Below are 57,671 nucleotides of genomic sequence, written 5' to 3' on the forward strand. Positions count from 1 at the left end.
TCTTTGCGGCTCTTTTGTTCGCAGCTAAAAAGTGGTAAAATTAGTGCCACAGTTTGAAGACTATCTGAGGTGTCGGTGTGAAGAAATTTAATCCAAATAAAAATATAATTATTACTTTGATTTTAGTAATCATTGTGGTCACTGTAATCAGCTTGACTGCGGCGCAAAGAGCAAATAATGGAAAGGCAAATATTGTTCAATCTGCAGTAAACGATGGTGTCGGTATTGTTGACAAGATGTTTTCAGCACCTGCAAAAGCGGTAGCCAGCAGTTTGGCTTCATTAACAAATCTATTTAATACATATGATGAAAACCAGCAGTTGAAAGAAAAAATAGACAGTTATAATGAACTGGCAATTCAAAATGAGAATTATCAAAAAGAAATTGATTCGCTGAAAGAAGAAATCGGCTTAAATGAAACCTTGACGACTTATGAAAAAGTCACAGCTAATGTAATCAGCCGTTCGCCGGATACTTGGCAGGATATCATGATTGTGGATAAAGGCAGCAACGCCGGTATTGAAGTGAATATGGCTGTCCTTTCTCAAAAGGGATTGATTGGGCGGGTAATTGAGGTGAACGGTTTTTCTTCCAAAGTGGAACTGTTGACTACCAAAAATCAAAATTCCAATCATTTTCCAATACGTGTCAGTACTGACAGCGGGGATTCTTATGGGCTGCTGAAGGAATACGATGATAAAGAAAAAGCTTTGGTTGCAACACAATTGACAGGTGATTCAGAGATAAAGGTTGGCGCAGTTGTCCAGACTTCCGGGTTAGGAGGAAACTCTCCAGCTGATCTTCCGGTGGGAATTGTGGAGAAGGTAGAACCGGATAAATACGGACTTGACAGAGAAGTGTATGTTAAACCCTATGCAGATATGTATGATATTAAATTTGTGACGATCATTCAAAGAGCGGCAGGTGGAAATGAATGATTCCAAAAGATAAGGTAAAGTACTATGCGCCTTTCATTCTTTTTTTCCTGATGCTGACGGATGGTCAGTTGACAATGTGGGCAGAGAATCTGGTGGATAATGTTTATTTTCCGAGTGCTCATTTTCTGTTGTTAGCTTACGTAACGATGATTCCAAATTTAACGAAACGATATGTCATTATCAGTTCAGTCATTCTTGGTTTGATTTGTGACAGCTACTATATCGGTGTTTTGGGAATTTATACGGTAGCCTTAACGGTTACTGTTGTGCTGATGTATACTTTTCAAAAAGTTTTGGACACAAATATTCCGACTGCCTTTTTTGGAATGGTAATTTTTGTTACCTGCTATGAATTGATTTCGGTTGTACTGCAAATGATTTTCCGATTGTCAAATGTTGGACCCATCATTTTTATTACCAGAACGCTCGGACCGACTTTGTTATTTAATATGCTGTTATTTGTACTATTTTATTATCCGTTAAAGAAGCTATTCTCTACAGCATAGTTTCTTTTTTTGTTTTCGGAAGAATCTTTCGATGGGGGGGGTATGCTATTTAATGTGCCCTTGGAAACATTTTTGTAATATTCATTATATATATATGACATATATTTGTGTTACAATTGTATTGATACTGAAAAAAAAGTAAGCGAAATAATTGATTTTAATTAATAGATAGACATATTCGGAGGAGTACATTCGTGAAAAATAATCTGATATCAACTTTACTGGTCTGTTCGTTGGCTCTGACCGCAGTCTCTTTGCCTGCAGTTGCTACAGCAACGGATGTGGATGCTCAAATCACAGAACAGAATCAAAAAATTGATGCATTAAAAACAAAAGAAGCAGAAGCAGAACAGGCGTTGGCTGAGATTGAGACTGAAATGCTGGCAACAGCAGAAAAAGTGGATAAGCTCAGCGAAACTAAAGAACTGCTTACAGAAGAAATCAAAAACCTTTACAATGAAATTTCTGATTTAAATGTGCGTATTCAAAAAAGAGATGTTCAAATGCAGAAGCAAGCCAGAGATGTGCAAGTCAGCGGAAATGGTACAAGCTATCTTGAAGTTATTCTGAATTCAGAATCTCTTTCTGATGCCTTGACTCGCGTTCAAAGCCTGACTGCATTAGTTAACGCCAATAATGACTTACTGGATCAGCAAACAGAAGATAAGGCTGAAGTAGATGATAAGACAAAAACAGTTGAAAGTCAGATTTCTGTTTTGGAAACAGCTGTTAAAGAGTTGGATAAAAAGACAGCATCACTGGAAACTTTGAAAATTCAGCAGGAGATTGCCAAAAATGAGTTGGAAGCAGAACGGGCAACGGAAGAAAGTAAAAAGGCTGAATATACTGCCCAAAAAACAGCTGCCGAGCAAAAACTGGCAGAGCAGGAGGCTGAGCAGAAGCGGATAGAAGAAGAGAAGGAAAAGCTGGTCCAGGAAATTCTTGCTCAAACTGAAAGTATGAATATTATCGAAGAAGATGGTACAACTTCTGCTATACAGAAGCCTGCCCAATCAACATCAAAGTATGATGACACAGACACAGCAATGCCTGGAAGTGCCAAAAATGTTTCCGCTGCAAAACAGGCGGTAGTAAGTGCTGCACTGGCAGATTGCGGCAACAGCTATCCAACTGGCTGGGGTGCCCAGGGCGAGTGCCTTGTTTCAGTTCGACGCTGGTTATCTGCAGGGAATATTGGTTTTGCTGTCGGTGGTCCTCACAGCGGATATGTGGCTTCAGGGGCAGTTCAGATCTCGTGGGCCGATGTACAGCCCGGAGATGTTGTTCAATATGAAAATATCTATAGTCCAGAAGGCTGGATTGGCGGAGTTCATACTGTATTGATTGTAGGTGTGGAAAATGGAATCGTCCAAATTGTAGAAGCTAATAATCCTGGCGGTTCTGGCTATGTTTCGACAAATAAAAACTGGAGACCTGCGCCTCCAGCTAATTTTAGAGCAGTTGTATGGCGTTTTCCGGGATAACGGGATAAGGAATAATTAAATAGGATAAAGCAAAGGGGATTGTGATAAACACTTATGAGGGCTTTTGACCTCATGAGTGTTTATCACAACCTCTTTCTTATTTCGATATTTGAAACAATTTTGTAATGTTTCTATTATCTGTATGACATAGGAGTATGTTAAACTGATAAAGTCAATAATTGAGAAAAGAAAATTATAACTTTAGAGTTTAACTTTAAATAATTTGCCCGGAGGAATGAATAGTGAAGAAACGCGTAATCCCAATGTTAGTATTAAGTTCATTAGTACTTTCAACAGTAGGACCTTCTGCAACTGCATTCGCAGATGATGTTGATTCAAAAATTCAACAACAGGAACAAAAAATCAGTGGACTTAAAGCTCAAGAAGCATCAGTACAAACACAAATCGCTTCTTTACAAAATGAAATTGCTGAAATCGTAACACAAGCAGATCAACTGCAATTAGAACAAACTGAATTAAGAGAACAGACAGCAGCATTAGCAGCTGAAATTGCTGAATTAACTAAACGGATTGAAAAACGTGAAGTTGCTATTCAGGAACAAGCGCGTGACGTTCAAGTGAACGGAAGTGCAACTAGTTATATGGATACTGTTTTAGCAGCGGAATCATTTTCTGATGCTATTACTCGTGTTCAGGCCCTGACAACAATTGTCAGAGCAAACAATGATTTAGTACAGCAGCAAAAAGATGATCAGCAAGCAGTAGAAGCTAAAAAAGCTGAAACTCAAGAAAAAAGTGCTAAAATCGAAGAAAATCAAGTAGCATTAGAAGCTCAAAAAGGTGAAATTATTAAGTCACAGCTTGATTTGGAAGTATTACAAGCAGGTTTGTCTGCTGAGCGTGCAACTGCAGAAGATCAAAAAGCTGCGTTTGTTCAACAAAAGGCAGAAGCAGAAGCACAACGTGCACTGGTAGCCCAACAGGAGGCAGCAGCTAGAGAAGCAGCTGAAGCTGCCGCGGCGACTGCAGCAGAACAGTCAACTGTTGAAGAAAATAATAGTACAACAGTTGCAACTGAAGATGTTGGGAATACAACATCAGGTAATTCAGGAAGCAATAATAATACTAATAGCGGTGGGAACAATACGAATTCAGGTAATGGAGGTGTTACGCCGACACCAACGCCAACGCCAACACCAGATCCTGCACCGACACCAACACCAACGCCCGATCCTACACCTGCTCCTGCACCGTCAGGCGGTTCAGCAGTTTCTGTAGCGATGGCACAAGTAGGAAAATCTTACGTATGGGGTTCTAAAGGACCAAACAGCTTTGACTGTTCAGGGCTTGTCTATTACGCATTTATGACTGCTCAAGGTCGTAATGTGGGTGGCTATACAGTGGCTCAAGAGGGTGCCGGAACACGTATCGCAGTTTCAGAAGCTCAAGCAGGAGACTTGTACTTCTGGGGATCACCGGGCGCTTCTTATCACGTAGCGATTGCATTAGGCGGAGGTTCATTCGTTCATGCAGCTAATCCTTCTCAAGGGGTACGTGTAGATTCAGTAAGCGGATGGGCGCCAAGCTTTGCAGTACGTATGTAATTCAAATTAATTAGTCAAAAAGATCTGGAATTTTTCCAGATCTTTTTTTGTCCAATAATTTGTATTTTGTTGTTATTTACCTGCAAATATATAATTCAAAAAAGATGGAGAATAATTTTGGCTTCTCCATCTTAAGTTGATCCTTTGTGATTAAACATACGGTTCAGTCAATTCGAGGAATTCTTTGATGTCTGCGTTGACTAGATCGACACCTGCCTTCCAGAATTCAGGTTTTGTCAGATCAACATTTAGATGCTTTTCAGCCAAGTCTTCTGATGTCATTGAAGCAGTATCTCTAAGAAGATCAATATAGCTGTCTTCAAAGTCAGTACCGCTTTTTTGCGCAGTTGCATAAATTCCTTGACTGAACAGATACCCAAATGTATATGGGAAGTTGTAAAAAGGAATATCATCAATAAAGAAATGAAGCTTGCTTGCCCAGAAATGAGGATGGTAGTTATCCAGACAATTTTGATAACTTTCTTTTTGTGCTTCAAGCATCATTTCTGTTATCTGTTCTTCTGACAGTAAACCTGATTTTCTAGCTTCATAGAAGTTTGTTTCAAATAGAAAACGTGCATGAATGTTCATAAACATTGCATTGGTATTTTGAAGTTTTGCATCCAGCAGATTGATTCGTTCTTCATTAGTTTCAGCTGTTTTTAACGACGCATCAGCGACAATCAGCTCAGCAAATGTACTGGCAGTTTCTGCAACGTTCATCGCATAGTCCCGATTCAATGTGGGCAGCTCCCAGAGAACACTGCTGTGAAATGCATGTCCCAACTCGTGGGCTAAGGTGGCTACTTCATTGATGGAACCGCCATAGGTCATAAATATTCGTGATTCTTTTGTTTCAGGAAGCTCCGTACAATAGCCTCCCGGACGTTTGCCAGGTCGGTCCTCTGCTTCAATCCAGCTTTTTTCAAATACAGACTGAGCGAATTCAGCCATTTTGGGACTGAATTTTTTGAAGTTCGTTAAAATGAATGCAGCAGCTTCGTCAAAACTGAATACTTTTTCCTTCAGATTTCCTAAAATAACAGGAGCGTCCTGGTCCTGCCAATCCATTTTTTCTTTGCCGAACAGCTGGGCTTTTCGTGTAAGATAATCAACCATGTGTTGTTTGTTTTCACTGATTACCTGCCACATTGCGTTTAGTGTGTCTTCCTTCATACGATTATAGGTTAGCGGCTTTTCGAGAAAGTTTTTAATTCCGTGAAGCTGATAGTCGCTGAGTCTGAATCCGTCTAAATGATTCAGAGTATCGGCAAGCAGGGGTGATTTTTCTGTCCAGGCCGCTTCCCACAAATCGAATAACGTCTGTCTGATTTCGGCATCGGGATCACTCGTCATTCGGTTAAACGCCTGTCCGGCAGATAACTGACTGACTGAGCCATCTTTTTCAGTAAATGGAAGGGTTAGTGTTGAGACAATTGTATCATAATGAGCACTCCATGCAGCTAGACCATCCAATGAAAGCGTATTGATAATATTTTCTTCATTTTCTGATAGTTGAGCGCGTCCTTCTGTCCGCAGTTCCGTTAATCGGAATGCCAGCTCCTTCCAGTCATTATGCTCAATAAATTTGGACCACTGTTCATCAGATATTTTCGTCAGCTTTGTTTTCAGCAATGTATCGCCAAGCTGGGCAGCCGGCATCAGCTTGCTAAGGTTGCCTAATAATATTTTTGCTTTGCTGTCATTGGTGTTTGCTGCTAAAAGTGCATTAATAAAACTGCTGCATTGCATAAAACCATCGTTGATACTGCTTTGCAGCTTTAGGATTTCTTTGAATAGTTGATTTGTTTTTGGATTGCCGATGTCCCATTCCCGAACCAGTGTTTGGTAGGTTTTGCTGTCCGTTTTCAGCTTATTCATTCTGGTGATCAATTCCTCTGATGAACTTCCTCCTGGGAAAATACTGTCTAAATCCCAATTGAGAGAATATGTCATAACACAACCCGCTTTCTTTTATAAACTTTTCTTTATTATTATAGCTTAAAATGCATTGTTTCTTGTAGTGAAAAAAGCTAATATTAGTAAGAAGAGGTGATAAAGTGAAAAACTTTTTTAGAAACAGTAACGTATATCTGATTTGCGCATTTATCATTATGGGTATATTATTTTATAGTTCTTCTCAAACCTATGAACAGCAGTCTCAAATTGGGTTTTTGCAGAAATATTTTTCAAATGAACCATTTAAAGAACAGCTGAGCAGGATTTCTTTTGTGTATGCATCTGATGAAGTCAGTATTCAGGCAAATGGATATTTTAAATTTGTTGAATTTTTTATTCGTAAAGGGGCCCATATTCTGACTTACTTTTTGCTGGGAGGAAGCTGGTTCCTTGGCTTGCGTCCGAGAATCAATCAATCAGTACTTACAGCTGTAGTTGCCTGGCTTACGGCTACCGGTTACGCTGCATTGGATGAAATTCATCAGATGATCACCGGAGGTCGAACCCCCTTGTTTCAGGATATTGCGCTGGATTCGGCCGGAGCGCTGCTGGCTGTGCTGCTCTGCCTGTTGTTTGCAGGATTAAAAGGCAGGAAAAGCCGCGTACAGCTGTGAAATGATTGTTATTTTTATGAGGTTTGATTTGAGGAAGGGAGGACGAGCTTGAGAGAGTTTTCCTTCCTCTTTTTTTATTTTCAGTCATCACGTATATTGGGGCAGTTGCAACAGAAGAAAAGAATAGTACAATGATAGATAGGATAATACAAGTCAGGGGGAAGAAAAATGGCAGGTCACAGTAAATGGAAAAATATTCAAGGCAGAAAAAATGCACAGGACGCAAAACGAGGAAAAATCTTTCAAAAGCTTTCCCGGGAAATTTATATGGCTGCGAAATCCGGTGGAGGAGATCCGGCAATGAATCCTGCGCTGCGGCTGGTTATAGACAAAGCAAAAGCAGCCAATATGCCAAATGACAATATTGATCGGGCGATCAAAAAGGCAGATAGTTCAGGAAGTGGCGAACATTATGATGAAGTGATTTATGAAGGATATGGTCCCGGCGGTTCGGCAGTACTGGTTTATGCTTTGACTGACAACCGGAATAGAACCGGAACGAATGTCCGGACTGCTTTTAATCGTAATGGCGGTTCTTTGGGGGAAACTGGCTCAGTCAGCTACATGTTTGATCGTAAAGGGTATATAGCAATTGAACGGGCAGCTTTGTCTGTTGATGAGGATACCATGCTGGAGCAGGTTTTGGATGTTGGCGGAGAAGATTTGGAGGTATCTGAAGAAGTCTTTGAGATCTATACGGTTCCTGAAGCTTTTCCTGCTGTTCGAGAGGGTCTGCAGAAGCTGGACTATTCATTAGCTCAAGCTGAGTTGACCATGGTCCCTCAAACGCTGATAGAGCTTACTGAATCTCAAAATGAACAGCTGCAGAAGCTGATTGATAAGCTGGAAGACGATGATGATGTGTCGGAAGTATTTACTTCAGCAGATCTGTGATTATTGAAGAATATAATATGAGAACTCAAAAGAGCTTTTTGTACTGCCGCCTTTAATGGAAGCAGTACAGTTTTTTTATTTTCGTTCAGTCTGTATTTTACCGGAAAACTCCTGTATGATCGATATGACAGAAAAAAAATAAAAAAAGTTCCAACCTTTTATAATTTACAGACGTCTAATAAGAAAAGAAGGTGAAAAAATGAAGAAAGTATCGGTTGAAGAAGCTGTCAATGGCAGTCAGGAAGATTTGGAGCTGTTGTTGAAGGAGCATTATCAGCAACTATACAAAACAGCATTTCTTTATGTTAAAAATGAGCCTGATGCGTTGGATATTGTTCAGGATGCAGTGATTAAAATTATTAATAAAATCAGCTGTCTTCAGTTTCCCGAATATTTTACCACCTGGGCTGTCCGCATTGTTATCTATACTGCACTGGATCATTTGAAAAAGAATAAAGCTTATACAGATGAAGTAGACGAACAGATTGCAGACCCAGAAAAAAATTTATCGAAAGAAGAACAGCTGGATATTTATGATGGAATCAGGAGGCTGCCCCAACATCTTCAGGAAGTAACTATTCTTCATTATTTTTATGGCAGAAAGCTCAAAGAAATCAGTCTCGTATTGAATGAACCTCTTGGAACAACAAAGTACAAGCTTCATGAGGCCAGAATGCAACTAAAAAAATATCTTGAGGAGGGTGAATGATGAAACTGAATCAAGAATGGAAACAGCAGTGGGAAAATATCGAAGTCCCTCAGGAAAAAATCGATCGAATGATTGAATACAATGTTAGAGAGCAAACAAAACCTCAATCATTTTTTGTGAGTACAAAATCAGTTGGTAGAAAAATTTTCAGCAGATTCAGTCGTAAGACCTGGCTGATCACTACAATTGGTTTAGCTGTACTGTTCATTATCGTAGTTGCTGTAAATCAGGCTCAAACCAGTAAAACTAATTATATGAGCAGTGGTACAGCAAGTGATGCAGGCTATACACAGGATGCCGCCTTGGAGAAAGAGGAGGCGACGGCACAAAAATCAGAATCTCAGACAGCTGAGCCTTCTGAAAAAACTGCGCAATTTTATGTTTACTCCAAACAGTCCACAGATTTTGATAAGGATATTGAAGCACTGGAATCACTGGTGAAGGAAAGCAACAGCTATATTGAGAGCTCAAACAAAGGTCAATGGGTTGGAGGACTGCAGCAGGCCTACTACGTTATCCGCATACCAAAATCGGGAAGTCAGGATGTTCTGGATAAGCTGAGCAAGATTGGTGAAACAATAGATGAAAGTGTTCGGACAGAAAACTATGCTGCAACCTACTTAGACAATGAGAGCAGGATCGAGGCGCTGGAAGCAGAAGAAACAGCATTGCTGGAGCTGCTTAAAAAAAGTGAAAAAATGGATGATATGCTGAAAATTCAGGAACGTCTGTCCGTTGTTCGTTCAGAAAGAGAATCGCTGGTTCGTTCCAATAAAGGAATCGACAATAAGGTGGACTATTTAACGGTTGAAGTAACTATTGATGAAGTAGATAAAACAAAAAAGAAACAGGAAAGTCCTTCATTGACACAGCGAATTCAAGGAAACTTTGAGAAGCAAAAGCAGTATTGGCAGGAGCTTGGCGGGAATATTCTTGTCTTTATTGCCAGCAATATCCTCTACATTGTTCTGGTAATAGTTGTTATTCTGTTTTTGGGATATAAATATAAAAAGAGAAAACAAAAGAAAACAGCAGTTGAATAAAGTCAGCTGCTGTTTTCTTTAATCAATTATTGTTACAGCGGGGGGCGTTTAAAAGGTTATTTCCAAATGATTGGAATCACTGCCCTTATATCAGCATTAATCCATATAAATTCTAAATAGGATATTTTTTTACAAAATCTAATGAGCCAAACGGAGGATTTCTAAATTGTTTTTCTCATAGACCAAGTCAAATAATCGAGTTAAGGCTTATTGTCTGTTCAAAGGGTTTACAAAGGCTGTTTAAGCAGATCAGTGTTAATTGAAAATCAGTGATGGAAATATCAGCAAAATAATCATTTTTTCCAAGCAGATCACCCAATGCTACAATTGCATGAATCATGATTGCTCCTCTTTTTTTCTTTACTATACAAGATGAAACGAATAACAGGTCAAGAGGAAAAAGGGAAAGAGCCGTCTCTTTTGTAAATTCTGTTTGAACGACCTATACTCAAGACAGTTAAGGATCAAGCAGGTTGAAAGGAAGGAGAGAATCATGAATGTTGAAATTGAGTGAAGGGAAGAAGGAAGCGCTGGAACGACTATCTACTGAAGAAGGAATTATTGAAGCACTGGCGATTGACCAAAGAGGGTCTCTGAAAAAAATGATGGCTGCTTTTGGAGAATCAAATGTAGAAAAAGAGATTATTAATTTTAAAATAGTTGCTTCAGAAGAACTGACAAAATATGCTTCTGCTATTTTGCTGGATCCCGAATACGGACTGCCTGCAGCAAAAAGACGTTCAGCCGGCTCAGGTCTGCTTCTGGCTTATGAAAAAACTGGGTATGATGTCTCGACTCCTGGAAGAATGCCGGATATTTTGGAAGATTGGTCAGTTCGCCGTTTGAAGGAGGAGGGGGCAGATGCGATTAAGTTCCTTTTGTATTATAACCCGGATGATGATAAGCGAATCAATCATTTAAAACATGTGTTTGTTGAACGGCTGGGCAGCGAGTGTCTGGGCGAGGATATTCCGTTTTTCCTTGAGCTTGTTACGTATGATACGGAAATTGACAGTACACATCCAGCAGACTATGCCCGAATCAAACCGAGAAAAGTGATTGAATCAACGAAAGAATTTGCAAAACCCCAGTATCATGCAGATGTTCTAAAACTGGAAGTTCCGGTAGATATGAACTATGTAGAAGGATTTTCAGATGAGGAAATGGTTTATTCAAGAAAAGAAGCTCTGAGCTATTTTAAAGATCAGAGTGATGCAGCCAATCAACCGTTTATCTTCCTGAGTGCAGGAGTGACAATGCAGTTGTTCCAGGAAACGATTAAGTTTGCCAAGGAAGCCGGTTCAACCTTCAGCGGTGTTCTCTGTGGTCGTGCAACATGGCGTGACGGTGTCAAACCGTATATAACACAAGGAAAAACAGCAGGTTTGGACTGGTTTGCGACCCAAGGCAGAAACAATATAGAAACGCTGAATGAGGTAGTGGAGCAAAGTGCTGTTTCTTGGCGTGATAGAGTAGAGTAAGTAAAGAGGTGAAATTTTCGAGATCCAGATAGTAAAAGAAGAAACCTGAGAGGTAAACTGATTTTTGGTTTAACTCTCAGGTTTTTCATACTATTTTCGTTAAATATAATAAATTTTGGTTGTTTTATGCGTTAGATTGAGCCTTAAAAAACGGCTGCTTTAAAAGATAACAACTGGTATTAATAAGATAACCTGTTTTACGTATTTTTCTCAAAGTAAAACAGAAATTTCATTTTTTTCACATATTTTAGGAAATCAGTTGACTTTGTAAGCGGTTGTACTTTATACTGATATCGTGGTTACTACCAGTTGGTATTTTTTAAGTGGAAGGATGTGAGTGGATGATTGGCTGTATTTTAACGGGTCACGGCAGTTTCGCCCCTGGGATGATGGGAGCAGTGGAGATGATTGCAGGACCTCAGGAATTATTTGAAGTGGTATCTTTTCAGGAAGAGGAAGCACTGGAAATTTTTGAGGAGAAGATGGAAAAGGCAATAAAAAAATTATTGGACTCATCAGACGGGGTGGTGATTTTTTCAGATCTTTTGGGAGGAACTCCTTTTCGAACGGCTATGCTGGCGGCCTCTGAAAGAGAGAATGCAGAGGTTCTTGCAGGCACGAATCTGCCGTTATTAATTGAAGGAAGCGGATTGCGCTGTGGAGCCGATTCTGCAAAAGAATTTGTTAGCATGATTCTTGAGGTTGGGCGTTCAGGACTGGTACATGCACAGTTGGAGTTATCGGAGGAAACTGACAATGAATTTGAGGAAGAAGGGATCTGACTATGTGGCATAGTATACTGGCAGTCTCAATTATAATGATCGCCTTTTTAGTGGGAATGGCACTTGTTTGTTATGTCTTCAACTTTAAAAATGTAAAACGACAGAAGGATTATTATCGAAAACTGCACCAGGAGCTGGCAGTAGGGCAACAGGTGATTTTTTTAAACGGCGTTCACGGTACCTTAACCAGAATCGGACATGAAACAGTGGATGTAAAGACTAAGTCTGATGCAGTGATGGAAATATCAAGGTTTGCTATTACGGAGATCGTTGGCTGAGACTTGACGGACTCTATTAATAAATAAGATGAGAAAGGAGAACCGCAGTCCTTGTCGCAGAAGCGGCTTAGGAATGGGGCTATCGGATCAAAGAAGAGAGAGCAATTGATTCTTGTTAAGCACGAGGAAATCAATTGGTACCAAAGAAAGGAGAATGACAGATGCCGAATATTTTATTAACACGTATTGACAATCGACTGATTCATGGACAAGTAGCAACGCAGTGGAATGGTTCACTGGGCTCTAATTTGATTTTAGTGGCAAATGACAAAGTAGCAGGGGACAAGGTCAGACAGGGATTAATGGATATGGCAGCACCGAATGGAGTAGCAACGCGCTATTTTACTTTACAGAAAACGATTGAAATTATTCACAAGGCTTCTCCGAATCAAAAAATCTTTATTATTGCGGAAAACCCAAAAGACGTGCTGACATTAGTTGAAGGCGGTGTACCGATTAAGAAAGTAAACATCGGGAATATGCATATGGCTGAAGGAAAACGTCAGGTTGCTACAACGGTTGCTGTTGATGACCAGGATGTCGCAGCTTTCCGAAAGTTGCAGGAACTGGGTGTTGAACTGGAAATTCGCCGTGTGCCGACAACACCGATAGAAGACAGTAAGAAGCTTTTTAGCTGAAACTAGGAAGGAGATAAAAAAATGGATTACAGTATTTTACAGATAGTATTAGTGTTTTTAGTAACGTTTATTGCTGCCATTGATCAATTCAGTTTTCTGGAATCTCTTTATCAGCCTATTGTAACAGGTATGGTTATTGGCTTGATATTGGGGGATCTGCAGACCGGGCTGATTGTTGGAGGAACATACCAGCTGATGACCATTGGAAACATGCCGGTTGGCGGAGCACAGCCGCCGAATGCAGTAATTGGAGGAATTATGGCTGCCATTTTGGCGATTACACTGAAATTAGAGCCGACAGTGGCTGTTGCCACAGCAATTCCATTCTCCTTGCTGGGTCAATATGGTGTGACTTTGCTGTTCTCTTTGATGTCACCGGTAATGACTGTAGCAGATAACTATGCTCATGAAGGAAACACCAAAGGAATTGATTGGATTAATTATTTGGCAATGCTGGGGTTGGGAAGTATTTTCGGTATTATCGTTGTTTTATTCTTTATCGGCGGTCAGGCATTTGGACAAACTGTAGTGGATGCCATTCCTGGATGGCTGATGGGCGGCTTAAGTGCAGCCGGCGGAATGATGCGTTATGTCGGTTTTGCGATTTTGCTTAAGGTAATGGTCTCTCGGGATATGTGGGGCTTTTACTTCTTTGGATTTGCTTTGGCTGTTATCGTAATGGCAGCACCAAGCTTGAGCGGTCCTGCTTTAATTATTTTGGCATTTATCGGATTTGCGCTGGCATTCTGGGATTATCAGGTTCAGACAAAATTCAAACAGACTGCATCAGTGAATAACTTCGGAGGTGACGAAGATGGCATATAATATTCCAGATACGTATAAAAATACCAATCCGGCTCCTCAGCTGGATAAAAAGACATTAAATAAAATGGTATGGCGCTCTCTGTTTTTGCAGGCATCCTTTAACTATGAACGGATGCAGGCTGGCGGCTGGCTGTATTCCATTCTTCCGGGGTTGAAAAAAATTCACGGAGATGAAAAAGATGATTTATCTGCATCCATGAGTCATAATCTGGAATTTTTTAATACTCATCCGTTTTTGGTAACGTTTGTTATGGGGATTGTCCTTTCTCTTGAACAAAACAAAGCAGATATTCCAACGATTCGTGCAGTACGTGTGGCAGCTATGGGACCTTTGGGCGGAATCGGCGATGCATTGTTCTGGTTTACACTGGTTCCAATTACTGCCGGTATTACCTCCAATATGGCGATTGACGGCAATATTGCTGCTCCGTTTGTTTTTTTACTGGTATTTAACGTTGCACAGTTTGCACTGCGTTACTTCCTGATGAACTGGTCCTACAAGCTGGGGACAGATGCAATTGGGGTGCTGACAGAAAATGCAAAAGAATTCACTAGAGCAGCAAGTATCTTGGGTATATTCGTTGTTGGCGCATTGACATGTGTTTATGGAGCGACAAAGCTGGATGTTCAAATTCCTAATGGTACAACAAATGTTGTTCATTCTGTTACAACAGTTGTTTCTGCAGCTGATCAACACAAATATGATGAGTTTATTTATAAAACAGATGAAGATGGAAATCTGACAGAAGACGTTCAGGATGCAGCAGACGGAGAAAAGGCACTGGGTGTTAGAAAACTGGATTCAGGGGAATATGAAGTTACGTTTAACCAAAACGAAACACAGGATGTGACAATTGACATTCAGGGAATTCTTGATGGTATTTTACCGCAGATGATTCCGTTGGCACTAACGCTGATTCTGTACTTCTTCCTGGCAAAACGAAGCTGGACACCGCTGAAATGTATTGGTCTGGTACTGGTGATTGGTCTGGTTGGTTCAGGGTTCGGCTTATGGCCGTCTATCTGGCCATAGAAGCTTGACTGACAGCTCTCAGATACAATGAAGACCGCAGTGAATGGGAAGTGTCTGGGTTAGTAATTAGAATAAACAATTAACTGCCGGACTTTCCCATTATAAAGAGTAGTCAAAATTCAAAGATTAAAGACTGGTCTTTCAAAACGTTCTCTTTACCGGACGAACCTCAGCTGAAAAACTATGATGAAAAATCATTGAAATTCAATGGAAGAATGATAGACTTAACATGTGGTAGTTACCACTTGTCCAGAGCTGTTTCGGGACACTGGCTGTTCCGGGGTGACAAGCTGCAGCATTGCTCAATAGTAGTTGTCTCGGCAATTTATTCAGCTCTGCAGTCAAAGTGGTCAGCTTAGAAACAGTAAACAAGCCAAGCTGTTTTTCAGGAAGGGATGCAATAATTCCTGTTGGCAGTTTGCTAAACATGAAATAGTTTGATTAATCATTCAAGACATTGCACCACTAAATTTCAGGAGGGGAATATATTGGAAAGAAAGAGAAGACAGCCGTTGTATGATCAGCTGGTTGATTTGCTGAAAGAACAGATTGAAACAGAGCTGGAGCCGCATGCGATGCTGCCATCCGAGCGTGAGTTGTCGGATAAGTACGGATTGAGTCGTACAACAGTACGTTTGGCGCTGCAGGAACTGGAGAAGATGGGGTACATTTATCGTCAGCATGGAAAAGGAACCTTTGTTTCTTCCATCAGTCAGGAAGTAACGAATCTGACTGGCGGTTACAGTTTTACTGAACAAATGAGATCTCTTGGAAAAACACCTAAAACAACGATTCTGGATTATCGTATTGTAGAAGCCAATAAGTTTTTTGCAGAGCATTTGAACCTCTCTTTAGGCGAAAAAATTATTAAAATTAAACGTTTGAGAAGTGCCGATGAACTGCCGATGATGGTTGAGCGGTCCTATTTACCCTATAAAAAGTTTATGAAAATGAAAAAGGAAGACATGGAGAAAAAACCGCTGTATGATCTGTTTTCCGAGGATTACGGTGAAACTATTAAGCTGGCTGAAGAAGAGTTTTATGCAAGTATTGTAAGTGATAATGATGCGAAACAGCTGGAAGTACCTTATAGCGCACCTAGCCTTAACTTGGTTCGAACAACGTATAATTTAAAGAATGAAGTAATTGAGTTTACGTTAAGCGTTGCACGTGCAGATAAGTTTCGTTATAAGGTACGCCATGTTCGCTGATTAAAAGCAAGGAGGCGTAGGCTAGATGTTTGAAAAAAAAGCAGATATTTTAGAAAAAATGGGTGCGGAGATCACAACACGTGAGATCAAACAGCAACCTGACTTATGGAAGGAAGCTCTACAAATATATAAAGAGAATAAGGAAGCAATTGCTGCTTTTTTTGAACGGGCAGAAAAGGAAACAAAGAAAAAAATTCGGGTAATCTTTACTGGAGCCGGCACTTCACAATATGTGGGAGACACACTGGTTCCTTATCTAACTAAAAAGGGTAATACAAAGGTGTTTACATTTGAAAGTATTGGGACGACAGATATTGTAGCTGCTCCATATGATTATCTGCTTTCAGACGAAGTGACGATTCTAGTGTCGTTTGCACGAAGCGGGAATTCTCCTGAAAGTTTGGCAGCAGTAGAGATTGCTAATGCAATTGTGGAAAATATATTTCATATAACGATTACTTGTGCACCTGATGGACAGCTGGCACAGTTTGCCGAAGGCGATGACCGAGTTCTGTTGCTACTGATGCCTGAAAAATCAAACGATAAGGGTTTTGCGATGACCGGAAGCTTTACCTGCATGACGTTATCTGCATTATTGATTTTTGATCAGACAGAATTAAAAAAGAAAGAAGTCTATGTAACTGCGATGAGTGAAATGGGTCGGGAGGTTATATGCCGCGAAGAAGAGATTCAGTCTTTGCTGAAAGATGAGTATCACCGGATTGTCTATTTAGGTTCAGGTTCATTGTCCGGGTTGACACGGGAAGCACAGCTGAAGGTACTGGAGCTGACTGCCGGAAAAATTGCGACGGTTTTTGACTCTTCTCTGGGATTCAGGCACGGTCCTAAATCATTTGTTGATTCTAAAACGCTGCTCTTTGTGTTTATTAATAACGATGTGTACACCAGAAAGTACGATCTGGATATTTTGACAGAAGTACACAGAGATCAGATTGCTGCACAGGTTGTGGGAATCGGCCAAAAAGATTCGGCAGAGGTTGCCGGGACACCATTCCTGTTTTCTGAGGAAGAAGTGATTCTTCCGGAAGCTTATCAGGTATTTCCAGATATCCTGTTTGCTCAGACTGTTGCTTTAAACAGTTCCATTAAAGTCAGCAATACACCTGATACTCCTTCTCCGACAGGTACTGTGAATCGGGTAGTTGAAGGAGTAACAATTTACGAACTGAAAAAATGATATTGATTATAGAAGCTTTGGCTGAAATGGGGGTCGGAACAGAACAAACTGTCATCTGACCCTTTATTTTGAGATGTCTTCAGCTTTAATTGCTTGCTATTTTAGCCATGACAAAAGGAAGATTTCAGCAGTTTCTGAAAAGAATGCTTTGGCAGGAAAGGAAGAGAAGCATGAATAATTATTATTTGAAGGCAGATCGTTTCTTTTTAAAAAGCGGGAGGGCATCTGCCGGATATCTGGAAGTTTCGAATGGGAAGTTTGGAAATTTTACCAAAGAAAAGCCGGAAGGCGAGATTCTGGATTACAGCGGAAAATGGATTGCTCCCGGACTGGTCGACACACATATTCATGGCTTTATGGGATATGACGTAATGGATAATAATTTTGAAGGAATCAAAAAAATGTCCAAAGGATTGCTTAGCTGTGGTGTTACTTCATTTTTACCGACAACTCTGACTGCAGATATTGATACGTTGAATGAAGTTGCTGCATCCATTGGTTCACGTTATCAAGAGGTGGAAGGAGCAAAAATTCAGGGGATTTTCTTTGAAGGACCATTTTTTACAGAAGAACATAAAGGGGCGCAAAATCCTGACTATTTTTCCGATCCGAATATTGACGTATTCAATCATTGGCAAAAATTAAGTAATGGTTTGATTCGAAAAATTGCTCTTGCACCAGAACGAAGGGGGGCTGCGGACTTTATCCGTGAAGTGACAAAACAAGGCGTAACTGTAGCTTTGGCGCATAGTGCGGCAACCTATAATCAAGCGAAAGAAGCTGTCTATGCGGGTGCTTCAATGTTTGTACACACATACAATGGAATGAGCGGCTTGAGCCATCGCGATCCGGGAATGGTAGGTGCGGCAATGACATCAGAAGCGGTGATCGCCGAATTGATTTGTGATGGGCATCATGTTCATCCAGGAGCGGCTGACGTACTGATGAAGGTGAAAACGTCGGGGAAAATTGCACTGATTACTGACTGTATGCGTGCTGGTGGAATGCCTGCTGGAGAATATACGCTTGGGGAATTCCCAGTAATTGTCAAAGATGGGGCAGCACGATTGCAGTCAAATGACAGTTTGGCTGGCAGTGTGCTGCAGTTGTTTGATGGGGTGAAGAATGTTGTTGACTGGGATCTTGCTACTGTGGAGGAAGCAATCAAAATGGCTTCACTGGTACCAGCACAAAGTGTCCATATTGATGACCAGTGTGGAAGTATTGAAGCAGGTCTGCCGGCAGATTTTCTAATTATCGGTCCGGATATGAGTCTGCTTGAAACATACTTGGAAGGTCAGTCTGTTTATATGTGTTCGAAAGAACAAGAATAAACTGCTGCATAAAAGAACGACAAGAGACGATACAAGGTTGAACAGGTAATAAAAATAGAGTGGAAAGAAACAGGAGGAGAATGATGTTAAAGATAAGCAAAGCAAAGAAAGAGTCAATGGATCGATTATCAACGAAAGATGGCTTGATTGAAGCGTTAGCCATTGATCAGCGGGGAGCACTTAAGAAAATGATCAGTGCACTGGGCTTAGAGGCGGCAGAAGAAAGCATCAGCGACTTTAAAAAGCTGGTTTCTGAGCAGTTAACACCGTTTGCTTCATCTATTTTGCTGGATCCTGAATATGGTCTGTCGGCAGCGGAAGCCCGAGACAGTGAAGCCGGACTGCTGCTGGCCTATGAAAAAACAGGCTATGATGCGTCAACACCCGGGCGGCTTCCGGATTTGCTGGAAGACTGGTCTGTTAAAAGACTGAAAGAAAAAGGGGCGGACGCCATTAAATTTCTGCTTTACTATGATGTGGATGAAGCGGCAGAAATCAATCATTTAAAGCATGTCTTTATTGAACGTCTGGGCAGCGAGTGTCTGGGTGAGGACATCCCGTTTTATCTGGAGCTGGTTTCTTATGATGCTCAAATTGCAGATGCAGGATCAACAGAATATGCGAAAAGAAAACCGCATAAGGTGATCGAAATGATGAAAGAATTCTCCAAGACGCAATATAAGGTAGATGTACTGAAAGTAGAAGTTCCTGTGAACATGAATTATGTTGAAGGATTTGCTGAAGACGAAGCTGAGGCAGTCTATTCTCAAGAAGAAGCTCTTGCCTGTTTTAAAGAACAAAGTGATGCAACGCATCTGCCGTTTATTTTTCTAAGTGCGGGAGTATCCGCAGAGCTGTTTCAAAAAACACTGGAATTCGCCAAACAGGCAGGCTCTACCTTTAATGGTGTTCTTTGCGGTAGGGCAACATGGAAAAATGGTGTGGCGCCATTTGTAAAAGCCGGTGATGCTGCAGCAATAGACTGGTTGACAGGTGAAGGTAAAAAGAATATTGAATCACTGAATGAAGTTGTAAATCGAACAGCTTCTTCCTGGCATGACAAGATCATGGTGGAATAGTCTGCAGTAAGGGGCAATGGTTCTCCTAATGAAGTTAGAAAAATTGAAAAAGTGAGATAATTTGTAAAAATGGATGATCTTAGATGTTCAGCCGGGAAGTGTTGAAAATAATGGGAGATTCTAATTGTTCAGACATTTCCCGGAAGTAAAAAAGAATGGAGGCTTACCTATGATTTTAACTGTAACGATGAATCCTTCTGTTGATATGTCGTACTCATTGGAACACTTCAAACTGGATGATGTTAATCGTGTCAGCGAGGTATCGAAAACTGCCGGCGGGAAAGGCTTGAACGTTTCCAGAGTCCTTCATCAATTGGATAGGGAGCTGCTGGCAACTGGTGTATTAGGCGGATTTTTAGGTGCATATATTGAATCGGAGCTTGAAAAAGAAGGTATCCTTCACGACTTCACTAAAATAAAGGAAGAATCAAGGAACTCGATTGCTGTTTTGCATGATCAGGGACAGCAGACAGAGATTTTAGAAAAAGGACCCACTGTAACAAAGCAGGAGGAGCAGACATTTATTGAACATTTCAAAGTTCTGGTAAAGCAAAGCAGATTGGTAACCATCTCAGGAAGCTTAGCTGCTGGTTTATCTCAGAATCTTTATGATACGCTGATTGGTTTAGCTAAGGAAGCGAAGGTTTCTGTATTATTGGATACCTCAGGTAACGCACTGAAGCAGGCAGTGATTTCAGAGAATAAGCCTTTTTTAATTAAGCCGAACAAAACAGAAATTGCAGAGCTGCTGTCTGTTGAAAAAGCTGAGGGTGAAGAACTTTTGGAGCAACTAAAGCATCCAATGTTTGACGGCATTGACTGGATTGTTGTTTCGCTGGGAGCGGCAGGGGCGATAGCGAAGCATAAAGAAAAATTCTATACGGTCAGGATTCCTGCTCTTGAAGCAGTAAATCCAGTAGGTTCAGGGGATGCGACCTTAGCAGGGTTAGCATGCGCTGTTGCCGCAGGAAATACAGACGAAGATGTTCTGAAATGGGGGATGACAACGGGAATGCTGAATGCACTGGAAACAAAGACAGGCTGGATTGACCCGAATAAAATCGATGATTATTTCGGTCAGATTGTTGTTACTCAGCTGTAAAGAATGGACAACAGTTGTTCGTTAAATAACTCACAAATATGCCGAACACCCTTGCGAATCGTTTTTTCTTACTTTATACTTTTTATATGACATAGATAAGATGGATAAGAATTTAAACGAAAGAGAAGGTAATGTATATGAAAATTGGTATTCCCAAGGAAATCAAAATTGGCGAAAACAGGGTAGCCTTACCGGCGGCCGGTGTTCTTGATTTAATCAAGGCAGGACATGAAGTTTTTGTTGAAACAGGTGCGGGATCAGGTGCTTCAATCAAAGATGAAGAGTATATTGCTGTAGGAGCTGCCATTACAGCGACAGCTGAAGAAGCGTGGAATCAGGAAATGGTATTAAAGGTGAAAGAACCTCTGGCAGAGGAATATCAGTTTTTAAGAGAAGATCTGGTTCTGTTTACGTATCTCCATCTGGCAGCTAATAAACCACTGGCAGAAGAGTTGATGAAGAGTAAAATTAATACGATCGCATATGAAAGTGTTCAGCTGGAAAATGGCAGCTTGCCTTTATTGTCGCCTATGAGTGAAGTCGCGGGCCGATTGGCAACGCAGATTGGTGCGCACTGTCTGGAAAAAATTCCTGAAGGAAAAGGGATCTTACTTGGCGGAGTTCCCGGTGTTCGTAAAGCAAATGTTACTATTATCGGCGGTGGAATTTCAGGAACGAATGCTGCACAAATCGCTCTGGGTCTTGGCGCAGATGTGACAATTCTGGATGTGAATACAAAACGTCTGCAGGAACTGGATAACCAGTTTAACGGAACGATCAAAACACTGATGTCCAACCAGTTTAATATTCAGGAATCCTTAAAGACAGCAGATTTAGTGATCGGTGCTGTACTGCTTCCAGGACACAAAGCACCTGTATTGGTAACAGAGGAGATGGTCAAATCTATGCCTGAACATTCAGTGATTGTCGATATTGCGATTGATCAGGGCGGGATTTTTGAAACGATTGATCATGTTACAACACATGAGCAGCCAACATATGTCAAACACGGCGTAATCCATTATGCTGTGGCAAATATGCCGGGAGCTGTTCCTCAGACATCTGCCTATGCTTTGGCAAATGCAACATTGCCTTATGTACTGGAGCTTGCCAATAAAGGCTTTGAAGAAGCCGTGAAGCAGAATGAAGCATTAGCCAGAGGTGTTAATACGTTGAATGGTGCCATGACAAATCCGGCAGTTGCAGCGGACCTGGAACTGCCTTATACAGATATCGCTGAATTCTTAAAATAGAATCTGACAGTTCGGAATTGAATGAGGGACGGCAATAGATTGGACTTGTCGACTGAATCTTCTATAGGGAATCTGTCGGACCTCGACCGTTATTTTCTGCAGTTTACAGTTTTGAAAACTGATTAAAGTCTCTGTATAACGGATGAACAGAATGAAAAGAACCTGAACTTTTCCTTAAAAGCCTAAGTATCATCGGCTTTGTAAAGGGAAAGCTTCAGGTTTTTGTTATTGTTTCTGCTACTCTCTTCTAAGTATGGAGCAATAGAGGTACTCGACATACTCTTCCTACATATAGAAAAATTCTCTAAGCACTTCTTCGATAGTTTTCATACAGGTTGTGCGTCATTCTAAAGAAGAATGGACTAGAGAAATGGTTCTTACACCTATTGCGAAGTATTCGGCACTAGAAAATACTTGGTTATCAGAATAAAAAGTTCTCCAACTCTGATTGCTCATGTTTTGTCGGAAGTTGATTCTTTTCAAGAAGCTGTTCCAGCCGTTCTTGAGAGAGTCCTGTTTTTTCGGCCAGCCGTTCCTTGTTCAGTCCCAGTTGATCTGCTTTATTCTGTACCTGAATAGCAAGAAGGATCGCTTCAATTTCTTCGTCAGTCAGTTTGCTGTTTTCGTTTTGTTCAAGGTTGATAATTTCCTTTACTGAGTTCAGCGTGAGCATCATACTTAAACCCTCAGCCAGTTTTTTTATCTGCCGCATAAAATAGTCTTTTTCTTCGTAGCTCATCATTTTTCCTCCTGATTTTATTAATAAATTAAAAACAGCTGGTAGTTAAAAACTGCACAGTAAAAGCGATTGACGTTTACTGCACAGCTATTTGTGAATGAATTCAGCATTTACTTTTTATTATGAATGATCCGCTCAGCAATAGCGAAATCTCCTTCATAAGGCAGATCTCTCCCGCCGATTTTCTGATATAAATCAGCCCCTTTGCCAGCTAAAACCACAGCATCTTCCGGTCTGCTTAAGCACAAGGCAGCATCAATTGCCTGCTCCCGATCAATAATAATTTGGGATTCAACCGATGAAGCAAGATGAGCAGCAATTTGTTCTGCAATTTTCTGAGGATCCTCAGAAGCCGGATCATCGGTTGTCAGGATGGCATAATCAGCAAGTTCAGACAAAACTGTTCCGAAATCTTGTCTTCTGGAAATTGCCTTGTCTCCTGTACTGCCAATGACAACAATTAAACGGCCGTCTGGATGTTCTTCTTTTATGTAACTTAGAAGGTTTTTCAGACTATCATAATTGTGTGCGTAGTCAACATAAACAGCTGAGCCATTTGTATTAGACAGCTGCTCCATTCGACCAGGCACAGTTGTTTCCTGAATACCTGAATGGCAGTCCTGTTTTGATGCGCCAACCAGTGTGCAGGCGATAGCAGCACTCAACGCATTGCCCATATTAAAGTCTCCGCCCAGCCGTAAAGAATATTCTCCTGACAGGGAAAGAGTATCAGGAGCAGCTGAAACGTTAAAGACCAGCGAATTTTTCGGATCTTTTGTATAGAGGTAATCTACATCTTCTGATTTTTGGCTGCCATAAACAACGACAGGTGTATGATACAAATCAGCAGTTTCTTTCAGCAGATTGAAGTAATCAGAGTCATGATTCAGAATGATTTTTTTGGAATTTACAATTAATTGCCGTTTGCAATAGAAATAATCATCAAATGTAGGATGTTCAATCGGACTGATATGGTCAGGAGTAATGTTTAAAAAGATTCCGACATCAAATGTCAGACCGTATACCCGATTTGTCTTATAGGCCTGGGATGAGACTTCCATCACAAAATGTGTCATCTGATTTGCTGCTGCTTCTGCCATCATTCGATAGAGATCCGCAGATTCGGGCGTTGTCAGCTGAGATTTAAAAAAGGTTTTTCCATCCAGCGTTGAATTCATCGTTGAAAGCATGGCTGTCTTTTTATTTGTTGAGTGATCCAAAATAAATTTCGTGAAATAAGCAGCAGTTGTTTTTCCTTTCGTCCCAGTAAACGCAATCAACGTCAGTTTATTTTGAGGATAATCATAAAACAGCATGCTGAGAACCGACATCGCTTTTTTTATATCTGTTACAATGAAGCCCAGTTCGGCAGCTGTATCATAAGGGGTTTCAGAAACATAAAATTTTAATCCTGCGGCTGCAGCACTCACCAAATATTCTTTTTTAAAATTCAGTCCTTTACAGAAAAACAAGGTATCCTCAGAGACAGTTCTTGAATCATAGGATACAGCAGTAATCAGCCGATCGGACAGATGCTGAGGAATAATGAGGGTCCAGTCAGAACCGGCAACCATTTCTTTTAAAAGCTGTTCTTTTATTAAACACTCTTTAATTTCTGTCAATGAGATACTCATATAATAAGCCTCCAAATATAAATGAGCTGGAAAGGAGTTCCCGCTCTGATTGTTGTCATCTTTAACATTTATCATACAATTTCAAAACAAAAACATCAAGGCAGCGTATTTCAGAGAAAAAGCAGCTTCCGGTTCTTATCCGAAAACTGCCTGTCTTTGTTCTATTATTAAGAAACTTGTTCTTTTGTAACTGCCTGATCATTATCAAAATGAATAGTGAAGCCCTGTTCCACATTTGTCGTCCAAAATGCAGTGGTTGCGTGTACATTATCAATAAGTGAATCACTGAGTGAATCTGGAGCACCAAATTCTTCAATCGCCTGTTCATAGGTGTAAGAACCATCTGTAGGAACAGCTTCAAACTGATCTGTAGTAGTTTTATCGTCTGATTCACTGACTAGCTTTGCGACACTTTTTCCAATGGCAAAATCGTCGCTGAAGTTCACACTGATCGTTGTTTTTCCATTGAAGGTATTCCAGATAGCCATCTTAGTTTTTGTTTCGCCAATTTCGGAATCAACATTGGAGCTTGGTTCTCCCAACAGTGCTACAACGTCATCATAGCTGGAGCCCTTAACATCTTTCGCTATTGAATCGCTTAGATTGATTGAACGATACAGTTCCAGTATTTCCACAATATCTTCTTCAGTATTTGTATTCTCAGTTGTTGTTTTGGATTCTTCGGTTGTCGAATCTTTAGATGCAGAATTGCCAAACGGCAGGTCAAAATCAAAAGGGATAAACTGTGAAGCAGCAAAGCCTCCGCCACCCAATATCAAGAAAACCAATAACCAAAACCATCCTCTTTTTGCGATCGGTTTTTTGGCTGTTGCCATTCTGTCTTCTTTTCTTCCCATAGTTCGTCCTCTTTTCCATTAGTTTGATTCAGCATTTCAATCATACAAATGTTTATTTGGAAATACAAGCTTAATTTAGTTGATTTTGTAAAAAAATAAAAAGAATAGTATTAAGTAAAGGAATTCGCAGATATATTGCCCAAAATATATAAGTATTGGAATGAAAAAGCAAGGCACAAAAAAGACCAGAACACAGGGCGGCTGTATGAGAAGAAGTAGAGAATCGGCTTGCAAGCAGTTGTGCTAACCGGTCTTTTAAGAAATTAGAATAGCAGTCATTGAAAAAGGCTTATGTTGAAAATGAGATTTTATCGGCAGTCAATATAATAGAGTATATTTGTAGAAAAATAATTGCTCGTCGTTGGGTCTTCGAATATAGAAAGGATGTCAATTTTTTGTTAAATGAATGTTAATTTTAAGAGCTGAAACATTTTTTAGCCTTATAAATTGAATCCTATCAAATGATGAAAAGTAATAGAAATAAGATAATTTAGCTTGATTTAAAAAAATACATCATTACTATATTATTCTCAAAATTTATGCTTACAGATATTTTTTTGGAGTTTGTGCTGTCATTTAATAAAAAATAGGCAAAAAAACTATGAACACTGTAGGAATGTTAAATTTTATCAGAAAAACAAAGCAACTTATTCAAAAGGAATAAAATCTACAGTACGGTTGATGAATTCTATTATGAGTTCTCGAGATATCGTTGAGCAACTGGCTGGAAGAAGTTGAACTTGATAAGGATATGGTTTGCATTCAGACAATTCCCTGATCTTTAAGAAATTCATTCAGAAATATAAAAACTAAAATGAATCGGAAAAGTAATGCTTTTATCCTGCGTTTTGATAGGGAAGGGTTGTACAAACGTGCCCTTAATATGGAGCTTGAAGCAGACAGCGAAAATATTATTGACTATTTAAGGAAGATAGAGGATTGGTGACGTTATGAATTCTTTTTAGGGAACCTATCTTATTCAGCTTTTTAAGCAGATGAGCTGTTTGTGATTGCGGAACAGACACAGAGCTTTAGCAGAAAGCTTTATAACCAGGTTGTTGATCATCAGATGGTCGAGCTCTTATTGCATATATGTTATCGATTCATTCAGCTGAGGCTATGCAGGAAAACTGTAACGACAAGGCAAAAATCGGAGAACCTAGCTTGAAATAATTGTCTATGATACCTATGCTGTTTTTTAGGAGCTGATACTCATTGACAGGAATAATCCAAAAGGAACGGAGCTGTGCCGGCTGACTATTTTTTATCTAAATGAGGTGGTCCATCACAGATACTATACCAATCGGATGAATATTCTTTATGAAATGTTTTTAAGCAAGCCGGAATTGACAGTTCAGCTTTTAAAATGGAATCCGGTACTAATGAAAAGTTGCTTATGCATGCAGTTGAAGGATACTGTTTATCGAACGGAGACAGAAAAAGCTGCTAAAAGTCAGGAAGAATAACTATTGTCTTTGGTTAAAATCCTCCTTTCAAAGGCTTTTTTCTTTCTGTCGAATGCAAAGTGTTTGAATTTTACAGGCAGCAGAAAAATAAATCGTGCATTATGGGAGCATATTCGGGTATAATAAAGGAGTTTGACAGGAAAATGCAGTAGTTTCCGCAAATAAATAGAGGACTTCATTAAGAGTAGAAGGAATTCTGAAGCATTGCATAATTATTTTATAAATGGATTGCATATCAAGGATTTTACAATTAAAATAGAAGAAGTATGTTTAAGAAAGTTGGGGAGTAAATGATCAATCAACCCGGGACTGCTGAACAGCCGATATTGACTAATCAGGAAAAGATGGTCAAAGGTTCAGCGTGGATGACAGCCAGTAATATCATTTCCCGCTTATTAGGAGCGGTTTATATTATTCCATGGTACGCCTGGATGGGGGAACATGCTGACGAGGCGAATAGTCTGTTTTCTATGGGGTATACAGTCTATTCACTGTTTTTGTTAATCTCTACAGCCGGTATTCCTGCTGCAATAGCGAAACAAACGGCACATTACAATTCTATGAATGAATACAAGATCAGCAGACAGCTGTTTTACAAAGCGCTGCAGATGATGGCCGTTCTGGGAGCAGTTTTTGCTTTGGTTATGTATATTTCAGCACCTGCACTGGCCAGTTGGTCAGGAGGCGGAGAAGAGCTGGTTCCAACGATGAAATCGTTAAGTCTGGCCGTGCTGGTTTTTCCGTGTATGAGTGTTATCAGAGGGTATTTCCAAGGAAATCAGGATATGATGCCCTTTGCCCTGTCACAGATTGTTGAACAAGTTGCACGTGTTTTCTATATGCTGCTGACTGCTTTCATTATTATGAAAGTCTTTAATGGCGATTATGTAGATGCCGTGACTCAGTCAACTTTTGCGGCATTTATCGGAATGATTGTCAGCTTTGTTGTGCTGTACTTTTATCTGCATAAACAAAAACCAATGTTTGATTACCTTGAAGCGCACAGCGCAAACAAGCACCAGGTTTCTCCTCAGGGCCTTTTAATAGAAACGTTTAAAGAAGCAATTCCGTTTATTATTGTTGGTTCTGGTGTAACAGTATTTAAATTAGTCGATCAATTTACGTTTTCTAATTTCATGCGGACATTTACGAGTTATTCGGATAGTCAGCTCCGTGAACTTTTTGGGGTTTTTAATGCCAATCCGGATAAATTGACGATGGTCGTCATTGCACTGGCCACATCTATTGCCATGGCTGGACTGCCGCTTATTACAGAAGCTGTGACTCAAAAAAAATATCGTGATCTATCTAAATTGATCAGCAACAATCTGCAGCTTTTTGCGTTTGTTATGCTGCCGTCAACATTTGGTATGATTGTATTGGCCAGACCGCTTTATACGTTGTTTTATCGTCCGGATGGATTAGGGACAAGTCTGCTTATTCAAGCGTGTTATGCAGGGTTGTTTATGGGATTGTATATGCTTATTTCCAACATGCTGATGGGGATGTACGGAAACCGGGCAGCAATCCGCTATTTTGCGATTGGATTAGCTGTAAAACTGATTGTTCAATACCCAAGTATTCGATTTTTGGAAGCATATGGTCCTCTAGTGGCAACCATGATTGGATTCAGTGTTTCATGCTTCCTGCTGATGCGTAAAATCAAAGAAATTTCCAAATTCAATTTGAGCCTGACGCTGCGCCGCAGTTTACTGATTTTTGTTATTACACTGATTATGATTGTTTTTGCCTTCCTGACAAAACAGTTTCTATATCTGTTTTTGAACCCGGATCGCAAAGGGCAGGCGTTTCTGATTGTTCTGATAGTAGCTGCAGTTGGAATTGCTGTTTATGGCTACATGACATTGAAGATTCGACTGGCAGACCGTTTGCTTGGGAAAGACGTGGATGGACTGCGTGCAAAGGTTAAGATTAAGTAGATAGAATACTTTGAGGCGTGGGGAAAGTCCTGCGCCTTTGTTTTATATAATGAATGTTAAAGCATGACGATAAGAAACTGGAAATCCTTTATGTGAAGTCAATCTATTTAACGGTGGCATTTTAAAATAGTGACTGAAGAATTAGAAGTAAGGAGCGGAAGACAATGCGACTGGATAAGTTTTTGGCAGATACCGGATGGGGAAGCCGTAAAGAAGTAAAAAAACTGTTGAAACAGGGAGTCATCACCGTGAATGACTTAGTAAAAAAGGATGGTAAAACGCAAGTTGACGAGAATAGCGATCGAGTTGCGTACGCTGGGGAAATACTTCATTATCAGAAATATTTTTATTATATGCTTCATAAGCCTCAGGGTGTGATTTCTGCAACAGAAGATAAGTATGATGAAACAGTGCTTGATTTACTGTCAGATGAGGATTTTCGTGAAGATCTTTTCCCGGTCGGCAGGCTGGACAAAGACACAGAAGGGTTGTTGGTTCTGACAAATGACGGGCAGCTGGCTCATCGTCTGCTTTCTCCAAAGAAGCATGTAGACAAGGAATACTTTGCACGAATTTCGGGGGTTGTAACAGAAGAGGATATTCAGCTGTTCAAAGAGGGCTTTGCGTTGAAGAACGGTGAAACAGTAAAAAGCAGCCAGCTGTTCATTGATTCTATAGATGATTCTGAAAAGCTTTCAGAGATTCGTTTGGTCATTCAGGAAGGAAAATTTCATCAGGTAAAAAGAATGTTTGAAGCAGTGGATAAAAAGGTTGTTTATCTCAAGAGGCTGCGCATGGGTGCACTATATTTAGATGAAGCATTGGCATTGGGCGAATATCGTCCGCTAACAGAGAATGAATTGATCCTGTTGGAAACTAGGGTGTGTCTGAAAAGGTAGCAGCATTCGAATTTTTCAGTGATTTTTATTGAAATCAAGGAAGAAAACACAGGTTATGTGGTTCATAAGCGAGTATTTATGACGAGGCGTTCGATAAAAATCATCAAACTATTCGCCGCTTGAGTTTTTAGACATGTCCTAGAGTTAAATAGTAGAAAAGAAGCGGCTGAAAGGACACTGAATGGGTTCTGCAGCCGCTTTTTCTATTCAATTTATTTTTCTTCAAATTGTTTCATGTAAATCGGCAGCTGCTCGGATATGCTGGTTGGCAGTACGACATACTGGGTTTTACTGAGGTCTTCTCCAATTAGGCTGTGAAGGTAGACTGCTGCGCAAAGGGCTTCTTCTTTCGCTGGGAATTGAGCAATGAAGCCAGTGATTATTCCTGCTAGTGTATCTCCCATGCCGCCGGTTGCCATTGCTGCTGTACCGATGGGGGTCTTATAAATAGTTTTGGAAGTGTAAATTTTGGTACAGTGACTTTTCAGCACGACCGAAGCCTTCAGCATTTCTCTGGCAGTTTGATTTGCTTTGTCCGTTTGCTGTTTAAGAGGTAAACCGCTTAATGCCTCCCATTCTCTCTGATGCGGAGTAAATATGGTTTGTTCTGGATTGTTTAACGGATAATCTTTCTCTGCGAACAAAGTGATTGCTGAGCCGTCAATAATCAGCCATTGCTTGTCTGTCTGACTTTCCAGTACATGGATCAGAAGATGCTGACTGATAAGACCTAACCCCAGTCCCGGTCCAATCAAAATGACATCCGCTGATTTTAGAACCCTGTCAATCAATTCTGTATCCAGCCAGTCAACAGCCATTGCTTCGGGGAGTCTGGCATGAAGCGGTGCGTGGTTCTTCCTGTCAGTTATGACTGTGACCAGCCCTGTCCCGGCGTAAATGGCTGCCTGCGCACTCATGATAATGGCGCCGCCGTACTGCTCGTTTCCGCCGATCAGAACCGCTCGTCCAAAGGTTCCTTTATGACTGTTTTCTGGACGTTTTGTAATCACTTTCTTTAAATTGTTTACAGATAATGTTTTCACGATTGTTCCTCCTCTCAATTCCTCAATCAGCTTTGAGATTCCGCATTTTTATTTATTTGATTTGTCAAATTAAGCTAGACAATTGTTCATCATTTAGGTAACTCAAAAATACTTCTAATGGTGTCTGATAGTTTAATGATTTTCTTGGTATGTGATTTCTTTTGGAGGCAACGGCTGAAATAAAGGCTAAGTCAACTTGATTAAAATCCATCGTTTTAGGAAGCCCATCTTTGCGCAATAAGCCGTTAGAATGCTTATTCAATCCACGTTGTGACGGTGTTCCAGAATCTGCAAAATAGATCGAACTATCCTTGTTATTACTCATATCTTTCCAATTTGAGAACTCTTTTCCACAATCAAAGGTAATGGATTTAAATAAGTTCTTGGGAATATTTTGTAACTATTTAGTGGTTGCTTTTTCGATATCTACTACTTTGCGATCGTCTGGTTTCAGCGTAATAATCACTTTTGACAGGCACTCAACCAGCGTGATGACGGTACTTTTATAATGAACGCCAACAATTGTGTCGCCGTCCAAATGACCAAATTCCCGGTTAAATTCAGGATAGTCAGTAATTCTTTCTGAAATAGTACGTTTAAACGCTTGCTTTCCACGACGCTCGTTGTACCCTTTGGGTTTTCTTTTTCCCTTCATTGGTAATTTTGCACAATCAAATTGATTGGCTTTGAACTTACGATAGAGTGTCCTGACAGAGCATGAAATAGGAAACGCTGCTCGACCGATAATCACATCTGGGATCCAACCAGCAACCATGGTTTGAATGTACTTCTGTTGATCTGCGGCTAAAATAATTGGACGTCTCCCACAACGTGCTTTATTTTCTTTATATTGAATGTTTACAGCGTTATTTACTCAGTATTATTATTTTTAGAAAATAATAATACTAGTAGAGCACCTAAAATCGTCGCTGTTACAGCTATTATAAATGATTTTATAAAATCTCCATTTTCAACAAATATATAAACTCCTGCTAATATGATAATAAAATATAATAAATAACGTATTCCTTTTTTCCGCATAATAATTAAGCAACTCCCGACGATAAAAATTTAAAGTATAGTTAATTTTACTATATTTGCTTTAAAATGCATAGACTTGGGTTGTTTTCATAGTATAAGTCTTTGAACCTAACTTAGATTTACTCTTTCCTTTAACTCTGTAAGTAGTTACAACTTTCTTATTTTCATAATTTCCAAGTCGCAATCCTGTATTTTTATCTACGCGACTGGGCCCTAATTCTCTAAAAGAGTATTTTACTTCAATTTTATTATGATTGGTGACTATCTTTTGTGGGATCAAAAAATTGAAGTAAATTATATGCCGGATTCCTAAGTGAGAACCGAAACATTCAAGTTAGAGCTATTGATTGTTGCACGAAATTTGATATTTATTATAGATGTTCCTACCTTTCTTTTTAAATAGTAGGTTGCCTGTTTTGAATGGTCAATTCGCAAAGATTTACGAGTAAATGAACCGGAGATAACAGTAGCGCTTGCGTTTTTTGTTGAAGTAATTGAGTTATTTTTTACAATCACCTGATAACTGGCTTTCCAGGAGCCCTTCCTTGCTGTTGAAACGGTATAAGTACCATTTCCCAACGCTCGAAAAAGAGAGGGCTCTTTTTCTATAGTAATAATTAGCGTTTCTCCTTTTTCCGTGACAATGCTGGAAATCTGCTTTTGTGTGTTGTATAGCGAATAGGTAACCGATTTTTGATCTTTTTCAGCATGGGAAACTGAGCTGTTACCAACAATGCAAAAAAATACTGAAACGCCTAAAATTAACACTTTTTTCACTATTATCACTCCTCGTTCTTTATAATTTAACAGTACAAAAGAAGGGATATAAAGGAAAGCACCGTTCTGTTTACAGTGTGTCAACGCATAGTTGCTTATCAGTATTGGCAAGAATATTAGGGGAGATGTAGATTCTTAAAAACGAGTGTTTTTAAGATGAATGATTCTACTTTATTAGCATACATGCACACTAGTTGTTTACTAAAGTATAGGAAAAATTTTCAGCCAGATGCTTTTTATCTGAAGGAGATCTGGATGTTAAATTAAAGGGTAAAAAATGAGGCTTTGGGTTAGAGAAAATTCAAGAACTATCTCTATATAAGGTTTTTGTTTTTATGCATTATAGAAAATGTAACCTGATTAACAGGAAAATAGATGTTCTTAAAATTAATTAAAGATTGACTTATGTAATTTTTTTGGTACTTAAAGATAAAAGAAATCGTTTTCTTGCTTTGGAGTATTCTTGAGAAATGACTTTTTTATGAAAACGTGTATTTTGTTAAAAATATTGGATGTTGTTGCGACTGGGAAAATTGATCAGTATTTGATGAAAGTATCTGTTTAACGTGAGGAGGAAAGTAAAGAAAGTCCGTTTATTTTAGAGGTTTGCAACAGAATCAAAATTTGTTCCTTTGAGAGAGAGATACAGAAATATTCTAGAAGGGGGGCGCCAATTGATTTTATAAAAGATAGATCGATCCTGAATTTTGTGTGAACATCTAAGTTCATATGAATTTCAAATGATGGAAATTATGATGTAGGGGAGAGGAATGATTTGAAAAAGTTCAACCGAATTTTAATTAGCCTAGTTGCTGCTATTTTATTGAGTGCAGCAGGTGAAGTTACGTCCATAAATGTACTATTTAGGGAACCTGGAAAGAAGGTTCTTTACTTGGCCGGCTTCTTCAAAAATATGATGATGGGGATCGTAGCATTATTTTAACGACAGCTGCTAACTCTTCAGTTGACCAGATACACAATAGAATGCCGGTGATCCTAGAAAAAAATCAGATTGATTCCTGGTTAAGTGATGAAGGGTTTGCTGAAGATTATCTAAAAGAACAAATGCCGGACTTGGTTAGTACAGCCGGTTGATCCTGTGATATAATAATAGGGCAGAAAAGTTTATGACGGTGGTGGCTTCTTCCTGAAAGGTGGTGGTGCTTATGTATGTAAGTACTGAAATCTATGAAAGGAGAAAGCTATTTTGTCAGCATTAGAGACAATTCAGTTATTATTAAGCTTTAGCATGTTTGTTATTGCTTTAGTAAAACTGATTGTTGACTTGCATAAAAACGACAAAAAAAACAACCGTCGATAAACTTGGCAGTTTATGGTTGTCTTAACAACTAAGAATTCTAGCGATTGCTGTCTTAAACAGTGATCTGCTGTTAAAGGGGATATGTTAGCGCATATCTCCTTTTTCATTGACATTATAGCATAATTTATTAACTGAAACTACTTTTTTATTATCGAAAGAAGTGAAAGTATTGAGAGCGACAGATCTGTTAACTATTTTACAAGTTGACTTCAGCTATTTGGATATCTCAGAAGTATTTCTGGAGTTTGATAATCAATTTTTCCATGCAGCAATCATTCTAAAAGTAAAATAAGCATTTTGCTGTGAAGTAATATGTGTTATTATTAATGTCTAAGAAATATTTATAGAATGGAAGGGATTTATATGAAAAAGTCTGGTTTGTTTTTTGGAGTAGTGGTTAGTTTTATATGTTTTATGCCGGATTCAGCTTTAGCTGAGGCAACTGATGATACTTTACAAGAGGAAATTATTGAAAGAGAGATAGAAGTTATTGATCCGTCAACTTATACTCATGAAATTCCTTCATTGACTAATATCGGAGAGACACAAGTTGTAATTGATATTGATAAATGGGAAGAAGAGATAAAGAAGGAGTATTCTGCTGATAGTGATGTTCCGGAAGAGGATATTAGTATCTTATCCCTAGAAGAGTACAATAACGGAACACTACCAGAACAAGTTGAAAATCGAAGTTTAGAAGATCTTATAAGTGTCAACGAACAAAACAAAAAGCTGACTCGCGGTTCAGCGTATACTGGACCAAACTTAGTAAATAATTCCATTGCAAAAATATATGTGTTCTTTGATGATGGGAGTGGTAATCTGATTATGGGGGAAGCCAGTGGATTTAAAGCTTCCAATGCGAAAGTTGGGACAGCTGGACACGTAGTTTATGATAAAGAAAGCGGCCTTGGTTGGGCAAAAATGGCGACAGTAAATTTTGGCTTTTATAATGATCCTAGGATTGGTTGGATTGCTTCTTCGATCTATACAGTCAGTAAAATGAATACAAATCAAGATTGGCTTAACGCAAGTAGCCATTCTCAAGGAATCAGATCTGATTTCGGTTCTTTATATGTTACAAAAACATCCGGTACAATACCGTCTAATTTAAACATGTTAGCAACGCCACCAAGTAGTTTGAGTGGTGCTGTATCATGGGGATTCAGTTATCAATCAAGATATTTAACTCGTTCTGTTGTCGATGTTAAGACAAGTGTTATTAGGAGTGATTGGTTTGACTGGGTATATGGAGATCCTAATGGTATTATGTATGAGTCAATGAGTGGTGGTCCATTATTGAATTCTGCCGGACAAGTAATAGGAATTAATTCTTCTTCTATGAACGATGTTAATCAAACTGTTGTATATCCCAAAATTAATTCTAGTTCGTACAACTTGATAATGAAGTAACTAAAAACAATAGACAAGCTTTCGTGAAGATAGTTTGTCTATTGTTTCCTATTCTTAGAAACTTGAAAAATGCGGCACTCAGATTCAAATTTACCTTTTTTTAGATTGTACAGTATATGTTTATTGGATCAGTTTTAGGAATTCGTTCTTTATAAAATTTATAGTGTAATCTATAATTTTCATTTTTGTCTAGATAACTAATGTCAATTTTTGTCTTAGAAGAATAAGAAGTATTTGCCGGAATATCAATGGTTAATCCTAGAGACGATTTACCTGTATAGTTATTATGTGCTGTTACCCATTTTTTATTTTCCAGTATTTCAACAGTATAATTATTAGGATCGAATTGAATCGTGTAGTCCGAATTGTTGGTAATTACAGGCAAAATTGTATTTTCGTCCTGAATTTCATAAGCTAGTTTAATTTCGTTTGTATCGTTTTCATTTACTAATTTCTTTTTTAAAGATTGGTCTTGTTGTTTTGTACAACCGGAAATTATACAAGTTAGGAAGATGAGTAAGATAAAGGATTTTTTTTTCATATCCACCTGGCCTCTCAGTAGTATGGTGTTCTTCAAGTGAAGTATACCATAATAATTGTTTTCTGTATGTTTAAATTTAGTAAGGTTCATTGATACTATTCTGATGACCAGATACACAATAGAATTTTGATTAGTACTGCAGTTTGAGACTATGCTATAATAAACAACTTCCATAAAACAAGTTTTAATAATAAAATTTGAACTCAGTGAATATGATCTTTTACAAATACAAAAGAAGACTTGTAAAATCCATAAGTCTTTTTTTTGCCGAGTAGTCTATGTTTTGCTTGTATTTTTCCAATGCTTAGTAAAATGATTTTCTGCACCATTATCCTTAAAGCATTTTTTCATCATAGTCTTTATATCTTCTGGACTTTTCCCATTCAAATCAGCTTCTAAATCTGGGAAATAATGGGAATTTGTATTAAATAGGTTCTTAGCATCTTTATTGTCTTTATAGAAGTCTTCTTTTCCATTAAAAATAATGAAAGTCTCTATAATTCTTCTAATAGGGTTTAGCATCATTTCCGGTTTGTCTTCTGTATATAAAAAGACAAGTTCATGCCACAATGCCTCATAGTTGGTTTTAAAATCTTGCTGCTTATTTTCAATTTTACTAATTTTTGTTTGAGTATTACATCGTTGGAGTTTATAAAAATTATTCTCTTCAAAAGCGTTCTTTCCATCTCTTCTATTTTTTATGTCAAACGAACAATTAAGATAGAAAAAAATATTGTGTGTTAGTAGAATAAATTTATCAGAATTCGATTTTTTATCGCATTTTTTAATTATTTTCTGAAGTTCATCAATTATCAAATACTGCATAGTATCATCATTTGACGTCATAGGGTCATCAAAAATAATAACTCTATCAGCATCTCTAGGAGTGTCTGGAACTTCTTCAAGTTTCTCGATGAAATACAAAAAAGCGATAATATTCTTTTCTCCTGTCGACAATTCTGTGATAGGTCTAGTCTCTCCGTAAGGGTCCTGAATTTCGTAGAACTCTTGATTTTCAACTTTTTTTCTAACTAGTTCAAATGAAACTAAATATCTCAGCCTATCATTTATATTATTTGCTAACTTCTCTGTATTTTTGGTTTTTTTCTTTAGTCGTGTAATATCATCATTTATTGAGTCAATTTTCTTTTTCTCGATCTTGATTTTTGATACCTCATCGTCAAAATCATTTTGTGCTTCTTCTTGTTTTTTAATTAATTCTTCAAGTCTAACTAACTCAGAATCTAATTTGTATTCATCAACTATTCTATTTACTTCATGTAGTCTTAAGGCTTGCATCGCTTCTTTTTGTTTTAACTCTAGATTATCGGCGAACTCATTATTTAACTTAATCAAACTATTGTACTCAGAAGCAATATCATCAAATGTTTTAGGGATAGCTAAACTTAATGCCTCATCTTCTTTAAATAAATTTTTATCTTTCTCATTGAGTGCTATTACGAGGTCATCTAGAAAAGAAACTTGAGATTCAACCAAACTCTTAGCATCTTCTCTTATACTTTCTGCTTTTTCAAAAAAATCAGGGTAAAAATCTTCACTTTTTATTGTCATGGATAAAAGAGATTTTTTTAGAACATCAATTTTATCTCTTCCGTTTGAAATTCTTTTTTTTAAAAGTTCTACTTCGTCAGCAGAAAAGTACCTTTTTAATAAATCCATTCTCTCTGAGGTGATTAAATTACCACAAAAGGAACATTCTTCTCCTGGTTTATGGATATGCATACCACTTTGAGCAAAATTAGTTTTCTTAGAATTATTATCTAATTCTCTCAAAACAATTTTGCTTTCTACTTTTGCTAAAAGTATTTCATTTACCGACTCTTGGTATTTTGAAAAATTAATCGCAGGGAAACTAATAGCTTTTGCTGTCTTTTTATTAGACCCTAAAATCTTTCTGTTCTTTTCTAGTTCATCCTTTTCGAGAAACTTAGAAATTCCTATCTCTTTTTTGAAAGAGTTCTTTCTATACGTGCGAGCGTTTTCAACTAGTTGGCTATTTTTAGATATCATGGTCGCAGAGTTAGTGTAGAATGTTTCAATCGTTCTCTCTTTATCTACTTTTTCTTTTTTACTTTTTTCAAGTTTTGAATATGTGTTTTCTTTACTTTTGTCTTCAGGCTCATTAATTTCTTTCGACATTTTTTCTATCTCAAGTGAAATAGTCTCTTTTTCATATTCTTTAGCAGTAATTTGTTGATTTATGGAAGTGTTCTCCTCACCTAATATCACAGCATTCAACCTATTATCTTCGCCGATTATAGAATCAAACCCTTGAAACGTATGAATATCCAGATTATTTTCAAATTGTTCTTTTACAAGATAAGTAATTGTTGATTTTCCGGTCCCATTTTTTCCAAAAACAAAATTAACTTTCTTGTCAAAAACAATTTCATTACTGGAAAACACATTAGTTTTATTAAAGTTTAACTTCATAGATAATCCCCATTTCTGCTTCTCCAAAAAGCCTTAGTCTGTCTTTCTGACAATTTTCATTTCTCCAATTACTATTTCTTTCTTAATTAATTATATCAAATAGTAAACAATATCACTAGCTAGACTATTGATTTAAAAAGTAATGTAGATATTTTAAAATCACTTCAATAAGGCATCTATATAAGTCTGTAGTTTTGAGGACTACAGGATTTTTATCTATATCTTCTTTTACCCATTCCCGCCATTCCGTTTTACCATATATATGTAATACAAAATAATATATATGGAGGTTTCCAATATGGAAAAACAGCAGAAAAAGAAAGTAAAGGAACTGGAGAAATTAGAAAAGGTAAAAATCGGCTACGCTCGTGTTTCATCTCAGGACGATCGGCAAAAATTAGGTTTGGAAGTTCAGACGGAAGCACTAAAGAATTGCGATATTATTTTCAGTGAGAAACAGTCTGGAGATAACGACAACCGCCCCGAACTGACAAATGCTATATCCCTTGTTAAACAACTAGCTAAGCAGAACAAACTTGTTACGCTACAGATTTACAAGCTAGACCGCCTCACTCGTAAAATGCTGGGTTCTGTTGCAAAGTTCTAAAATGAATATATTTTCCTTACGTTGATCCGGATCTTAAACTGGCATTTCCAATAAACCATTGATTTCTATGCAGACTGAAAAGCCGAAGAGAGTTCCCTCTTTTCGGCTTTTCTTGTAGATTCCGCGAATGGCTTCCATGCCCTTAATCTTGATGTAAGTTTCATCCATTTTCTGCGAATAAAAGGACTGTTTCTTTTTCCTTTTCCAGAGCTGGTATAATAGCTTACCATATTCCTGTACCCACCGATAAATCGTTGTGTGACTAACATGAATCCCACGATCATAAAGGATTTCTTGGACTTCTCGATAACTGAGGTTGTAACGAAGGTAGTAGCCAACGGCTACAATAATCACGTCTCTTTGAAATTGTTTTCCTTTAAAATGATTCCTGACTATTCCTCCGGCTATCTTTTGTACCTAGTGTAACCTAAAATCAGCTTATGGAAAACTTTACAACAGAACCGTTTAGCTGTCTAGCTTAATTTTACTATCGGCGTTATCATAACAGAATAGTCGAGATTCTTTGAATAGAAAAGTATTTCTCTTTTTTATTTTTCCTATAGTTAGTGGTATGATGGGAAAGAAGAATAATTTATGGGAGTGAAGAAACGGATGACAATCAACTGGCAAAAAGAAGTGGAAGATCGCAAAGAAGATCTCCTTGAAGATTTAAAAAACCTGTTGCGTATCAACAGTGAACGGGAAGATGATAAAGCAACAAAAGAAGCCCCGTTTGGACCAGGACCGAAAGCTGCATTGGAACACATGCTGTCCTATGGTGAACGTGATGGATTTACTGTTAAAAATGTTGATAACTATGCCGGTCATATTGAATATGGCGAAGGAACTGAAACATTAGGTGTCTTTGGACATATGGATGTAGTTCCTGCCGGTGATGGCTGGGATACGGACCCTTATGAGCCGGTAATTAAAGATGGAAAAATCTTTGCACGCGGTTCAAGCGATGATAAAGGACCAAGCATAGCTGCGTATTACGGCTTAAAAATCATTAAAGAGCTGGGCTTGCCGTTATCTAAGAAAATCCGTTTTGTTGTGGGTAGTGATGAAGAAAGCGGCTGGGCAGATATGGATTATTACTTCCAGCACGAAGAAGCGCCTGATTTCGGTTTTTCACCAGATGCTGAGTTTCCGATCATTAATGGAGAAAAAGGAAATGTGACAATTTTCGCTCAGTTTAAAGGAACAAACGGCGGGACATTTGAACTGCAGAGATTCCATTCCGGACTGAGAGTCAATATGGTTCCGGGAACAGCAGAAGCGATCTTTACAATTCCATCAGACTTGTCAACAGAAGCGTTCATTCTTTCCTTTAATGCTTTTCTTGCTGATTTACCGGTAGAAGGAGAAATCAGCATTGAGGATAATATTGTGACATTGAAAATTACTGGTAAAGGTGCACATGGTGCCAGCCCACAGTCAGGAATTAATGCAGCCACATTCTTAGCAGACTTTATCAAGGACTATGATTTTGGCGGAGCTGCCAAAGCCTTCATCCACACAGCTGCTTTTATTCACGAAGATTTTTATGGAGAAAATCTGGGTGTTGCTTATGAAGATGAAAAGATGGGACGTTTAACAATGAATGCCGGCTTATTCAACTTTAATAAGGATGCTGAAGAAGGAAATTTGATCAGCCTGAACTTCCGCTACCCTAAAGGAATAACTGCAGATGAGCTGGAAGCTGGTGTTCGTCGGGCAATCGGCGGTCTGGAAACCGTGATTATTCAGGACGAGCGCAACCAGAAACCGCATTATGTTCCTACGGATGATCCATTGGTTAAAACTTTGCTGCAGGTTTATGAAGACCATACTGGAGAAAAAGGGGAAGAAAAAATTATCGGCGGCGGTACATACGGACGTTTGCTGAAACGTGGTGTTGCCTATGGTGCGATGTTCCCCGGTTATGTAGACACGATGCATCAGGCGAATGAATTTATGGAGCTGGATGATCTATTCCGGGCAGCGGTGATCTATGCGGATGCTATTTATCGTTTGGCGAAGTAAAGACTGTTTAAAATCATGTTTATTCAGTCTATATCCTAGATTCAAGGGGTGTCTTTGGCAAAAGGGCAGTTGAAAAACTGAATAAAAATGATGTTGAATCGGGAACTTGGCGGGATATAACTACTAAATATAGTAGAAAATTCCGCCAGTTTTTTTACCCAATTTCTTTGTTAGTTGATAGTCTAGCTTCCATAATATCAATTACATTTGAAGTTGTTTCGTCTTTAATATGTGTGTAATACTCTGTCATAGTAATGTTCTTATATCCGAGACAACTTGCGGTGTGTTCTGCTGCTACACCAGCAATTATTGCTTGAGTAGCAAAGTTGTGTCTCATTACGTGAGGTATTACTTTAATGTTTGTTTCTGTAGAGACTAATTGAAAGTAACGGTTTAATTGAGACATGTTGAAGGGAAAAGTTGAAGCGACTTGTACGGTTGTCTATAAAGACAATGATACACAGTTGATCCATGAAATGTTTTATGAATTGACCCTTGAAACAATTGAAGATAATAAATCTTCGATTAAGGAGCTAAGGTGATGAAAAAAAGCATTTTTTTATTTTTGCAGCTCTTCTTCTCTCTGGTTGTTCTTCAAATAATAAGAATGATCAAACTGATAAAATCAGAGAACAGGAAAGACAAATTGAATGTTTGACTTCTGAAAAAAGAGAGCTTGAAATGTTGCTTGAAAGTGAAAAGCGAGGTCAGGATAAAAGCGATCAGCTCCAAAAATTAAGAAGGAGTATCCGAAAATTGTCAAGGAATCTATTCATAGAATGACTAGCTGAGAATTGATACACTGCGCTTCGCTTTGATCACATCAACTTCTATGTATGAAACATACGAGAATTGACAGGCTTCATTAGGATTGCTTTAGCAGAGTAGATGAAGTCCTGCTACCTAGTCGGTGAAGGACCTGGAGCGCCTCATATTTTCAGGACCGTTTGGCTTATTTCTGAAGGAGTTGCTCCTGCGGTTACTCGTCGCAAAAAGAATTTTTGCTTTTGTTCCGCCGTGTATTCGGGGGTAGACACGAAGAGAATTTGGAATTTTATTTCTATCTCACCGTCACCCTATTTCTACCCATCAGTCCTACTTGACAAAGAGCCGCAAAAAATCGGCAGTAGGACTCTTTAAAAAGAGCTTCTGCCGATAAATAATTTGTTGAAAAGCTGAATAAACAGGGGGACAAGAAAAGAGCAGCCCCCGACCTTATCTTCCGTTCATCAAGTCGTCCAATTCAACAACTTTGCTGTACTCATCAATTTTTGATATACCAATCACTTTATCCAGATCGATGACAAAGGCAATGCCGTTGCCGGGCTTGAAAATTTTCATCTCGATACTTAAAGCATTTAACACAGTATTGGTCAGAGATTCAGGGACGATAGTGAGAACGATATCCTTTTCAGGCTCAATATCTATACCTAAAAAACGGCCTGCATCATGAACTCCAGCACCCCGTCCGTGAAGAATTGTACCGCCGGGAGCTCCTGCTTCTTTTGTGATTTCAATAACATCGGAACCGGTACCGCCGTCAACAATTGTTACGATTAATTCCAAATTTAAAGCCACTAATTTTTTCATATTACCCTTCGTCCTCCGCTAATTTTTGTAGTTCTAATTTATTTTTCTGATCCCGTTCATCGTTTAATTTATAAATATATCCCAAAACAAGTGTTGATAAAATTGGTGCCAGTGCAATCATTGCCACTACGCCAAAACCGTCAATTAAAGGATCTCGACCTTCCAGCTGACCTGCAATCGCCACACACATAGATAAAATAAATGTGGAGCACATGGGACCGGTTGCTACGCCGCCATTATCGAATGCCATTGCCAAAAACATTTTATCGACCTTTCTGCCTAAAAGAAAGACTAAGATGTAACCTGGAATTAAAAAGTAATAGAGAGAGAATCCTGCCAGAAGCCGCCACATGGATAAGCTGACTGCTGCTCCCACTCCGATTGAAACAAACAGCAGCATGATTTTTCCTCGAATACGACCTTCACTGATGTTCTCAATTTCTTTAACCATCACATGAATTGCTGGTTCGGCATAGCCGACCAAAAAGCCCATCAGAAAGCCTAAGGGAATTAAAATATAGTTATAGTCCAGTGAGGCCAGTGAAGCTCCCAAGTGTTTTCCTACAGGGACATAGGCAATATTTACGCCATGAAGAAATAGAATAAGACCGATAATTGTGATTAGAAATCCAATCATAATTTTAGCAAACCGTCGTTTTCTAAGTTTGAAGCTGATAAAATTCAGGACGACAAAAATAATAATAATAGGTGCCACAGCCATCAGGACTTCTTTGGTAACTTCCCCTAAGCCGCTAAACAGTCGAGTAGCAATTGTATCCACATTCATCGGAAGATAACCCCCAATGTCATAACTGCCAGGATAGGTCCCAGTGATGCTATTCCCACCATACCAAAGCTGTCGTTCTCACGTGGTTTTTGTTTGATCATTGATGTGACGCCGATAGCCAGCGATAGAATAAATGGAACGGTGATAGGTCCGGTAGTAACGCCGCCTGAATCAAAAGCGATAGGCATAAATTCCGGACTGGTGAAAAATGAAGCAATCAGCACAAAAACATAGCCGATCAGCATCATTTTGTAATAAGAAAATTTGAACATGATCCGCATTAATGCAAATGCCAGAAATATGCCGGTACCTACACTGACAACACCGAGAATCAGCAGCCGGGAAATTTCTCCGTCAGAGATCTCATTGACCTGCTGCCCCAGAACCTGTACAGATGGTTCTGCAATCGTAATAACAATTCCAATAAGGAATCCTAAACCAAGAATAATACTTAAGCTTTTCTTTTTGACCATAAATTTACCAACCAGGTCTCCCACTGCCATCATGGAATGGTCCGCCCCAAATAAAAACAGTGCCATTCCGATAATCATAATTCCTGCGCCGATTAAAAAAATAATCAGGTCTTCGGCTGGTAACGGTGCAAATGCAAAAGTTAAGATAATAATCAGCAAAGTCATTGGTGCAATAGCCATTAATACATCCTGAAATGATTTTCGCATGCATCCTCCTCCTTTGTATTTTTTTCGTACATTTTTAGTATAACCTAAAATAAATGTAATTTGGGGGTTGACGTGACATTGTTAAGTAATGTTAAAATAAAACTACCAAAGAACGTACGTTCTCTTTTGAAGGGAGGAGCAATTGCTGCTTTGAAGAAATTGCTGAAAGAAGCAGGTTGTCTCAGAATGAAAAAAGGGACATAAAGACAAGATATTAGTAAGAAAAAGAAGGATAACGTATACTTAATTGGTGCAGCTTGAAGATTTCAAGGGGAAAAAGAGGTGGAGAGATGATAGAGTTTCAAGAGGTTTCAAAGAAATATGGGAATCAGACTGTCTTGACAGATAATAATCTGGCGATTCAAGATGGAGAATTTTTTGTTCTGGTTGGACCAAGCGGAAGCGGTAAGACGACTACACTTAAGATGATTAATCGTCTAATTGAACCGACAGAAGGGGATATTTATTTTGATCATAAGCGTATTATTGATTATGATCTGAAAGAGCTGCGGTTGAGAATCGGTTACGTTCTGCAGCAGATTGCCCTGTTTCCGAATATGACAGTAGCTGAAAATATTGAACTGATACCAGAAATGAAAAACTGGAAAAAAGATGAGCGCAGACAAAGAACCAGGGAACTTTTGGAAAAAGTCGGACTTCCCCCGGAAGAATATATGCAGAGAAAACCTTCAGAGTTGTCTGGCGGTGAACAGCAGCGTATTGGTATTCTGCGGGCAATCGCAGCAAAGCCTGATATTATTTTAATGGATGAGCCGTTCAGTGCACTGGACCCAATCTCCAAAAGCCAGCTGCAGCTGCTGATAAAAGAACTGCACAAAGAGCTGTCCGGCACAATCATTTTTGTTACCCATGATATGAATGAAGCCATGCTTTTAGGAGACCGCATTTGTATTATGAGAGACGGAGCAGTGATTCAGGTGGATAAACCGGATCAGATTAAAAAGCATCCGAAAAATGATTTTGTTGCACAGTTCTTCAAAAATGATTCACTCAGTCTGGCTGATTATCGTGTGGAGGATTTAGCAGCTATGGACTTGCTTGAAATAATAACGGGGACAGCAGGGCGATCAGTGACGATGGAAACAGGACTTGACGAAGTCGTCCGCCGGTTAGCTGCTAACGAAAAGTTGAACCTGCAGCTTGAGGAAAATCAGCAAGCGCAAGTTACTTCCCAGACAATTGTTGCATTTCTGCAACAGCAGTTAGAGGCAGGTGAACCGTTGGATGACTAATTTAATCGAAACATTTATGTCGAGGAAAGAAGATTATGCTCAGGCGCTGGTGGAGCATATTCAACTTTCTTTGCTGTCTCTGCTGATCGCCATTCTAATTGCTGTCCCTGTTGCTGTTTTATTAACACGCTACAAGAGAATTGCGGAAGCTGTTTTGCAGATTACAGGAATCTTTCAGACAATCCCATCACTGGCATTGCTGGGTCTTCTGATTCCATTGATTGGTATTGGCAGTCCACCGGCAATTATTGCACTGGTGATGTATGCCTTGTTTCCAATTCTGCAGAATACCTATACAGGTCTGACAGAGATTGATCCTTCACTGGAAGAGGCGGCAGAGGCATTTGGAATGTCCAAAAAAGAGAAGCTTGTGAAATTCGAGCTGCAGCTGGCATTGCCTTATGTCATTTCCGGTATACGGACAGCAGCAGTTATGATTATCGGGACAGCAACACTGGCAGCCTTGATTGGTGCCGGTGGATTGGGTTCGTTTATCCTTTTGGGGATTGATCGAAACAATGTTTCATTGATCTTAATCGGTGCGATTTCATCAGCCGTTCTGGCAGTGCTTTTCAATTATGGGATTCATCTGCTGGAAAAAGCCAGCGTGAAAAAGATTGTGACTGCCTTTGTTCTGTTGTTTGCTTTGCTGGTGGGTTCTTTTGTGTATACAACTTACGAAGGAGAACAAAAAAGACTGACTATTGCCGGAAAGCTTGGTGCTGAGCCGGATATTATCATTAATATGTACAGGGAACTGATTGAAGAAAATAGCGATGTTAAAGTAGAGCTGAAGCCGAACTTCGGTAAAACCACCTTCTTGTATAATGCGCTGAAATCAGGTGAGATTGACATTTATCCTGAATTCTCTGGAACGGTTTTGGAAACCTTTTTACCTGAAAATACCAATACATCCAATGATCCGGAGGAAGTGTATGAGTATGCAAGAGATGAGATTGCCAAACAAGACAATCTGGCTTATCTGGAACCAATGAGCTATCAAAATACTTATGCTGTGGCTGTGAAGAGAAGTTTTGCAGAAGAGTATAAGTTAAAAACAATTGAAGATTTGAAAGGAATCGCCAGTCAGCTGAAAGCCGGGTTTACTTTGGAATTTATTGATAGAGATGATGGCTATAAAGGAATAGAAAAGCTTTATGGTGTGACGATGAGTGTTCAATCTATGGAGCCGTCCCTGCGTTATCAGGCAATTGATAATGGGGATGTTAATGTGGTGGATGCCTACTCAACCGACAGTGAGCTGAAGCAGTATGATTTGGTTGTTCTGGAAGATAACAAGCAGCTGTTTCCGCCCTATCAGGGAGCTCCTCTGTTGAGAGAAGAAACGCTGGAAGAGTATCCAGAGCTGGAAGAATGGCTGTCTCCCCTAGTTGGAAAAATTACTGAGGAAGAAATGAGCGAAATGAATTATAAAGTGAATGTGGAAGGACAGGACCCGCAGGAAGTTGCTCATATGTATTTGGTTGAAAATGAGTTGATTAACGAATAAAAAAACAGGAACTATTCGTTTGACTTCTTATATAAGGAAATAGAATAGCCATTCTAATTTGAGAGCGGGACAAAAGCGATCAGCTCCGAGAATTAAGAAGAAATATCCGAAAATTGTCAAGGAATACTATTCATAGAATGAATAGCTGTGAATTGATACCTTCCTGGAGCTTCTCATACTTTCAGGATCGTTCGGCTTAATTCCGCAGGAGCTGCTCCTGCGGTTATTCGTCGCAAAAAGAATTTTTGCTTTTGTATCGCCGTTTATTCGGGGGTAGACACGAAGAGAGTTTGGAACTTTATTTCTGTCTCACTCTCAAAGCCGAATAAACGGTGTTCCAAACAAAGCTAAATTAAAATGTGTCTCTCCGGGTCTCGATTCACTCTGATCCTCGATACAAAGCTTTAAAGTCTTGCAAGCTTTGTTAAAAAGAGTAAAATTTACCATTAATAACTGATTTTTTTTACAAGTTTCGTTATAATGTAAGAAAATACTATACAGGAGCGTTGCAGATGAAAAAAGCAGACCGTCAGCGATTGATTCGGCAAATCATTACTGAAAATGAAATAGAGACACAGGAAGAATTAATTGCCCGTTTAGAAGCGGCAGGTGTAAAAGCAACTCAGGCCACTGTTTCTAGAGATGTAAGAGAAATGAGTATCGTGAAGACGCACGGTGCAGCTAATAAAGTAAAGTATGCTATTTTTTCTCAGCAGCAGACAGCAAGTCAGGAAGACAAGTTGAAAGAATCGGTAAAGGATTCCGTTATACGCATAGAAAAAGTTCAGTTCATGGTGATTGTACATACAGATATGGGCAGAGCGGATGTTGTAACAAATTTCCTTGATGAGGTAAATTACAGTGAGGTCGCAGGAACTGTAGCAGGAGTGGATACAATCATCATTATTGCACGATCAGAAGAGGATGCAGTAGCTATTGTCGAACGATTTGAAGCAATGATGAGGAATGAATAAAAAAAAGAGCTGAAATTGAAGGGAGAACTGACTACATGGATTTAAAAGCGTTGCAGAATGGCTCTGATTTTCGAGGAATCGCAGTAAGTACAGAAGAGTATATCGCAAACCTGACAGTGGAACAGGTGAAGAAAATCGGTATTGGCATGCTTCACTGGCTGATTGATCAAAAAGGACTCAAAGATAAATTTGAATCAGGAGTATTGAAAATCGGCATTGGTCACGACAGCAGAATTACAGCAGGAGAACTGAAACAGGCGTTGGTTGACAGCTTTACAACACATCAGGTTCAGGTGCTGGATTTTGGCTTGGCAACAACACCAGCGATGTTCATGGCAACACAATTTCCTCAATATGACTGCGATGCTGCAATCATGATTACGGCCAGTCACTTGCCTTACTATTTCAATGGGTTAAAACTGTTTACCAAATCAGGAGGGGCAGAGAAAGCAGATATTACATATATTGCTGATCATGCTGACAAAGAACTCCCTGAATCAACAGGAACAGTTGTAAGGAAAGATATTTTGACGGACTATGCAGCGGATATGGCGGCGAAAATTAAGAAGGGGATGAAAACAGAAGCAGACAAGCCGTTAGCCGGATTCCGTATTATTGTGGATGCAGGAAACGGCGCCGGTGGATTCTTTGCTGAAAAGGTACTGGGAGCATTAGGTGCGGATACAACAGGCTCACAATTTCTGGAGCCGGACGGCACATTTCCAAATCATATACCTAATCCGGACAATAAAGAAGCAATGGACAGTATTCGTCAGGCGGTGCTGGATAATCAGGCAGACTTGGGTGTTATTTTCGACACAGATGTTGACCGTTCGGCGGTTGTTGATCGGACAGGTGAAGTCATTAACCGCAACAATCTGATTGCTGTACTTGCTACCATTGTGCTGGAAGAGTATCCGGGCAGCAGTATTGTAACTAATTCACCGACTTCCAGCCATTTAAAAGCGTTTATTGAAGAAAAAGGCGGGAAACAGGTCCGCTATATCTCAGGCTACAGAAACGTTATCAATAAAATGATTGAACTGAATCAGCAGGGCATCGAAACACCTCTGGCAATTGAAACCAGCGGGCATGCAGCATTCAAAGAAAATTATGATTTAGACGATGGGGCGTATGTAATTGCTAAATTACTGATGCTTTTGCCCCGCTTGAAGGAAGAAGGAAAAACAGTCAGTGATTTGATTCTCAGCTTGAAACAACCTGTTGAAGTACAGGAGGTTCGTTTTAAAATTCTTGCTGAGCAGGTGCGAAAATATGGTGAACAAGTAATTGCTGATATGGCTGAGTTTGCGGAAAAGACACCAGGACTTTCCGTTGATCCTGAAAATGATGAAGGCATTAGAGTAGATGCAGCAGAACACTACGGCAGCGGCTGGTATCTTTTAAGAATGAGTCTTCATGAACCGCTGTTGGTACTTCAAGTGGAAAATGACGAGGCAGGTAAGAATCAGGTAGTTTTTGAAACGCTGCAGGGATTCTTTGAATCGTATGATTTATTGGACAAGACAAAATTAGAGGATGTACTGAAATAGTACGCTTATAAAAAAGAGATTGTGCCAAAGCTTCTCCATGCGACGAGTAATCACAGAGACATGGAGGAGCTTTGCTTCTACGCTTTTTCGAATGCTCGAATCATACAAAGACTGGAACACCGTGTATTCGGTTTTTAGGGGATATGACATACTTTTGTCACATCCCTTTTTGCATTAATTACGAATGGAGAATTTACTCAATAGATGGCGCAGTAAATAAGTTTTACCATAACCCCGGATTTGCCTGAACAAGAATCTCTTGGTTGGTAAACGGGTGAATCAGATGAAGTTCATAAGCGTGCAGCATTAATCGTCCTTCTGTAGACGGGGCATATAAAGGATCATTGATAATTGGATGACCTTCACTCGCCAGATGAACACGTATCTGATGTGTTCTGCCGGTTTCAAGTGAACAGAAAACCGCTGTTTGCCGCGTAACCGGATCATAAAAAGCTTTTTCAATATGAGTGACAGCCAAAGCGCCTTTTTGCTGATCAATGACGCGCTTTCTTCGATCATGCCGATGCCGGCCGATATTTTTTCGAATTGTCCATTTTTCTTTATCAATCTTTCCGGAAACAAGCGCCTGATAGTGCCGGGAAATTTGTTTTGTTTCCAGCATGCGGCTTAAAATCGGCAGTATGAAAGGATTTTTGGCAAAGACAATACAGCCGCTGGTTTCTGTATCCAAACGATGAACAACATAGGGAAATTGATTTTTCGGCTCAAGATACGCAGCCAGCTGATTTAAAAAAGTATTTTGTTCATCAGGTTCGTTAGGATGTGTTTTAATTCCTGCAGGCTTATTTAAAATAATCAAATGTTCATCTTCAAAGAGAATATCCAATGGGACAGCTATGCCGATCTGTGCTTTTGGTGTCGAATAATCGCCGCCTTCAAAGGTTAGAATAATTTGGTCACCGGCTTTTACAGGAAAATGAAATGGAACGGGTTGTCCATTCACAGAAACATTTTTTCGTATACGCAGAAAATGCCGGACTTTTTTTGGAACCAGCCAGTTTTTTTCCAGCAGGCTGCTGACAGAACACTCCTGGAAATCTTCAGGTAAAGTGATGGGAATCTCCATATATAATTACTCCTCTGTTTATAGTAAAGGCTCAAATACTTATGTTTTCCAGTGTAGCAAATTAAGAGGGAAGGTCAATAGGGATTATGAATTTGTTTGCAGCTTAAAGTTGAGTTGATGGATGAAGAGGCAGTTCGCTTTTCTTAGTTAATCCATTATGAAAGCTGCATTTAGGAGAATTAGTAAAAAAGACAAAAAAGTACCCGCCCTTTGGGGGAGGGCGGGAAAAGGAGTTAAAAATGAAAAAGTGTTGTGTTAGGGTTTGTTTAATTGGTATGAATATATAATAGCTTGAAGATGTGAATTTTTTGTGTAGGAAACCTTTCGAAAGTGTAAAAGATTTACTAATGAATTATTAAATACTGAGAAATTTTGAAAAGCTGCAACAGAAATCTTATCAGGGGAAAAGTTCTTATCCGTGATTGAAGAGCGTATTCGCCATGTCATGGATTTTGAGAATTTAAAAAATGGGAAGATAAATGGGCACCTTAAAATAGCTTTCTATTTTTTGACTGTAAAAATATTTTTAGCAGAGCAATAGAAAAAAATAAAAAAGTACCCGCCCTTTGGGGGAGGGCGGGAAAGGAGTTAAAAATGAAAAAGTGTTGTGTTAGGGTTTGTTTTGGTATGTCTTTATATTACAAGGGAGATGTGAATTTTTTGTGTCTATTTTTTTGATAAATTTAAAAAAATGCATGATGAAACTTTAGCTTTTATTAACATCTTTTAAAAGTAAACTCTTTGAGAACAGATAGACGGGACCGTGATATAAGTATGTCTGAGATCCCTAAAACCGAATAAACGGTGTTCCAGTCTTTGTATGATTCGAGCATTCGAAGAAGCGTAGAAGCAAAGCTCCTTCATGCCTCTCTGATTACTTGTCGCATGGAGAAGCTTTGTCACAACCGCGTTCTGATCGGGCGGTTTGACTGTGGTCTCAATAGCAGGAGCGGCAGACTCTGGATGTAGACAGCGTGTACAAGTACACATCCTATTAAATTCTTAATATTTTCTACATAATTTCAAAAGGAAATCATGGTAAAATGTGGGAAACTGCGTCTTAGCAGGTTTAAAAATCATTCTCTAGGCTTATAGAACAGCCTGTCAATTATGTTAGAATAAGGAAAACATCAAAAGAGGAGCGTCTATGGATTTTAAAGAATTTATGAGAAAGACGGGCAGCGTTTTAAAACGATTTTGGCTCTGGCTGAAGCCTTATCTGATTCGTCTGCATCAGTGGCGAAAACGTCTTTGGAAAAAATATCAGATTAATAAAATCATTCTGCTGTTGGGAATGGTTACTGTATTGGTTATCAGCATTTATTTATTTACATTGGCAAAAGCCGCAAACGTAAAAACGCTGAAGGAAGGTCTTCAGCAGTCAACGATTATTTATGATGAAAATAATGACGAAGCCGGAAAGCTTTTTGGTCAGAAAGGAACGTATATTGAGCTGGCACAGATTTCTCCTTATATTCAGGATGCGGTAATTTCCACAGAAGACCGCAACTTTTATAATCACAGCGGATATGACATCAAAGGAATTGCACGTGCAGTTGTCGGCAAGCTGACCTTTGGCAAACTTGGTCACGGTGGTGGGAGTACCATTACACAGCAGCTGGCTAAAAACGCCTATTTAACGCAGGAACAAACCTTTGATCGTAAAGCCAAAGAACTATTTCTGGCAATTGAAATTGAGAAAAAGTATTCAAAAGAAGATATCCTGACTATGTATCTCAATAACTCGTATTTTGGCAACGGAGTTTGGGGTGTTGAAGATGCCGCCAAAAAATATTTTGGTGTCAGTGCTTCTGAAGTTACAGTTGGTGAAGCTGCAGCACTGGTTGGTATGCTGAAAGGACCGGGGATTTTCAATCCGATTGACTATCCTGAAAATGCGGCAAATCGACGAGATACTGTTCTTCAATTAATGGTCGAAAATGAAATGCTTGATCAGGAAACAGCGAATGCAGAAGCAGATGTGGATATTGCCGGCTTGTTATATGATGGATATGAAGGAACCGGAGCAGACTATCGTTATCCGTATTACTTTGATGCTGTAGTGGATGAAGCTGTACAGCGCTATAAAATATCAGAGGAGGATCTGCTGAATAAGGGCTATAAGATTTATACAGCATTAAATCAAAGCTATCAGCAGGCGATGGATCAGACTTACTTAAATGAGGCACTGTTTCCTCCAAATGCAGAAGATGGGGTACAGGTTGAAAGTGGCTCTGTGGCACTAAATCCTAAAACGGGTGGTGTTCAGGCGATAGTCGGCGGTCGTGGCGATCATGTGTATCGCGGCTTTAACTTTGCTACGCAGACAAAGCGTTCACCAGGTTCTTCTTTAAAGCCTATTTCTGTTTATACGCCAGCCTTGGAGGCAGGATACAAGCCTGACAGCATTTTACAGGATCAGCTGCAGGATTACTATCCGGCACAGAACTTCAGCCGTACATTTAGCGGAGAAGTTCCGATGTATCAGGCACTCGGCGATAGTCTGAATGCCCCGGCAATCTGGCTGTTGAATCAGATAGGCCTGGACAAAGGTTATGATAAAACCAAGCAATTTGGTATTCCGCTAAATGAAGCCGATAAACGTTATCCGCTAGCTTTGGGAAGTATTGAAACAGGTGTTTCTCCGTTGGATATGGCAGCAGCCTATACAGCGTTTGCAAATGGCGGGCAGCTGATGGAAGCCCATCTGATTACCAAAATTGTAGATTCGACCGGAGCAGTTGTGGTAGATAACAGTGAGCCAAGTGGTTCACAGATCATCTCTCAGGAAACGGCAGATGAAATTACCAGTATGCTTTTAGGTGTATTCAGTTCAGGAAGCGGAATAAATGCAGACCCTTATGGGTATGTGATGGCCGGAAAAACCGGAACAACGGAAACGGGATTTGACAGTACGAAAACAAATGATCAGTGGGTTATTGGTTATACACCGGACGTTGTGATTGCCACTTGGCTGGGCTATGAACATACAGATGAAACCCATTATTTGGAAGGGACCAGTGCTACATTTGCTTCCAACGTCTTTAGCAGTCAGGCAGGCGGGATTTTGGCTAATATAGCTTCTCCGTCTTCGTTCACAGTAGCAGATGCCTATGCAACCGGCGGACAGGTAGTTGCTTCAGGTGAAGCGGCTTCTGATGCTGGAACCAGCGGCTGGAAGGACAGTGTGAAGGATATTGGTGATCAGGTACAGGAAGGTGCCAAGAACATCGGGGATCAGATCAAAGAAGGCTGGGAAAATACAAAAGAGGGCGTAAAAGATTTCTTTGGCGGACTGATGGGTGAATAAGATTTTTAAAAAGACATGAAACAATGTTACAATAAAAGAAACTATCTAGAAGAAATGAGGACGAACCTGTGACGAATATCTATGATACAGCAAACCAGCTAGAACGTGAATTGAGAACATTAACTGAATTTGAAGCCCTGGAGCAGGCTTACAAGGCTGTGCAGGCAGATGAACCAGCATTTAAATTGTTTAAAGAATTCCAGTCTTTCCAACAGGAATTACAGGAAAAACAAATGCGCGGAGAAGATTTTTCAGAAGAAGATGCGCAAAAAGCCCAAAGTCTGGCAACGGAAGTTCAGGGGACGGAATTAATCAATAAAATGATGGAAAAAGAACAGGCCTTCAGCATGATTGTAAACGATCTGAATCGTATTATCATGACGCCTATTCGGGATTTATACGAAAACTAAGAAACGAAACAGCAGAAAAAATAGAGAGAACCGCAGCTGAATGCTTCAGCTGCGGTTTTTCTTTTTTAGAATAGAAAAAGCAAACCTTCATAAAAACCATCAACTTTATTAAAAGAGGGTTGAAAAAATGAAAACCGAACGAATTTTCGTATATTTTTACTGACCGATTTTCCATAAAATGATATGATAAAGAAAAGCTTGAAGGATGGAGAAGCATTTAAAATGAAATTATTGCATATAGCAGATTTACATATGGATCGATCATTTGAAGGGTTGCCGGATTTGCCGGAAGCACTGGCAGAAAAACTTCGAACAGCCAATCGGCAGGTACTGCATCAACTTGTTGATGCTGCCTTGACCAATCAAGTGGATGCGGTGATTTTTTCCGGTGATACGTTTCATCAAAGCAGGACGTCTATTCAGACTCAGGCTTATTTCTTTGAGGAGCTCCAGAGGCTTGCCAGTGAAGAAATTCATGTGATCATCAGCTTCGGCAATCATGATTATTTTGATCCGGAACGCTATTGGTTCAATTTTCCGGAAAATGTTTATTTATTCGAAAAAGAAGAGGTTGAAACCCACTATTTTATAACAAAACAGAATGAGCGGGTGGCAGTTTCGGGATTTAGTTACCTGCAGCCGTGGATTGAGGAAAGCAAACTGCCCGAGTATCCCGCTCGATCAGCAGATTCAGATATTCATATTGGCGTATACCATGGGGATGTATCTATGGGGGATCAGTCCAGATATGCACCGTTTTCTCTGGGAGAAATGAAAGCTTTTGGCTATGATTACTGGGCGCTGGGGCATATTCATCAGCCGCAGATTCTAAGTGCAGACCCGTTGATTGTCTATCCGGGAACGCCTCAGGGGCATACAAAAAAAGAGCAGGGGATTCAAGGAGCCGGATTAGTGACACTGGGAGATCACCATGCCGCTACACAGTTTATTTCTGTTGAAGAAGTTCGCTGGGAATATTCTGAATATTCTCTGGCAGACTGCCAAACGAAGAAAGAGGCACTGGCATATTTAGAAGCAGAGCTGCTGAGGCAGGCACATCAGTACAACACGTTTATATTGAATGAAATTCAATTAAACGACACACATCAATTGGGTGAAGAGTTTGTGATGTCCTGTGAAAATGGGGAAATCCTAGCTTATCTCCAACAGGCTTTGGCAAATCAGGTACAGAACCTGTTTGTCTTTCAGCTGTCAGTTAAAGAAAGCTCTGCATTTCAGAAAATTCTTGTTACTGCCGATCCAAGGCTGCTTGATCAGCTTGAAAAAAACTATCTGCAGCCTGAAATTTTCATGGAAGCAACAAAAGAGCTGCAGCAGCATCCGGTAATTTCTCATCTGGGACTGACAGATGAGGCCTGGCGGAAAAACTGTGTGAAGCTAGCAGATCAGCGAATAAAAGAACGTTTTAGAATTCAGGAGGATCAATAATGAAAATCCTTTCAATAGAGATTGTCGGCTTTGGGAAATGGAATCAGAAAACCATTGATTTTTCAGGAAGCAATCAGCTTGTCTATGGCAGTAATGAAGCTGGAAAATCCACGATTTATCAGTTTATCCAAGCTCTTCTATTTGGGTTTCCTGCTAAAGGGAAAAAAAGAAAGAGTTATCTTCCGAAAAATGGCGGCAGCTATGGTGGACGCTTATGGTTGGAGCATCCGGTTTATGGAAAGGTTCAAATTGAGCGTTTTAAAGAAATGAATAAAGGGCAGGCCAAAGTCTATATAGGGGAACAGGTCGGGGATGAAGAACTCCTGAAAAAGGTTCTTCATCCGTTAACGAAAGAGCTTTTTCAATCCGTTTTTACCTTTCAACAGGAACAGCTGTCTCAGCTGGGAAATCTTGAGGAAGAAGAGTTGCAGACAGCTTTGCTGGCTCTGGGGATTTCCGGAAGCGATCAGCTGTTGAAGACACGAGAGGCTTATTTCAAACAGGCACAGGAAATCTATAAGAGTAAAGGAGCCCGACCGCCGCTGAACAGTTTGTTGACAGCTTACCAGAAACTGTCTGAAAAAATCAGAAACAAAGAGCAGGAAGAGCAGACATTTGGTTCTGTGGTGGCCCAGCTCAAGCAGACAAGTGAAGCTATTGCAGAGCAGCGCTTACGAGTTAGTGAAAGAAAAGAACAATTGAGTCTAGTGGAAAAACAACTGATTAACTATCCGCTTTTTGAAGAGCTGCAGAAACTCCAAAAACAAATACATCCGAATAAAATAACCGTAGAACCTCAAGAAAGCGAGCATCTGCTGGCTCTTTATCAGGAACACAAATTTTTGAAGCAGGAAACAGAGCGTCTAAATAGAACTTTGCAGGAATCGTTTGATGGAGAAGAGCTGTTGCCAGAGTATTTATTTTACCTGAGGGAAGAAGAAAATTTGAAGTATTTTCTGGCTCAGCGTTATACCATCAGCAAGCTGCTGTCTGAAATCGGCTGGATGAGAGAATCCGCTGCTCAGAACAAGCAGGAACTGTTCGCTCTTGAACAAAAATGGGACTGGACCGAAGAACAGCCTCCGCATCTTTTTTTTGAAGATCAGCAGCTGAAGGAGCTTCGTGAAAAATTTATCACGCAAAGGGTTCAAATGCAGACGGAGGAAGAAAATCAGCGCTCTCTTATTGAGAGTCTGGATAGTCAGGAAAAAAACTTGGAAGCTTTTGAGTCAGCCAATCAAAAGATTTTCCAACGAAATCAAAGAAAAAAGAAGCACCAAACCAATACAGCATTGTTGTTAGGCTTGCTTCTGGCAGCACTCATGGGTGTGGTCGGCGGCCTGCTGCTGAGCTCTCCAGTTTGCTGGCTGTCATGGATTTTCGCCCTGATTTGCGGAGGAACAGCCGGAGCTGTATTCTTTCTTCCGCAGAGAAGTACAGAGGATGAAGTGAAGCAGCAATGGCAGCAGAAGCTGTCTAATTTAGACTATCTGAGTGCACAGTTGAATCAGACAGAAGAACGGATGGCTAGGATTGAAAAAGAAGAAGCTCAATTAAATAAGTATATTTTTGAGCAAGCCAGAGCAAATCATTTAGGGAAAATGAACCGCCTGGAGCTTTGGATGAACCATAAAGAAGATATCAAACGTTATCTTCTGCTGATGAACACAAACAAAGAACTGTTTCGTCAGATAGAAACAGAAAGTAAAACTGCCGGTGATTGGCTGAAGCAGACTGAGCGTTACGTGAACTGGCTGCCGATTGTTGGGAAAAATTTGGAAGAACGAGTAAAAATTATCAGTAATTTTACTGACCAGATGGAGCAGCATCGTCTGCTGCAGGAGAGTCGGACAGATAGTTACACAAAACAGTCGATCAAGGAAGTAAAAGAGAAACAGCATAGAGTATTTGAAGAAGCACAGTCGCTCCTTTATAAATATCAGATTTTAGCTATTGATGATGTACCAGAAAAGCTGCAGGATTATCAGCAGACTCAGACAACAGACAGTCGAAAGAAGGAACTGGAGCGGCTTCTGATGAATCTCTATGAAGAAAATACTACTTTAAGCCAGCTCAATGATCGGAAGTATCAGTTGAATGCTGAATTGAAGGGGGCAGAAGATGAAATTTTCCATCTTCAAAAAGAAGAACAGCGTCTGGATTATCAAAGAAAGCTGATGATTGAAGATGGAACGCTTGACCAGCTGTACCAAAAACGTGAAGGAATGAGAGCTGAAATTGAGGCACTTGCTTCTGACTGGACAGGGTATAAACTGGCTGGTCAGCTGTTAATGGATTTGCTGACAGAATTATCTGATCAACAGCTTCCTTCACTGTTGAAAAAGGCGACCTATTATTTTTCTGTAGTGACAGCTGGTGCATATC

The 57,671-nt window shown here is 39.5% G+C and carries 50 protein-coding genes and 2 pseudogenes (1 of these 52 only partly in view); 36 read left to right on the forward strand and 16 right to left on the reverse strand.

Going from position 1 to position 57,671, the window contains the following annotated elements:
* The first annotated feature begins 77 nt into the window (after positions 1-77).
* The 4 genes from mreC to LI951_RS11600 all read left to right on the forward strand — a co-directional run bounded on the left by mreC (position 78) and on the right by LI951_RS11600 (position 4,493).
* Positions 78-938 (forward strand): rod shape-determining protein MreC, encoded by an 861-nt coding sequence (gene mreC, locus LI951_RS11585; RefSeq protein ID WP_202066332.1) that lies wholly within the window; start codon positions 78-80, stop codon positions 936-938.
* Positions 935-1,444, forward strand: a complete 510-nt coding sequence (gene mreD, locus LI951_RS11590; protein WP_202066334.1) for a rod shape-determining protein MreD — start codon at positions 935-937, stop codon at positions 1,442-1,444. Before mreC ends, mreD begins: the two co-directional genes overlap by 4 nt.
* Positions 1,445-1,638: 194 nt before the next feature.
* Positions 1,639-2,928: a coiled-coil domain-containing protein gene (locus LI951_RS11595; protein ID WP_229442277.1), complete on the forward strand. Its 1,290-nt coding sequence runs from the start codon at positions 1,639-1,641 to the stop codon at positions 2,926-2,928.
* A 242-nt stretch (positions 2,929-3,170) separates the two neighbouring features.
* Positions 3,171-4,493 (forward strand): NlpC/P60 family protein, encoded by a 1,323-nt coding sequence (locus LI951_RS11600; protein WP_229442278.1) that lies wholly within the window; start codon positions 3,171-3,173, stop codon positions 4,491-4,493.
* Between the two features lie 150 nt (positions 4,494-4,643).
* Here the strand turns inward: LI951_RS11600 and LI951_RS11605 are convergent, their stop codons facing one another.
* A complete protein-coding gene (locus tag LI951_RS11605; protein WP_229442279.1) occupies positions 4,644-6,449 on the reverse strand; it encodes a M3 family oligoendopeptidase in 1,806 nt (601 codons plus the stop codon).
* Positions 6,450-6,553: 104 nt separating this feature from the next.
* Between LI951_RS11605 and LI951_RS11610 the strand changes: the two genes are divergently transcribed.
* From LI951_RS11610 to LI951_RS11625, 4 genes are all read left to right on the forward strand, one after another.
* Entirely contained in the window at positions 6,554-7,066 is a 513-nt protein-coding gene (locus LI951_RS11610) for a VanZ family protein (RefSeq protein WP_229442280.1), read from the forward strand.
* Between the two features lie 168 nt (positions 7,067-7,234).
* Complete coding sequence (locus LI951_RS11615) at positions 7,235-7,960, forward strand: YebC/PmpR family DNA-binding transcriptional regulator (RefSeq protein WP_229442281.1); 726 nt, start codon at positions 7,235-7,237, stop codon at positions 7,958-7,960.
* Positions 7,961-8,159: 199 nt separating this feature from the next.
* Positions 8,160-8,669: a sigma-70 family RNA polymerase sigma factor gene (locus LI951_RS11620; protein WP_229442282.1), complete on the forward strand. Its 510-nt coding sequence runs from the start codon at positions 8,160-8,162 to the stop codon at positions 8,667-8,669.
* Entirely contained in the window at positions 8,669-9,712 is a 1,044-nt protein-coding gene (locus tag LI951_RS11625) for a DUF4349 domain-containing protein (RefSeq protein ID WP_229442283.1), read from the forward strand. Before LI951_RS11620 ends, LI951_RS11625 begins: the two co-directional genes overlap by 1 nt.
* A 187-nt stretch (positions 9,713-9,899) precedes the next feature.
* On the opposite strand, the gene LI951_RS11630 is transcribed toward LI951_RS11625, so the two are convergent.
* Positions 9,900-10,052 (reverse strand): hypothetical protein, encoded by a 153-nt coding sequence (locus tag LI951_RS11630; protein WP_202066349.1) that lies wholly within the window; start codon positions 10,050-10,052, stop codon positions 9,900-9,902.
* Between the two features lie 157 nt (positions 10,053-10,209).
* On the opposite strand from LI951_RS11630, the gene lacD (LI951_RS11635) reads away from it, so the two are divergent.
* The 12 genes from lacD (LI951_RS11635) to ald all read left to right on the forward strand — a co-directional run bounded on the left by lacD (LI951_RS11635) (position 10,210) and on the right by ald (position 21,926).
* On the forward strand, positions 10,210-11,193 hold the full coding sequence (gene lacD, locus LI951_RS11635) for a tagatose-bisphosphate aldolase (protein ID WP_229442284.1): 984 nt from the start codon (positions 10,210-10,212) through the stop codon (positions 11,191-11,193).
* Between the two features lie 341 nt (positions 11,194-11,534).
* Positions 11,535-11,975 (forward strand): PTS galactosamine/N-acetylgalactosamine transporter subunit IIA, encoded by a 441-nt coding sequence (gene agaF, locus LI951_RS11640; RefSeq protein ID WP_229442285.1) that lies wholly within the window; start codon positions 11,535-11,537, stop codon positions 11,973-11,975.
* Positions 11,976-11,977: 2 nt separating this feature from the next.
* A complete protein-coding gene (locus LI951_RS11645) occupies positions 11,978-12,253 on the forward strand; it encodes a preprotein translocase subunit YajC (RefSeq protein WP_202066355.1) in 276 nt (91 codons plus the stop codon).
* 161 nt (positions 12,254-12,414) lie between these two features.
* Positions 12,415-12,891: a PTS N-acetylgalactosamine transporter subunit IIB gene (gene agaV / locus LI951_RS11650; protein ID WP_229442286.1), complete on the forward strand. Its 477-nt coding sequence runs from the start codon at positions 12,415-12,417 to the stop codon at positions 12,889-12,891.
* Between the two features lie 21 nt (positions 12,892-12,912).
* The gene (locus tag LI951_RS11655; RefSeq protein WP_229442287.1) at positions 12,913-13,716 is read left to right on the forward strand and encodes a PTS mannose/fructose/sorbose/N-acetylgalactosamine transporter subunit IIC; all 804 of its coding nucleotides are present in this window, start codon (positions 12,913-12,915) and stop codon (positions 13,714-13,716) included.
* The gene (locus LI951_RS11660) at positions 13,706-14,749 is read left to right on the forward strand and encodes a PTS system mannose/fructose/sorbose family transporter subunit IID (protein ID WP_202066362.1); all 1,044 of its coding nucleotides are present in this window, start codon (positions 13,706-13,708) and stop codon (positions 14,747-14,749) included. Before LI951_RS11655 ends, LI951_RS11660 begins: the two co-directional genes overlap by 11 nt.
* A gap of 488 nt (positions 14,750-15,237) precedes the next feature.
* Positions 15,238-15,960, forward strand: a complete 723-nt coding sequence (locus LI951_RS11665; protein ID WP_236671791.1) for a GntR family transcriptional regulator — start codon at positions 15,238-15,240, stop codon at positions 15,958-15,960.
* Positions 15,961-15,985: 25 nt separating this feature from the next.
* Positions 15,986-17,158 (forward strand): SIS domain-containing protein, encoded by a 1,173-nt coding sequence (locus tag LI951_RS11670; protein WP_202066375.1) that lies wholly within the window; start codon positions 15,986-15,988, stop codon positions 17,156-17,158.
* 170 nt (positions 17,159-17,328) lie between these two features.
* The gene (gene nagA, locus LI951_RS11675; RefSeq protein WP_202066385.1) at positions 17,329-18,492 is read left to right on the forward strand and encodes an N-acetylglucosamine-6-phosphate deacetylase; all 1,164 of its coding nucleotides are present in this window, start codon (positions 17,329-17,331) and stop codon (positions 18,490-18,492) included.
* An 83-nt stretch (positions 18,493-18,575) separates the two neighbouring features.
* Positions 18,576-19,571 (forward strand): tagatose-bisphosphate aldolase, encoded by a 996-nt coding sequence (gene lacD / locus LI951_RS11680; RefSeq protein ID WP_202066388.1) that lies wholly within the window; start codon positions 18,576-18,578, stop codon positions 19,569-19,571.
* A 169-nt stretch (positions 19,572-19,740) separates the two neighbouring features.
* Positions 19,741-20,673 carry a hexose kinase gene (locus tag LI951_RS11685; RefSeq protein ID WP_229442288.1) on the forward strand — a complete coding sequence of 311 codons (933 nt, stop codon included), beginning with the start codon at positions 19,741-19,743 and terminating at the stop codon, positions 20,671-20,673.
* A 137-nt stretch (positions 20,674-20,810) separates the two neighbouring features.
* A complete protein-coding gene (gene ald, locus LI951_RS11690; protein ID WP_202066391.1) occupies positions 20,811-21,926 on the forward strand; it encodes an alanine dehydrogenase in 1,116 nt (371 codons plus the stop codon).
* A gap of 421 nt (positions 21,927-22,347) precedes the next feature.
* Here the strand turns inward: ald and LI951_RS11695 are convergent, their stop codons facing one another.
* The 3 genes from LI951_RS11695 to LI951_RS11705 all read right to left on the reverse strand — a co-directional run bounded on the left by LI951_RS11695 (position 22,348) and on the right by LI951_RS11705 (position 25,156).
* The gene (locus LI951_RS11695) at positions 22,348-22,665 is read right to left on the reverse strand and encodes a hypothetical protein (protein WP_229442289.1); all 318 of its coding nucleotides are present in this window, start codon (positions 22,663-22,665) and stop codon (positions 22,348-22,350) included.
* Between the two features lie 110 nt (positions 22,666-22,775).
* Positions 22,776-24,299, reverse strand: a complete 1,524-nt coding sequence (locus LI951_RS11700) for a UDP-N-acetylmuramoyl-L-alanyl-D-glutamate--L-lysine ligase (protein WP_229442290.1) — start codon at positions 24,297-24,299, stop codon at positions 22,776-22,778.
* Positions 24,300-24,466: 167 nt separating this feature from the next.
* Entirely contained in the window at positions 24,467-25,156 is a 690-nt protein-coding gene (locus LI951_RS11705; protein WP_229442291.1) for a DUF3862 domain-containing protein, read from the reverse strand.
* A gap of 1,756 nt (positions 25,157-26,912) precedes the next feature.
* On the opposite strand from LI951_RS11705, the gene LI951_RS11710 reads away from it, so the two are divergent.
* Both LI951_RS11710 and LI951_RS11715 read left to right on the forward strand, forming a co-directional pair.
* The gene (locus LI951_RS11710; protein WP_202066405.1) at positions 26,913-28,562 is read left to right on the forward strand and encodes a putative polysaccharide biosynthesis protein; all 1,650 of its coding nucleotides are present in this window, start codon (positions 26,913-26,915) and stop codon (positions 28,560-28,562) included.
* A 164-nt stretch (positions 28,563-28,726) separates the two neighbouring features.
* Positions 28,727-29,461 carry a pseudouridine synthase gene (locus tag LI951_RS11715; RefSeq protein WP_229442292.1) on the forward strand — a complete coding sequence of 245 codons (735 nt, stop codon included), beginning with the start codon at positions 28,727-28,729 and terminating at the stop codon, positions 29,459-29,461.
* 212 nt (positions 29,462-29,673) lie between these two features.
* Here the strand turns inward: LI951_RS11715 and LI951_RS11720 are convergent, their stop codons facing one another.
* The 3 genes and pseudogenes from LI951_RS11720 to LI951_RS11730 form a co-directional block, all read right to left on the reverse strand.
* Positions 29,674-30,504: an NAD(P)H-hydrate dehydratase gene (locus tag LI951_RS11720; protein WP_229442293.1), complete on the reverse strand. Its 831-nt coding sequence runs from the start codon at positions 30,502-30,504 to the stop codon at positions 29,674-29,676.
* 64 nt (positions 30,505-30,568) lie between these two features.
* Positions 30,569-31,357, reverse strand: a pseudogene (locus LI951_RS11725) (IS30 family transposase); the annotation flags it as partial.
* Positions 31,358-31,854: 497 nt separating this feature from the next.
* Positions 31,855-32,322 (reverse strand): DUF5626 family protein, encoded by a 468-nt coding sequence (locus tag LI951_RS11730; protein WP_229442294.1) that lies wholly within the window; start codon positions 32,320-32,322, stop codon positions 31,855-31,857.
* A gap of 775 nt (positions 32,323-33,097) precedes the next feature.
* Between LI951_RS11730 and LI951_RS11735 the strand changes: the two genes are divergently transcribed.
* The 4 genes from LI951_RS11735 to LI951_RS11750 all read left to right on the forward strand — a co-directional run bounded on the left by LI951_RS11735 (position 33,098) and on the right by LI951_RS11750 (position 35,056).
* Complete coding sequence (locus LI951_RS11735) at positions 33,098-33,265, forward strand: hypothetical protein (RefSeq protein WP_202066413.1); 168 nt, start codon at positions 33,098-33,100, stop codon at positions 33,263-33,265.
* A gap of 41 nt (positions 33,266-33,306) precedes the next feature.
* The gene (locus tag LI951_RS15140; RefSeq protein WP_236671792.1) at positions 33,307-33,417 is read left to right on the forward strand and encodes a hypothetical protein; all 111 of its coding nucleotides are present in this window, start codon (positions 33,307-33,309) and stop codon (positions 33,415-33,417) included.
* Positions 33,418-33,571: 154 nt separating this feature from the next.
* A complete protein-coding gene (locus tag LI951_RS11745) occupies positions 33,572-33,643 on the forward strand; it encodes a hypothetical protein (protein ID WP_229442314.1) in 72 nt (23 codons plus the stop codon).
* 363 nt (positions 33,644-34,006) lie between these two features.
* Positions 34,007-35,056: a trypsin-like serine peptidase gene (locus LI951_RS11750; RefSeq protein ID WP_229442295.1), complete on the forward strand. Its 1,050-nt coding sequence runs from the start codon at positions 34,007-34,009 to the stop codon at positions 35,054-35,056.
* Between the two features lie 100 nt (positions 35,057-35,156).
* Here LI951_RS11750 and LI951_RS11755 read toward each other — a convergent pair whose 3' ends face one another.
* Positions 35,157-35,597 (reverse strand): hypothetical protein, encoded by a 441-nt coding sequence (locus tag LI951_RS11755; protein ID WP_202066417.1) that lies wholly within the window; start codon positions 35,595-35,597, stop codon positions 35,157-35,159.
* Positions 35,598-35,873: 276 nt separating this feature from the next.
* Entirely contained in the window at positions 35,874-38,051 is a 2,178-nt protein-coding gene (locus LI951_RS11760) for an AAA family ATPase (protein ID WP_202066423.1), read from the reverse strand.
* A 298-nt stretch (positions 38,052-38,349) separates the two neighbouring features.
* On the opposite strand from LI951_RS11760, the gene LI951_RS11765 reads away from it, so the two are divergent.
* Entirely contained in the window at positions 38,350-38,658 is a 309-nt protein-coding gene (locus tag LI951_RS11765) for a recombinase family protein (RefSeq protein WP_229442296.1), read from the forward strand.
* A gap of 138 nt (positions 38,659-38,796) precedes the next feature.
* Here LI951_RS11765 and LI951_RS11770 read toward each other — a convergent pair.
* Positions 38,797-39,054 (reverse strand): annotated as a pseudogene (locus LI951_RS11770) (IS6 family transposase); the annotation flags it as partial.
* A 216-nt stretch (positions 39,055-39,270) separates the two neighbouring features.
* On the opposite strand from LI951_RS11770, the gene pepV reads away from it, so the two are divergent.
* Positions 39,271-40,683: a dipeptidase PepV gene (gene pepV / locus LI951_RS11775; protein WP_202066706.1), complete on the forward strand. Its 1,413-nt coding sequence runs from the start codon at positions 39,271-39,273 to the stop codon at positions 40,681-40,683.
* A gap of 154 nt (positions 40,684-40,837) precedes the next feature.
* Here pepV and LI951_RS15425 read toward each other — a convergent pair whose 3' ends face one another.
* The 4 genes from LI951_RS15425 to LI951_RS11790 form a co-directional block, all read right to left on the reverse strand.
* The gene (locus LI951_RS15425; RefSeq protein ID WP_420705936.1) at positions 40,838-41,089 is read right to left on the reverse strand and encodes a tyrosine-type recombinase/integrase; all 252 of its coding nucleotides are present in this window, start codon (positions 41,087-41,089) and stop codon (positions 40,838-40,840) included.
* A gap of 809 nt (positions 41,090-41,898) precedes the next feature.
* Positions 41,899-42,273, reverse strand: a complete 375-nt coding sequence (locus LI951_RS11780; protein WP_229442297.1) for a P-II family nitrogen regulator — start codon at positions 42,271-42,273, stop codon at positions 41,899-41,901.
* A gap of 1 nt (position 42,274) precedes the next feature.
* Positions 42,275-43,060, reverse strand: a complete 786-nt coding sequence (locus LI951_RS11785) for a DUF1538 domain-containing protein (RefSeq protein ID WP_202066432.1) — start codon at positions 43,058-43,060, stop codon at positions 42,275-42,277.
* Positions 43,057-43,740 carry a DUF1538 domain-containing protein gene (locus LI951_RS11790; protein WP_202066434.1) on the reverse strand — a complete coding sequence of 228 codons (684 nt, stop codon included), beginning with the start codon at positions 43,738-43,740 and terminating at the stop codon, positions 43,057-43,059. The genes LI951_RS11785 and LI951_RS11790 overlap by 4 nt, the downstream gene beginning before the upstream one ends.
* Positions 43,741-44,030: 290 nt before the next feature.
* Between LI951_RS11790 and LI951_RS11795 the strand changes: the two genes are divergently transcribed.
* From LI951_RS11795 to LI951_RS11810, 4 genes are all read left to right on the forward strand, one after another.
* Complete coding sequence (locus LI951_RS11795; RefSeq protein WP_229442298.1) at positions 44,031-44,993, forward strand: ABC transporter ATP-binding protein; 963 nt, start codon at positions 44,031-44,033, stop codon at positions 44,991-44,993.
* On the forward strand, positions 44,986-46,503 hold the full coding sequence (locus LI951_RS11800) for an ABC transporter permease/substrate-binding protein (protein WP_202066444.1): 1,518 nt from the start codon (positions 44,986-44,988) through the stop codon (positions 46,501-46,503). The genes LI951_RS11795 and LI951_RS11800 overlap by 8 nt, the downstream gene beginning before the upstream one ends.
* A gap of 512 nt (positions 46,504-47,015) precedes the next feature.
* On the forward strand, positions 47,016-47,477 hold the full coding sequence (argR, locus tag LI951_RS11805) for an arginine repressor (RefSeq protein ID WP_202066445.1): 462 nt from the start codon (positions 47,016-47,018) through the stop codon (positions 47,475-47,477).
* Between the two features lie 35 nt (positions 47,478-47,512).
* On the forward strand, positions 47,513-49,030 hold the full coding sequence (locus tag LI951_RS11810; RefSeq protein WP_229442299.1) for a phosphomannomutase/phosphoglucomutase: 1,518 nt from the start codon (positions 47,513-47,515) through the stop codon (positions 49,028-49,030).
* A 223-nt stretch (positions 49,031-49,253) separates the two neighbouring features.
* On the opposite strand, the gene LI951_RS11815 is transcribed toward LI951_RS11810, so the two are convergent.
* Positions 49,254-50,117 carry an RluA family pseudouridine synthase gene (locus LI951_RS11815; protein WP_229442300.1) on the reverse strand — a complete coding sequence of 288 codons (864 nt, stop codon included), beginning with the start codon at positions 50,115-50,117 and terminating at the stop codon, positions 49,254-49,256.
* A 1,147-nt stretch (positions 50,118-51,264) separates the two neighbouring features.
* Between LI951_RS11815 and LI951_RS11820 the strand changes: the two genes are divergently transcribed.
* From LI951_RS11820 to LI951_RS11835, 4 genes are all read left to right on the forward strand, one after another.
* The gene (locus LI951_RS11820) at positions 51,265-53,427 is read left to right on the forward strand and encodes a PBP1A family penicillin-binding protein (RefSeq protein ID WP_229442301.1); all 2,163 of its coding nucleotides are present in this window, start codon (positions 51,265-51,267) and stop codon (positions 53,425-53,427) included.
* A 68-nt stretch (positions 53,428-53,495) separates the two neighbouring features.
* Complete coding sequence (locus LI951_RS11825) at positions 53,496-53,837, forward strand: YlbF family regulator (protein WP_202066450.1); 342 nt, start codon at positions 53,496-53,498, stop codon at positions 53,835-53,837.
* Between the two features lie 222 nt (positions 53,838-54,059).
* Positions 54,060-55,286, forward strand: a complete 1,227-nt coding sequence (locus LI951_RS11830; RefSeq protein WP_229442302.1) for a metallophosphoesterase family protein — start codon at positions 54,060-54,062, stop codon at positions 55,284-55,286.
* A protein-coding gene (locus LI951_RS11835; RefSeq protein ID WP_229442303.1) for an ATP-binding protein crosses the window boundary here: on the forward strand, positions 55,286-57,671 show its 5' portion. Its footprint extends 329 nt past the window's final position; only the first 2,386 of its 2,715 coding nucleotides appear in the window; the start codon lies at positions 55,286-55,288; its stop codon lies off the right edge, out of view. Before LI951_RS11830 ends, LI951_RS11835 begins: the two co-directional genes overlap by 1 nt.

Source organism: Enterococcus sp. BWT-B8 (assembly GCF_020567625.1).
In the GTDB taxonomy this organism is placed as follows: domain Bacteria; phylum Bacillota; class Bacilli; order Lactobacillales; family Enterococcaceae; genus Enterococcus_L.

What these genes read in the sequence shown, in the direction of transcription:
- LI951_RS11780 (WP_229442297.1), bottom strand. Translation starts at nt 42,273, where the DNA reads ATGAAAAAATTAGTGGCTTTAAATTTGGAATTAATCGTAACAATTGTT.
- LI951_RS11815 (WP_229442300.1), bottom strand. Translation starts at nt 50,117, where the DNA reads ATGGAGATTCCCATCACTTTACCTGAAGATTTCCAGGAGTGTTCTGTC.
- LI951_RS11645 (WP_202066355.1), top strand. Translation starts at nt 11,978, where the DNA reads ATGTGGCATAGTATACTGGCAGTCTCAATTATAATGATCGCCTTTTTA.
- agaF (WP_229442285.1), top strand. Translation starts at nt 11,535, where the DNA reads ATGATTGGCTGTATTTTAACGGGTCACGGCAGTTTCGCCCCTGGGATG.
- agaV (WP_229442286.1), top strand. Translation starts at nt 12,415, where the DNA reads ATGCCGAATATTTTATTAACACGTATTGACAATCGACTGATTCATGGA.
- LI951_RS11660 (WP_202066362.1), top strand. Translation starts at nt 13,706, where the DNA reads ATGGCATATAATATTCCAGATACGTATAAAAATACCAATCCGGCTCCT.
- lacD (WP_202066388.1), top strand. Translation starts at nt 18,576, where the DNA reads ATGTTAAAGATAAGCAAAGCAAAGAAAGAGTCAATGGATCGATTATCA.
- pepV (WP_202066706.1), top strand. Translation starts at nt 39,271, where the DNA reads ATGACAATCAACTGGCAAAAAGAAGTGGAAGATCGCAAAGAAGATCTC.
- LI951_RS11620 (WP_229442282.1), top strand. Translation starts at nt 8,160, where the DNA reads ATGAAGAAAGTATCGGTTGAAGAAGCTGTCAATGGCAGTCAGGAAGAT.
- lacD (WP_229442284.1), top strand. Translation starts at nt 10,210, where the DNA reads ATGTTGAAATTGAGTGAAGGGAAGAAGGAAGCGCTGGAACGACTATCT.
- LI951_RS11810 (WP_229442299.1), top strand. Translation starts at nt 47,513, where the DNA reads ATGGATTTAAAAGCGTTGCAGAATGGCTCTGATTTTCGAGGAATCGCA.
- LI951_RS11750 (WP_229442295.1), top strand. Translation starts at nt 34,007, where the DNA reads ATGAAAAAGTCTGGTTTGTTTTTTGGAGTAGTGGTTAGTTTTATATGT.
- LI951_RS11700 (WP_229442290.1), bottom strand. Translation starts at nt 24,299, where the DNA reads ATGAGTATCTCATTGACAGAAATTAAAGAGTGTTTAATAAAAGAACAG.
- LI951_RS11630 (WP_202066349.1), bottom strand. Translation starts at nt 10,052, where the DNA reads ATGATTCATGCAATTGTAGCATTGGGTGATCTGCTTGGAAAAAATGAT.
- LI951_RS11625 (WP_229442283.1), top strand. Translation starts at nt 8,669, where the DNA reads ATGAAACTGAATCAAGAATGGAAACAGCAGTGGGAAAATATCGAAGTC.
- LI951_RS11760 (WP_202066423.1), bottom strand. Translation starts at nt 38,051, where the DNA reads ATGAAGTTAAACTTTAATAAAACTAATGTGTTTTCCAGTAATGAAATT.
- nagA (WP_202066385.1), top strand. Translation starts at nt 17,329, where the DNA reads ATGAATAATTATTATTTGAAGGCAGATCGTTTCTTTTTAAAAAGCGGG.
- LI951_RS11670 (WP_202066375.1), top strand. Translation starts at nt 15,986, where the DNA reads ATGTTTGAAAAAAAAGCAGATATTTTAGAAAAAATGGGTGCGGAGATC.
- LI951_RS11695 (WP_229442289.1), bottom strand. Translation starts at nt 22,665, where the DNA reads ATGAGCTACGAAGAAAAAGACTATTTTATGCGGCAGATAAAAAAACTG.
- mreD (WP_202066334.1), top strand. Translation starts at nt 935, where the DNA reads ATGATTCCAAAAGATAAGGTAAAGTACTATGCGCCTTTCATTCTTTTT.
- LI951_RS11785 (WP_202066432.1), bottom strand. Translation starts at nt 43,060, where the DNA reads ATGAATGTGGATACAATTGCTACTCGACTGTTTAGCGGCTTAGGGGAA.
- LI951_RS11765 (WP_229442296.1), top strand. Translation starts at nt 38,350, where the DNA reads ATGGAAAAACAGCAGAAAAAGAAAGTAAAGGAACTGGAGAAATTAGAA.
- LI951_RS11830 (WP_229442302.1), top strand. Translation starts at nt 54,060, where the DNA reads ATGAAATTATTGCATATAGCAGATTTACATATGGATCGATCATTTGAA.
- LI951_RS11795 (WP_229442298.1), top strand. Translation starts at nt 44,031, where the DNA reads ATGATAGAGTTTCAAGAGGTTTCAAAGAAATATGGGAATCAGACTGTC.
- ald (WP_202066391.1), top strand. Translation starts at nt 20,811, where the DNA reads ATGAAAATTGGTATTCCCAAGGAAATCAAAATTGGCGAAAACAGGGTA.
- LI951_RS11800 (WP_202066444.1), top strand. Translation starts at nt 44,986, where the DNA reads ATGACTAATTTAATCGAAACATTTATGTCGAGGAAAGAAGATTATGCT.
- LI951_RS11705 (WP_229442291.1), bottom strand. Translation starts at nt 25,156, where the DNA reads ATGGGAAGAAAAGAAGACAGAATGGCAACAGCCAAAAAACCGATCGCA.
- LI951_RS11755 (WP_202066417.1), bottom strand. Translation starts at nt 35,597, where the DNA reads ATGAAAAAAAAATCCTTTATCTTACTCATCTTCCTAACTTGTATAATT.
- LI951_RS11715 (WP_229442292.1), top strand. Translation starts at nt 28,727, where the DNA reads ATGCGACTGGATAAGTTTTTGGCAGATACCGGATGGGGAAGCCGTAAA.
- LI951_RS11790 (WP_202066434.1), bottom strand. Translation starts at nt 43,740, where the DNA reads ATGCGAAAATCATTTCAGGATGTATTAATGGCTATTGCACCAATGACT.
- LI951_RS11605 (WP_229442279.1), bottom strand. Translation starts at nt 6,449, where the DNA reads ATGACATATTCTCTCAATTGGGATTTAGACAGTATTTTCCCAGGAGGA.
- LI951_RS11820 (WP_229442301.1), top strand. Translation starts at nt 51,265, where the DNA reads ATGGATTTTAAAGAATTTATGAGAAAGACGGGCAGCGTTTTAAAACGA.
- LI951_RS11685 (WP_229442288.1), top strand. Translation starts at nt 19,741, where the DNA reads ATGATTTTAACTGTAACGATGAATCCTTCTGTTGATATGTCGTACTCA.
- LI951_RS11710 (WP_202066405.1), top strand. Translation starts at nt 26,913, where the DNA reads ATGATCAATCAACCCGGGACTGCTGAACAGCCGATATTGACTAATCAG.
- LI951_RS11655 (WP_229442287.1), top strand. Translation starts at nt 12,913, where the DNA reads ATGGATTACAGTATTTTACAGATAGTATTAGTGTTTTTAGTAACGTTT.
- LI951_RS11615 (WP_229442281.1), top strand. Translation starts at nt 7,235, where the DNA reads ATGGCAGGTCACAGTAAATGGAAAAATATTCAAGGCAGAAAAAATGCA.
- argR (WP_202066445.1), top strand. Translation starts at nt 47,016, where the DNA reads ATGAAAAAAGCAGACCGTCAGCGATTGATTCGGCAAATCATTACTGAA.
- LI951_RS15425 (WP_420705936.1), bottom strand. Translation starts at nt 41,089, where the DNA reads ATGTCTCAATTAAACCGTTACTTTCAATTAGTCTCTACAGAAACAAAC.
- LI951_RS15140 (WP_236671792.1), top strand. Translation starts at nt 33,307, where the DNA reads ATGCCGGTGATCCTAGAAAAAAATCAGATTGATTCCTGGTTAAGTGAT.